A 55670-nucleotide genomic window follows, 5' to 3' on the forward strand; every position below is an offset into this window, starting at 1 on the left:
AGGTTATTAAAAATGAGATCAACAGGAATTGTACGTAAAGTGGATGAGTTAGGACGCATTGTAATTCCAATGGAGTTACGCCGCACATTAAAAATCGAGGATAAAGACCCGATTGAGATTTTTGTGGATGAGGATAAGGTGGTTCTTAAAAAATACAAGGCGAATATGACTTGTGACATCACAGGCGAGGTATCGGAAAACAATGTTCCACTTTTTGACGGAAAGCTTACAGTAAGTCCAGAAGGTGCTGCAAGATTGCTAGAGGAACTTCAAAAATTAAATAGAAAAGGGGTTTAGTTAGGATGAACGATCTGCAAATTCAAACTCACATTGCCCAATCTCAGGCAAATGGTAAATTTCAACGCATGCAAGAAATCAAACGTGAGCGTGAGAAATTAAAGCTTGAACATGACAAGCTCCAAGAAAGCTTAATACAACATATCGAGAAAAACGGTAAAGTATTAGCATTTAAGGATAACGTTCCACACATATTACAAGTGGGAATGCGCACTACAACAAAATTCGATAAGGCGAAGTTGGCTGGAGATTTAGGTGAAGCCCAGAAGGACTTAACGACTGTTCGGTTAGCTCAACTTGTCGAAGAAAAACGCTTAACAGCTCAACAAATTGAAGAACTTATGTACACTGAAAGTGATACCACGTTAAAAGCCCGTAAAGCTAGTAAAAACGATTTAAGTTTAATACTCGGTAAATAAATCCGGAAGGAGGCGTTGCATGTGGAAGGGAAAAAATTTTTACAAATTGAAACACCGTCGGTTTTAAAAAGTGGTCAAGCCAACTGGGTTGTTAAAGATGATTTAGGTAACGAAGTGCAAGAAGGTGAACAGGTTTTCATCTTGGAAAATGGCGCAACGATTCATGTAGGTGCTGCAGAAGATTACTTGATTGAGAAGCTGGGAGCAAAGGTTGCGAAAACTGGAGTTACAGATGTGTTCTTACTGGCAGACGGTGCTTGGATTAGTACAGAAGATATCGAGGATTACTTTATTGAAACATTAGGTGCACAAGTTTTTCAGCGAGTTGCGTTTAATAGCGCTCAAAAATAAAAATGAGTATTTTATTAACTGCAAAGCAACACCGATGATGCATAAGGCAGTTAATCAAACACTCATGTATAACTTATCACAAATGAGGAGGAATTTTCAATGAAAATAGAAGTTACACACACGATTAAATTTGACACAAAAGTCGAGTCCTTACTGGAGTTAGTAGCTCAAGCGTTAATTAGTTCAACTAAACCCGTAGAGCTAACTGTTGAACCTACAAAACTTGAAGGGGAAAAGGCGTCAACAACGGTGACATCCGAAAAAGGGGATAAGCCGAACGTAGCAACGAAAACACGTTACTTCGTTCATGAAGGCACAGACGAACTGGTTGTTGTAAAAAAAGGTGAGTCACTTGAGTTCCTAGAAACGGATATTTTCGATGAGGTATCAGCTGCTGTTTATAAAGAGCTTAAAGCGAAGAATGAAGAGCCTGCAACTGAAAAGGTACCGGAGGAAGAATCAGAGACTACAACTGTAGAAGATGAAGCAGTCGTTGTGGATCAACCGGCATTAAAAATTGAAGATTTACGCATGATTGCTGCTAAGTTTGTCAGTGCGGCCAAACAAAAAGAATTGAAAGCATTATTCGGTGAGTTCAAAGATGAAGATGGAAACCCTGGCATCAAGCTCTCTTCAATACAAGAAAAGGACTACCATGCATTTGTTGAGCGAGCAAAAGAGCGTTTAGCAGAACTGGGTGTTGAATAATGACGGGGCATGCAAAACGTGCCCACGCCTTACTGAGTGCATCGGGCGCAAAACGTTGGATGACTTGTACACCTTCTGCTCGGGCAGAGGAAAAGTATTATTCGAAACATGGACAGAAGCCTGAAAGTGAGTACGCGGTTGAAGGGACGACTGCCCATGAATACAGCGAATTAATTCTGGCACGGGAGTTAGGGCATCTCAATAAATCTCAGGCAACTCGAAAAATTAATGCTTTCAAAAAGCGACCGGAAAAAGCAAAGTACTATGGTCCGGAAATGGAAGAGCATGTACAAACGTATGTCGATTTCGTAATGGAACGTGTGAATGCTGCACGTGCAGTTTCTCCGGATGCGATTGTACTGATCGAACAGCGTCTCGACTTTAGCGAATATGTACCGGAAGGCTTCGGTACCGGCGACGTATTGATTGTTTATGATGGTGTACTGGAACTGATTGACTTGAAGTACGGCAAAGGGGTTCCAGTCAGTGCTGATGAAAACCCGCAACTTATGCTTTACGGTCTTGGTGCAATTGCAGAACATGACATTCTCTACGATATCAAAGAAGTGATTCTTACAATCGTACAGCCTCGGCTGGATAGCATCTCAAGTTATTCGATTGCTTCAGATGAATTGTTAGAGTGGGCTGAAAATGAAGTAAGGCCAAAAGCGGAACTTGCCGATAAAGGTGAAGGTGAATTTGTACCGGGTGAGCATTGTCGATGGTGTGCCATCAAAGATACATGTCGTGCACGTGCAGACCTAGCACTCAAAACAGTCGAAGCGGATTTTGCGGAAGATGGCTCAATCGAAATGGAGCTACCGGATCCTGCAGAACTTTCGAAAGAAGAGATTGCGGAAATCCTTTTCGTAGCACCTGAGATTGAAAAATGGTGCAAGGATATTCAAACCTATGCACTGAATGAAGCATTGAACGGGGAAGAGTTTGACGGTTTTAAACTGGTGGAAGGGCGAAGCAATCGAAAGTTTTCGGATATGAAAGCGGTCGCTGAACGTTTGGAAGGTGCAGGGCTTGAAGCAGAAATCATCTATAAACCGAAAGAGCTTCGCAGTGTAGGAGATTTAGAGAAAGCAGTCGGCAAGTCGCGCTTCACCGAAGTATTGGAAGGTTTAATCGTGAAGCCACCCGGTAAGCCGGCACTTGTTACACTTGACGATAAGCGTCCTGCACTCAACAGTCCAGAAAAAGCAGCAGAGGATTTTGCAGACGAACTATTAGAGTAGAAAGTTGGTGGATTATGTGCACAAAGGACAGCGCATTAAAAAAGGGGATGTTGCTCGCATCGAAATACTAACTGCAATTTATGTATACGCATTGGAGCATCAGCGACCAATCAGTTATAAGGAATTAGCTGCTGCAACCGACAATGCATCAACATCGACTGTATTCCGCCACACAGGGATACTTCAAAAAATGGGGTACTTACGCAAATACAACCAGGGAGAACCACGTTCTCTCATCGTTACACCAGAAGGAATAAAAGCAGTTCAATCTGGAACTTTATAAATTATAAACAACCGTCGGTTTTATGGGTTAGGTGAGAGTCCTAACCCTTAAAAAAATAAAATATTTGGAGGTCATTTAATATGGCAAAACGTACAGGAACAAAAGTTATCACTAACGAGGCACGCATGAGTTATGCGCACGTATTCGAGCCACATGGTATCGATGGCAACGAACCAAAGTATTCCATTTCAATCTTAATTACGAAAACAGACACTGAAACAATTAAAGCGATCAATGAAGCGGTAGAAGCTGCTAAAGAAGAAGGCAAAGCGAAGTGGAACGGCAAAATTCCGGCAAACTTGAAAACGCCACTGCGTGATGGCGATGAGGAACGTCCGGATGATGAAGCATATGCTGGTCACTATTTCATCAATGCAAACAACAAATCAAAGCCTGGCATTGTTCAAAAAGTAAGCGGGGCACTTGTACATCTTGATTCAGTAGATGATTTCTACTCAGGATGCTATGCAAAAGCTTCAGTTAACTTCTATGCTTTCAATGCAAACGGCAACCGAGGCGTGGCTTGTAGCTTACAGAACTTATTAAAAACGAATGATGGTGATCGCTTAGCTGGTGGCGCATCTGCTGAGGCTGACTTCGCGGATGAGTTCGAAGGCGATGACTTACTAGATTAATGCGTAGGCTACTAGCGGTAGTCAACTTTCCTCACAGCTTAAGTGCTAGCGGTTTCGGAGAGCGAGAATATACGTATAAAACGTATTATGAAAACTTAACGAAAGGCGCTGTTGTAGTCGTCGAGACACAAACAGGTTATTCCGTGGCACGTTTTGTTCGCTACATTGAAAGCACAGATGTACCGAATTTAAAGTACATTGTTCAGCATGTCAATATAGCGAGCCATAGAGCTAAACGAAAAGCATGCGAGGAATGGGACGACTATGAAAATTTACTAGATTAATTTTAACAGAATAAGAAGGTCTATTTTGGACCTTCTTTTCTTTATACCTAAAACCTTCTATTTAATAGGTAGAAAAGACAGTTTTTAGGTAGAAAGAAGGGAAGGTGTTAGAGAAAAATGCTAACAAGAATAAATGGTGTAGGAAGAAAACGAGGTCTAGTAGTAGACAATTTTGCAGGTGGTGGTGGTGCGTCAACTGGGATGGAGAAAGCAATAGGACGTTCAGTGGATATAGCGATTAACCATGACATGGAAGCTATTCGTATGCATAAGGCAAATCATCCGACTACAAAACATTATTGCGAATCTGTGTGGGATGTTGACCCGGTCGAAGCTTGTGAAGGGCAGCCGGTCGATATGGCGTGGTTTAGTCCAGATTGCCGTCATTTCAGTAAAGCGAAAGGTGGAGGACTTGTTAACCGGGGAGTACGGGGTCTAGCTTGGGTAGCGGTGAAATGGGCGAAAGCAGTAAAACCGAAACTCATCTTTTTAGAGAACGTGGAAGAATTTCGTACATGGGGTCCTGTTGATGATGACGGCAAACCGATAAAAGAACGCGAAGGTGAAACATTTAATGAATTCCTTAACGCTTTGAAAGTTGAAGGTTATGAGATTGAATACCGGGAGCTTGTTTCGTGTGATTACGGTGCGCCAACTTCAAGAAAACGCTTCTTCCTAGTTGCAAGATGCGACGGCAACCCAATAGTGTGGCCCGAGCCTACTCATGCAGACCCGTTGAGCGAGGAAGTACTGCTCTATGATAAAAAGCCTTTTAGAACGGCAGGAGAAATTATCGATTGGTCTTTCCCGACAAAATCAATTTTCGCTCGTGACAAGCCTTTATCCGAAAATACCATGAAACGGATTGCGAAAGGTTTACAGAAGTTTGTCATTAATTCCGATGAACCGTTTTTAGTGCCTGAACATAATGCGACTGCTTTTATCACGAGTTACTATACGCCAACAAATGAAAATGACGTGAGAGGATTACCGCTCGACAAACCATTACACACCATTACTAGTGGGGGTAATCGTTTTGGACTGGTAACTGCTTTCCTTACTAAATATTACGGTCAGTCGTATGCGCAGGGAATGGCAGAACCTTTACACACCATAACAACTAAAGATCGTTTTGGTTTAGTGACAGCTTTTTTGACCAAGTATTACGGAACTTCATATGCACAGGGTTTAAACGAACCTCTTCACACCGTTACTGCAGGCGGAAATAAATACGGTCTGGTCACAATTGAAATGCAGGAATACATGATTACGGATATTCATTTACGCATGCTCCAACCGGTGGAACTTTTTAGAGGTAATGGGTTCCCAAGCAGTTACATTATTGACCGGGATTATGAAGGCCGCAAAATACCAAAATCTCAACAAATTGCTAAATGCGGTAACGCTGTAACTCCTCAAGTGCCGGCTGCTTTAGTCAGAGCAAATGCGCCGGAGTTATGTTTTCAGAAGGAGGCGATATAAGTGGAGATAGGGCAAGACGTATATATTTCCGTATATAACCGGCTACGTAGAAGTAAACCTTACTGCAAGCTGCATAAAGTTGTCGAGATTACATCGACACATGTGATAACGAGCCCATTAAATTACGAGGACACGCCAAAACTTTGGCTTCGCTTCGGTCGGAAAAATCTACAATGTAAAAATACTCAGTCCAAATTTGAATATCAGATTTGAGAAAACGAGCAAGCATTTAACCGTGCAGTAATGGAGGGCTATTATGAGAAAACGTGAAAAGTTAAAAGTCGGTGAAAATGTTGTCGTGGTCAGTAACCACAAGTTTATACAAAGCATTGATATTGTGAGAGATTACCAGGTTGTACGTGCCAATAATTCAAGTGCATATCTGGTTGAAGTAGCGGATTTAAATGGAGCTAAACCTTACATGATTAAAGTCAGTCAGAAGGATTTCAGAGGTGCTGGTGTGATTGATTCCTACAAGGTTTACCGCACAAAAGAAGATTACGAGAAAGCAATTGCGGACCGTGAAGAACTCGCAAAACTGCAATCGAAAATCCGTGAAAACGTGAAGATGATGAACCTTACAGAATTAAGAGGTCTCTATGCATTCATGAATAAGAACTGAAAGAAGGTGAAGAATTGAAAACGCTAAGTATTGATATTGAAACGTATTCCAGTAATGACCTAAAAAAGTGCGGCGTTTACAAGTACGTAGAAGCAGATGATTTTGAAATACTCATTTTTGCTTATTCAGTGGATGGCGGCCCGGTAGAAACAGTAGAGCTTGCTTTAGGAGACAGTATTCCCCATGAAATACTCAAGGCGTTAGCAGATCCAGCAGTTCTTAAAAAAGCTTGGAATGCACAATTCGAACGTGTAGCAATGAGTGAATACCTAAAGCGGATGTTTTTAGAAATCGCATCTTACAGTGAAGGATTTACTTCTTTAGGTTACCTCGACCCAAAACAATGGCGATGTACGATGGTGGATGCAACTAGGGCCGGTTTACCTGCCACACTGAAGCAGGCGGCCATCGCATTAAAGCTTGATGTGTTAAAAGACGAAGCCGGCACGCATCTCATCAACTATTTTGCAAAGCCGAGAAAACCGACAAAAAATAATCCGGCTACTCGAAACCTGCCACAGGATGATTTTGAAAAGTGGGATGCATTCGTTAACTATTGTGCTCAGGACGTTCGTGTAGAAATGGAGATAGGCAGAGTCGTAGACGAATATCTGTATCTTGGCAGCAAGTCGGACCGTTTTGAAATGACGCTTTACCATCTGGACCAGGAAATTAATGATCGCGGTATTCTGCTGGATACTGAACTGGTAGAGGGCGCATTGGTAGTTGATGCTGCTTATAAAGAAAAGTTAATGGAATGGGCGAGAGTCTTAACCGGATTGGACAACCCCAACTCTAATGCACAGCTTTTAGGATGGCTCCAGGAGCAAGGTTTAGAGATTGATAACCTAAAAGCCGATACCGTAGCAAAAGAGGTTAAAACTACAACAGGTACGGTAAAAACGGTGCTTGAAATCAGACAGGACCTTTCCAAAACAAGCGTGAAGAAATACGCATCCATGCAGCATGCCATTTGCCGTGATGGAAGGGTTAGAGGATTACTGCAGTTTTACGGGGCTAACCGGACAGGGCGATGGGCAGGGCGACTGGTGCAAGTGCAAAACTTAACCAAGCACAGTGTGAATGATCACGATTTAGCATTAGCGCGTAATTTAGTAAAAGCAAAAGATGTCGATGGCATAGAAATGCTATTCGATTCAGTCATAAGTATTTTATCTCAGCTTATCCGTACAACGTTTGTTGCTCCGAAAGGGAAAACGTTTGCGGTGAGTGACTTCTCCGCTATTGAAGCACGTGTAATTGCATGGCTGGCAGGCGAGAAGTGGCGACTTGAAGTGTTCAACACGCACGGAAAGATTTACGAGGCATCGGCTGCACAAATGTTCAAAGTACCAATTGAAACAATCGGTAAGGGTTCACCTCTACGTCAAAAAGGGAAAGTTGCTGAGCTTGCACTCGGGTATCAAGGCGGACCGATGGCACTTGTCAGTATGGGCGCACTGGACATGGGGATTCCGAAAGAGGAGTTACCCGAATTGGTAAGCGCATGGCGCAATGCAAACCCGAACATTAAAAAGCTATGGTATGGGGCGGAAAGAGCCGCAATGAATGCTCTGCAGAACCCGGGTGATGTTATTGAATTTGAAAAAGGCGTTAGGTTCTACATGTTTAAGAATACGCTTATGATGCAGTTGCCTAGCGGACGTAGGCTTTGCTACTTTAATGCTCGCCTGCGAGATCATCAAAAGTTTGAAGGCAAACAGGAAATCGTATTTGAAAGTGTTCATCCTGAGAGCAAGAAATGGACGCTATCCTCCACATACGGCGGGAAATTGGTCGAGAACATGGTGCAGGCGATTGCCAGGGACTGTTTAGCCTATTCGCTCTTAAGGCTTGATAAAGAAGGCCATGAAACCGTAATGCATGTGCATGATGAAGCGGTATTAGAAAGCGAGGTTGGAAGCATTGTCACTATTGAAGAAATTATGGGCCGCAGTATCAGTTGGGCTGATGGTTTACCATTTGACGCAGATGGTTTTGAATCCACGTTCTACAAAAAAGATTGATGAGGAGACAGAGACGGATCCACCAGAAAAACAATTGGTGAGTGACTTATTGGCAGGGGCATTTGAAAAAGGGAATCCGGATGTATGCATACGATGCCAGGGGGATGTAAGAAAGGCAGGGCATATTACAGATGCCTATTCGCAAAATTCCGTTTGCCTCGAATGTTTGGCAATAGAAAGTCACATGGAGTATTCGGATGTCGATGACCAAGCGTGGATTCCTTTTAGTGATGCAATCATGTATGACAAAAAAGGGCGAGACATTACAAAGTTGGTGCGCGAAATGGTACAAAAAGATCTCTTACCGATACATTTAAAAGTCCATAAGATGCTCGAAGGTAAAAGTCCTCTTCCATCTTTACCTTCCCCCAGTAAAGTGAGCGAGGACAGAATGGTTGAGCTTCGCTCGATTTTAGCAGCAATAGACATGGCAATTGATTTAGGGTACAAGGACGACTTTTTAGAACTAACCGCAAAATACAACAAACTACTGGAGGAGGGTAACAATAATGGATTTTAAGACGTGGTTAAAAAGAGAATTATCAAATGCAACATTGTCATTGGCAAAAGAAAAATCTGCTCTAAAAGATTTAAATAAAGAGAAAAAACGCTTGGAAAAAGAGAAAGCTGATATTTCTCATCTCCCTATACGTAAAGTTGAAACTAGAATCACTAATTTAAAAGAATTTATAGATCAGTTGAAAAAGGTACAGAAGGTTGAAGTGGTACGGTTGCAAACGGGGAAAGTGATTGCGCTCTCTACATTAAAAGCTTTTAACAAAAAAGTTAGCAGTCGCATGTGGACAACAGAAATCACTCAGCATCCCGATGGTCTGAAAATGACATATTCGGACGGTTCATCAAAAGGGCAAATCACAATCACTGGTTTCGGTGTAGACCTTGAAATTCCGGAAGAAGTAGAGCTTCCAATCTTTACAGAAGGTGAGGTATTAGAATGCTTGATACGCTCATGAAACATGCCAAACATTTCACTGATGAAACGGGTCAAGATGCGGCAGACACTAAAAAAGTTGTTCATTTTCACGATTGCGGTTCACTTTTTATGGCGGATGGAATCGTCGGGCTATTTGCACTAAAAGTACACCAAGAAAAAGATAGTACAAAAACTCCTTCTGGTGCTGTTTCTAAAGAGGCTCCTATTTCACATGAAAAGGTCATCAATTTACTTGGGGCTGCAGCAAGTGTCCAAGATTCGGCGATTATCAAAGCAAATATTGATGTTGAAGCTTTGCTGAAATATACAAAGGCAGTTATACACGCCTGTAAATACGATAGCGAAAATGAAAAGAAAGAAGATCCTCTGCTCAACATTAATCTGAAAGTCAATAAAGGACTTGTCTACGAGCAGCACGGCGCTGAACTTAAAAGCTTTTATAACGACGCTGAAGTTTCACCAGCTGAAGACGTAATTGGGGCAACTTTGAATGCAAAAAACCTTTTAAAAGTGTTAGCGGTGCTGCACGAATTAGGGTATGACGATGTGCAGCTGCTAATCACTGGACGGTTTAGACCGGTTGAGATTCGGTCATATGATTGTGCTGTTCGAACAATTGTAATGCCGATAAGGACTTACTAGAAACACAGAACTATTAATCTAAGAAAAATTAAGAGTAGAATCATTCGATTATTTAAATGAGTAAAGGGATAGGTAGAAATATTTCACCCTCTGCATGCAAAATCTCTAACTATTATTTTCATTAATTACTTTTCGTAGTTTTTGATAGCTATCAATAATTTTATCAATAGCTAAAAGTAACACGATTCCTGCATATAAAAATTCTGTGGAAAATTTTTCTTTTAGGTCGTATAAATCACCGATTAAGAAACTTAAAGTAATTATACCTGCAACCATCCATAGACAAAATAATCGCCGATTTTTAATAAACTTTTGAGTGGGAGAATCTTCTCCTATTAATAAGATACGAATAGTAATATACACTACAATGGAAAAGGTAGATAAAATGAAGGTTGTGGATTTATTTTCTAACCAGTTTAATAATGTGCTTTCATCAATGAAATTACCCATGCTCATAAATATAACCGTACTATAAATTAGTACAAAGATTAAAGAAAAGGTGATTTCTAGAGGAATTCTTATTTCCAACCGTATAGCTTTGCTCTTAGTAGAATAATTAAAAATCTCTAGTAAATTTTTGAATTTTTCAGATAGTATGAAATTGCGATTAGTAAAATTAAACATTATAAATGTTATTAATGGGATTCCTAAGATTGTTGGTATTGTCCACCAATATTCATTATTTATTTGATTAGAATTTGTAATTAAAGTAGCTACTATTGTTCCAAAGTAAACAAAAAGAAAATGGGTTATATATAAAACAAACAATAAGGTGAGAATAGAAGAAGCTCTTGCTAGAAGTAAACCTCTCCATCCTTTATCATTAATCCATTTTTTTTCGAGTTTAAATAATAACTCTATAATCGAGAGTATCAGTGCAATAATACCTACTTCCTTTTGCTTTAAAAAATGTTTTTTCATTTGCATTCCTCCTTTAAAAATAATAGTAATATACGAAACAAATGTTCGATTGGTTTCAAAAATATATAAATATAGTAAAAAATATTCTACTTAATAAAAATAGACATAATAAGTGAAAGATATTTTAATAGTTGCTTAGAAAAGTATTGACATGTTAACTGATAAAGAACCTAAGTAGGGAGTGGTTACATGGTTAGAGTTGTGTGCGTAGATGCAACCAACAGTATGGCATTGGTAGTTGATAAAATTTATTTTGCTTTTCCCGTCAATGAATTAAAGACGGCAGCTTATGTTAGTAATTTTAATAGGGAATCTGCACATTTTGGATGTTTTCAGATGAAACGGTTTCAAGTTTTAGAGGGAAGTTTTGAGCAGCTTAGATGGTTTTAAACAGAAAGTAAATGAGGTGATCGCATGGCTAAGAATCCGCTTCTCCAGAAGAAATTTGAAGAAGGTCGTGCAATAGGCCGCAAAGAAGGAATCGCCCAATCCACAGCCTTTTTCGTGGAAAAGTTCAAAGCGTTGGAGCAGATGCCGGGTGTGGGACCGAAAACACTTGAAAAAGTAAAAGAGGCGCTCGGAAAACAATATTTTAAGTAGAGAGGAATTAATAACACTATGAAAATCGCACAGTTAGGAAATATCGTTCAGTGGACATGCCCTAAAACAAACCTTTCGCTAAAAGGAACAGTATTGAACGTGTATGACAATTCGGTAGTCGTGGATCAATGTATGAATGATAACTGGAAAGAGCTAGGGCTTGAAGAACGCACGGTGGTTAAGCATAAAAACTATACGGTCGTAGGTGCTTCAGAAAAAGAGTATGTAGCTGAAGATGTAAAAACATATGACATTGTACCGGGTTACCTTGAAAATTATCACATGTTAAAAGAAGCGGGGTTTATTGACGGTAAAATTCGTAAAATGTGGGATGATGCTGATAAAGCGCTCAAGTGGCATAATGCACGCTTCTATGCGTGGAAACAGGAGCACAATCTAGTGAACACCTATAAATCTGAAACACCAAAAGGAGTAGATAAGCCAGTTTTTGAAAGAGCATCAGTTGAAGTACAAAGCGAACCGAAAACTCAAATTGAAATGCTGCAGGAAATCATTCCGGACCATCCTATTTTTGCAAAGTCGGTTGAACGTGAGGAACCAATTGTAATACAAGAACAGGTGAAAGTAAGTGTATCTGATGAATCTGCTGTACAGGAGCTTAAAAGACATATAGAGATGCTGATGAAGGAGCTCGAAACTGCAAAAATGCAACTCTGGTCAGAACGAACTGCACGCTTGTTTGAAATGCAAGCTAGGCTTGACACGCTTATTTGCGAATCAAACGGTATTCAAATTATTGAACATAATAGTGAACATCTACTTGCAACGATTGTGGAGCTTGCGGAAGTGGCACAGGAAGAACAGTCCTTCAAATACTGGAAGAAAAATAAAGAGGTTGATCGTGCCAAGCTTTTAGAGGAGCTGGCGGATGTGATGCATTTCATTATCAGCAGAGGAGTACAAAACGGTATCAGACGTATTTCTACTGTTGAAACGGTTGCGGAATATCAATTTGACACGGTTGCCGAACAAATCTTATATATCATTGAATTACTCCTTTCGAACCGGGAAAAGGAATCGACAACAACACATTATCCGACACTATTTAAAGCCTTTGTCAATCTTTCGGAAATGTTCGGATTTACGTGGGATGAGTTATCGGATGAGTATCTAAGGAAAAATACTGTAAATTTAGCTAGACAAAACCAAAATTACTAATTATACTAAGATTAATATAACCGACGGTTTATATATTTTTTAAGATTAATATTACCGTCGGTTTTTATTAACGAAAAACTAACTTCGAATGCTAATTGTTTATGTATTAAGATTCGTACAGATGGGTGGGATTAAGATGAATAACGAACAGGATTACACAATAGAAGCACTGCAAGCGGCTTATGAGTTAGCTTTAAAGCCCTCTACACCGATTTGTTAGGAGGAAGGCAAATGGAGGACTATATAAAAGTCACCGAACGCATTATTCCTCACATCGAAGAAGCGGTTGGCTTAAAACTATATGAGACCCAAAAGAGGTATTTAATTGAAGGTATAGACATATTTCGAGGGAGAAGAAGTGGTAAAACAGTTGCTCATGCTATAAAGGTAGCTTTCACTGAAGGTGATCCATTAGACTTTAGAAAACCTTACAAAACTCACTTTGAAAGAGAGTTTCTAAGGTACCGAGAAATGCTTTACAATTACGGTTTTCCTGTAAGACCAATAATATTGCCTAAGAAGAAAGGAACTACAAAATGAACACAGCAGATGAACAGTATTTAGCTTTATGCCAGCATATTCTGGAAAACGGGGTGCGTAAAGAAGACCGAACAGGAACAGGCACTTTATCCGTATTTGGTCACCAAATGCGCTTTAATCTTGCAGAAGGCTTTCCCTTACTGACGACAAAGAAAGTACACTTCCCGGCTATTGCACATGAACTGTTATGGTTCCTTAGCGGCAGCACAGACATTAAGTACTTGCTTGAAAACAATGTGAACATCTGGAACGGTGATGCTTACCGGGATTACAAAGAGTTTGGTGGACCTCACGAAACACTTGATAGAGCCGGGTTCTTAGAAAAAGCAAAAACTTACGGATATGATATGGGGCCGATATACGGAGCGCAATGGAGAAGTTGGAAAGTGGATGGTGAATTTCTCGCTATTGATCAAATTCAACAAGTAGTAGACAGCATACTGTTTAATCCGGACAGCCGCAGACACATTGTGAGTGCCTGGAACGTGGGCGGTTTAGATGAAATGGCTTTGCCGCCTTGCCACTTGCTGTTCCAGTTTTACGTAGCAAACGGAAAGCTATCCTGTCAGCTCTATTTAAGATCGTCAGATGTTTTCCTCGGGCTTCCGTTCAACATTGCCAGTTATGCAATGCTCGTTCACATGATTGCTCAGGTGACAGACTTAACACCAGGAGAGCTAGTTATCACAATCGGTGATGCTCATATTTACACAAACCACATTGAACAGGTGAAACAGCAGCTGAAACGTAAAGCTCGCAGTTTACCGCAATTAAAGCTCGATAAAGAGATTTCATGCATTAATGATTTTGCTTACGAACACATTGAAGTCATCAACTACAAACCTCATCCAGCCATTAAAGGCGAAGTGTCAACGGGATGAAAGAGGGAGGAAATTTAAATGAGTATTAAAAAACAGGATTTATATGATTATATTGAAAAAGTGTCAAAAGAGGGCGCAGATCGTTTGCGTGAAAAACAAAAAATGTTATGGAATGAGATGGTCGTTCCTGTAGCGAAGAAGCATTTAGAAGCACACTTCGACAAAGAAATTGGCGATGGGTATGAAGAAGCAGTGAATCTATTAAAACCGATATTAGCCAACTTTAGAGATGCCTTTCCTACGACTCTACGTCAATCTTGGAATACTAGGGAATTAATAAGCAATGTTTCTTCTGCCCCTGAAAGCCTAAAAAGTAAAATGATTGCTTCTGAGCTTAGCCGTTTATGAAGAAGCTCTAGCAGACAACCCAATTGATAAATATTACGAAAATACTTTATCTCAGGAAGCGTTGAATGACATAAAAGAGTATTGCTCTCAATTTTATAAAGCAGTATCTGTTATCTCTGTCGACTTAGATGCTATTCGTAAATTAAAAGCTGAGGCAAATCGAGTAGTTAAAAGTTTACCGTCCGGTAAAAAAGCTTATGAACAATTACTAGAAATGGGGTTCCCTTTAGAGGACTTCAAACCTTCAAAAAGCATTACAGCTTTAACTATTCAGAAGTTTAGCCATCCTGTGTGTATTTTAAAAGGCGATTGCAATGAGACTGAGGAAGTTTCATCTTAAAATATGAAAGGTGTGGTCGAAAGTTTAATTTATTTCTCCTAATCGATCAAGCGCTTGATTAATGAGATGAAGTGAAATTTTACGAACTGTCTGCCTTACTGTAAGATTAAAATAACCGTTGGTATTTAATTCGAAAAAAAAAGAAAGCCTACTAATTTTACCGATTAGTAAGCTTTTACGTTAATTAGTCTAAGCAACATTTTATAAAGAGCTCACCAAAATCGGTAAAGTTCCAAGTGGCATCCTCTATTACTAACTCTTTATCTATGTAATAGTCGTTCACTCTGTTCACATCTTTTTGTAACTCTGTTAGTTGAGCTTTATATTCTTTGTAAAAATCGAGATTTAATAGCTCATCGTGGAACTCTCTTTTTGCTGAAGAACCGTGATGTATTATAATCAAACCTAGTCTTTGCAAATTGTCAATTGAAACAGCGTAAATATTTGAATTCTCATTGTTAAAATCTGCTAAAGGGATATAGTGCTCAAAAATTGTACGACCCATACCAGTTTCAGGATTCAACAATCTTAATTTTCCCGCAACTAGAGGTTTTTGACAGTATGTAATTTTTTTTAGTTCGATTAGATTTTTAGCATCAAAAGCTGACAATTGCTTGATTATTTCAACGAAGGCAGGAATTGCACCGTCTTGATAATCAGTGTTAGCAGAGGCTGCAATCAATTTAGCGAACATGCTACGAAGCTCGTCCTCCTCTATATAGTACTTTGAAGCTTCTAATGCAGGCCCAGCTACACTAAGTTTAGGTTCAGTACGTTTTTCGGGTTCAATCTTATCTAGCTCTTTTGCAATTTCTGCTTTGTACTTTTCAATATTGGCTTCTGCTGATGCTCGCCACTTTTTAATAGGTGAGAAGATTAAATAGATTATATCTGCTAATCCCTGGCCAAATTCATGTGCTGGAGGTTCTCCGGCTGCTTTAATTAAATCGGCAGGTACTTTTATGGAATTTGCAATATCTTTTAGAGGTGTTGTTTCAGTCATAGTGTCGATTCTCCTGTTTTTTGTCTATTTAGTAATATTATACAGGCGAATGCTAAAAAGTGAAAGACCGGTTAAATTTTACGAACCGGCGGTTTTATTGTACTAAGTAAAACCGACGGTATTAAAATAACTTGCGAATAATAATAAGGATGTGATCTTTATGAAAGAGATGGTAAAAATTATCCGTAAAATAGACGTCGCTAAAAAGTATGAAAGTGAGTTAGTAGCAGAACAGGATTACTGGCTCGCTTCTCTGTCTCATGCCATGGGACAGAATAATGCTGAGGATAAACAAGAGGCACTCGCCAAGCTCCACAGCATTACACGAGAGCTTGAAATTCACAGGCATCGATATAATTTGAAATGAGGGAAGAAGATGAAACCAACTCACCAAGCGATGACAATCTGTGGTCAAATGGCAAAAGGTGAATACATTGAAATAAACGGGAAGCATTACATCTTAGTTCGCTTTGAAGGCATTACGACTACGGCGCATTGGGAAGTAAAGCCCGAAACAGTAAAAAAATTAGAGGGTGAAACAGTTTGAAAATATTGAACATGATTCAGTTGAAAGCTTCTGTGGACAGCAAAGCGTTACTTGCGCTTGGCTACAAACTGAATATCTATAAAAATGGTTACGTTAGTAAGTGCGGCAGCACGATTATTTATTTCTACCGTAAACCTTATAACGGGGAAGTGAGAAGTCTGACAAAATCAGAATTAGGACTGTCCCTGCATCGTGAAAATTTACGAATATTAATTGAAGAAGGAATGATTGTCACTGATTAGAAGGAAGGTGCAGGAATGAAACTGTGGCAGAAGTTTAGGCTTGTGCTTGATTACGTTGTATACGCAGTAGATCGATTTACTAAGTAGTTGAAATTGAATATTTACTAGACTAGGAGGGCCAGGTCAATGGCTGAAAAATTAAAGGGTAAATTTGTTTTGATAGTCACAGGCGAAGTCGAGCCACTTTTTGCTACGGAAGAACAATGGATCGAAATGTCAGGGTATTTAAAAGAGGGCGAAGTGCCTGTTACCACGAACAAAGGCGTACGAGATGTGTTCGGTGTTTTAGAAGTAGCTAAAGGCTGGCAAGGTACAGGGCTTGCTAGTGCCGAGTGCATAACGATGATTTTTAGTATGGAGAATTAAGTGAATCGTTCATAAAAATATGAACAAGTTTTATAAACTTGAGGCAAACGGTTGGGCCCTTTTGTCATTCGGGACCTTAATGCTATATGGCTTGATTTCATTGATAGCAGATTGAATTAAGCCGTTTTTAAATAATTGAAATAAATTGTTGAGGAGAAGAGGATAATTTCATGATAATTGTAGGAACTGAAGTCAGAATCAAAGAAGAACAAAAATGGTTTGCAGAAGAATTCAATCTAACTCTCGGCAAAGTCTATAAAGTGGTTAAAACTAATAAATTTTGGTGTACTGCTACCCTTGAAAATGATTTAGGTAAATTGATGGGTGTAGATACGGAAAGGCTTGAATTAGTAAAGAATTCATAATCAACAATTTGAGAATCTTGTTAAGGAAAGGAAACTTATATATGCCAAAAACAATGTTTTGCTATGAAGTACATTCAGATGCCGGTCTTGCTAACGATCGAGTAACGGGAAAGAATGTTCCAGCTTACTTAAATATGGAGTTTGAATTGGGCCGAACACTATCCGAAGAGGAATACAATATTGTGCATACTGTAGAAGCTATGGACTTGATGGCCAACCAATTGAAGCTCAATAAAGACCATTTGAAACCGATCAGTGTTGAGGAATTCTTCGAGAAAAGTGTATAGAAAGGGAAGTGAGAATGATGTTGCTAGAAAAAGAGAATAATGTTCTGGAAAATGAACTCTTTGAGCTCGGTGCTATCCATGAGTTTTGCCAGGAGCGGGTTTTACCAGGTTTCGATTCAAAGATTTCTTATATCAAGATTACAACAGATAAAGGCGAGATGCATATAGAAGATGCAAAGCTTGCTCATATGATTGCACAGGGAATCGATCGCACGTTTTTCGATTTACTGGAGGAGAAGTTTCATAGTTTAAACAGAAAGGACGGATTGGTATGAATTTCGCAGAAGATTTACGTGCGAAAGCAGATGCAGCTGCCATAAGTTACGCCTATGAATTTTTAGAAAAGATGAAACTTTTAATGGAGTCTTATGCAGAAAAAGGATGCAAAACTTTATACTATAAAATCGATATGTATAGAGATGACGAAAAAGCGAGATTAAAACTTTATAGAAACCCTCTGTTCGTAAAAAGACTAAACGAAAAATTAGACGGAGTGAAAGTTACTTTCATTGAAGAAAACAAACGGGGGTTAATGGGGAACTATTATAAAGAATATTTCATTTGTTTTGACTGGAGTTAAAAATAGCTAAAGAAAGGGTGCTAACTTTGAAAGAAAAAGATAAGACGTTACAACGCTTAGAACTTGAGATGGCCTTACACACTATCGTATCAGATATGGACATTTATATCGAATTCACCCAAGCAAAGGCGAAACTACGTAAAGCACATTATGATGCATTAATTAAAGAGGGATTCACGGAAGAACAAGCACTTCATATTGTAGCTACTGTTGATATTATGAAGTAGAAAGGACTGAACATCATGCAAGAACAAGCAAAAACAGCACAACAGGATATCAGACTGAAGCATGATGCGAAAATCACGATTGCAACCGCAACGAGCCGTAAGTCGACATCTTGGAAAAATAAAGAGATGTTGTACAGCGATTTCGTAAAAAAGGTTTCAACAACTGTGCGTACAAAAGAAACGCTCTCCGAATATATGAAGTTGCCAAAATCGGAGCAGGATGAAATTAAAGATGTCGGGGGATTTGTAGCCGGTAGCCTGAAAAACGGACGCCGTAAAGCCGACAACGTAGCATGGCGCCAATTGATTACATTGGATGCAGACTTTATAGAAGGAGATTTCTGGGACGGTGTAACAGCGATTTTCGATAATGCCTGTTTAATCTATTCCACCCATAAGCACCAGAACAAAAAGCCCCGTCTGCGTCTGATTATCCCGCTCTCAAAGCCTGTTACGGCTGAAGAGTATGTGGCAGTCAGCAAAAAGCTTGCGGAACAGTTTGGTATTGATTACTTCGATGATACGACCTATCAGCCACACCGTTTGATGTACTGGCCGTCCACTGCAAATGATGCGGAATACGTCTTCGATTATCAGGATGCACCATTTGTAGACCCGGTTGATATCTTGGCCCTTTATAACGACTGGCGTGATCCTCGGGAATGGCCGGAGAGCAGCCGTCAACGTGAAAGCCGCAAAAAGATGGCGGACAAGCAGGGAGACCCCCTTGAAAAAGCGGGCATGGTCGGCGCATTCTGCCGCACGTTCTCCATTACGGAAGCGATTGAAACGTTTCTAACTGACAAGTATGAGCATGCAGGCGATGGACGATTCTCTTATCTTGGTGGTACAACAACCGGCGGTTTAGTGGTTTACGACGACCTATTTGCTTACTCGCATCACGGAACGGATCCGACAAGTGAACAGCTGGTGAATGCTTTCGACCTTGTTCGGTTGCATCTTTTTGACGATCTGGACGAAGATGCAAAACCGGGTACACCGATTAACCGGATGCCATCTGTTAAAGCAATGACCGAGTTCGCCAAAAAGGATGAACGCGTAAAACTAACCCTTGCAGCAGAACGTTTGAAGAGTGTGGAAGAGGACTTCCTGGATGAACCGGATGCAACCGTTGAGGCAGTAGAAAAGGCAGATACTGAGTGGATGAAGCAACTGGTATTAATGGAGTCGGGTGAATACGAGGTCAGCGCGAAAAATATTAAGCTGATTTTAGAAAACGACCCTAATCTGAAAGGATGCTTTGGTTTCAACGAGTTTAACCGGCAACCGGAAGTCCTTCGCAACCTTCCTTGGCGTAAACGTGATAAGTCGACGCTTTGGACAAACGGCGATGACCAGGACCTGCGCACGTACCTGGATCTTGTATGGGGCATCAAGCGCGGCCGTGAAAAGATTGACGATGTGCTCGGCAATGTACAACGTTCCAATGCGTTCCATCCTGTAAGGGATTATTTGGAGTCGCTTTCGTGGGATGGTGACGAAAGGGTTGCAACCTTACTTACAAACTATCTGAATGCAACCGACAGCGAATATACACGCACCGTTACGAAGATGACAATGGTTGCAGCGGTTGCACGAATTTTTGAACCGGGTTGCAAGTACGACTACATGCTGACACTTGTCGGACCGCAGGGGTTAGGGAAGTCAATGCTGTTTAATCGGTTGGGTGGTGCCTGGTATAGTGACAGTCTTACAAGTGTTAACGGAAAAGAAGCCTATGAAGCCTTACACGGTGTGTGGTTAATGGAAATGGGCGAACTTGCTGCTACACGTAAAGCGGAAACGGAAGCGATTAAACACTTTTTAACGAAACAGGTTGACCGATACCGGGTTGCATACGGTAAGCGACCGGAAGAGTTTCCACGTCAATGCATCTTTATTGGAACAACCAATGAGGACGAGTTTTTACGGGACAAGACCGGCAACCGTCGATTCCTTCCTGTACAGGTTGCACACGGAGCAAAGAAAAGCTGGTCGGATTTATCCCAAAAAGACGTGGATCAGATATGGGCGGAGGCCGTGCATCTGTATCATAGCGGATTCGCATTGTACTTGGATGAGCGGATGGCGGCGGAAGCACTGGAGATGCAATTAGCCCATACGGAGGAGTCGGTATATACGGGACAGATTATCGAGTTTATGAAACGTCCGATTACAACGGATTGGTACACGAAAACTATTGCTGAACGAAAGCTGATGGTCAAATCCGCAGATGATTTTGAAGAAGAATTGGATGATACGGAAGAGTTGATTAATGAAAATTCATCCGTAGAATTGAATAAAAATACAGTCGTTTACCGTGATAAAATTTGTCCGCTTGAAATATGGTGTGAGTGTTTAGGGAAGGATAAAGCATCTATTACACCATACGACCGACGTGAAATTATGTCGGTTCTAAACAGTTTACCGGGGTGGAAAAAGCACAATTCGACGATAAAATTCGGAGGAGAGTACGGAACGCAGCGAGGCTTTATCCGTACTGAAATATATTAGATTATGGGTTGTATGGGATTAACTGGGGTAAACAGGGTTTGTTTACTTTCCGTTTATTCTGTTTACCTTGTTTACCAGAAACACCTCATGTAAAAATATGGGGTAAACAGAGTAAACAACGGTAAACAGAAAATTTTATGTCCTGTTTACCGCTTCAAGCCAGTTGTATCAAGGCCTTAAAGTAAACGGTAAACAAAGTAAACATAAAAATACTATAAACTATAAATTATTGTATTAGAGATATATAGTTAATATATAGCAGGGAATATATAACAGTGTGCGCCTAATCCTGTATATATAAGAGTTTGCGGTAAAATCTTGTTTACCTGTTTACCCCATATTTTTACAGGGAGGTTTTTGCAGAATGAGAGAAGCAGAAGTGGAACGTTTTCTGAAAGAGGAAATTGAGAAGATGGGCGGTAAATGTTTCAAGTGGGTATCACCGGGACAAAGAGGTGTACCGGACCGGATATGCATTCTGCCTGAAGGACGAATCGTCTTTGCTGAAGTGAAAGTTGAAAAGGGCGGCGTTGTGTCCGGTATGCAAAAATACATGCATAAGCTTTTAACCGGATTGGGATGCCGAGTTTTTTTGTTGACCGGAAAACCGTCGGTTGTTAAAATGGTGACAGAATTGAGGAATGAGCGATGACAAAATTTATCCCCCACGAATATCAGAAAATCGCAAAAGATAAAATCATCGAAAATGAGTCGTACGGACTCTTCTTAGATATGGGGCTTGGAAAAACGGTTTCCACCCTTACGGCAATTGACGAACTGATCAACGATTACTTTGACGTGTCTCGAGTGCTGGTTATAGCACCATTACGGGTAGCCGAGGACACCTGGAGCCGTGAAATTTATAAATGGGACCATCTGCGGCACTTACGCCTGAGTAAGATACTTGGAACGGAGTCACAGCGCAGACGGGCATTGCAAAAAGAAGCGGACATCTATGTAATCAATCGGGAGAATGTTGTATGGCTGGTTGAATTGTACGGGAAGAAGTGGCCGTTTGACATGGTCGTCATTGACGAGAGTTCAAGTTTCAAGAATCCATCCAGTAAGCGATTCAAGGCTTTACGGAAGGTACGACCGTTGAGTAAGCGCGTCATTCTTTTAACGGGTACGCCCGCACCGAATAAACTGACGGACCTTTGGAGCCAGGTGTATTTACTGGACCGGGGCGAGCGGCTTGAAAAGACCTATACAAACTACAAGCAAAAGTATTTTGACGAAAACATTTACTCCCACCAGATCACGATTAAAGACGGTTCGGAGGAATTGATTTTTACAAAAATCGGTGATGTCTGTATGTCCATGAAGGCAAAGGACTACCTGAAGAGTCTGCCGAAAGCCGTGTATAACGTGGTCGAAGTGGACATTTCACCGAAAGAGCGGGATTTATACAGGGAGCTTGAAAAAGAGTACATCCTGGAATTTTCAGAGGGTGATGTGGTGGCAAGCACAGCTGCCGTTTTATCCAACAAGCTACTGCAGCTTTCAACAGGAGCAGTCTATAACGATAACGAGGGCGTGCAACTCATCCATGATGCCAAGCTTGATGCACTGGAAGAGATTGTGGAAGGCGCACAGGGGCAGCCGATTCTCGTGTTTTACAACTTCAAGCATGATGTGGAACGTATTTTAAAACGGTTCCCGCAGGCGATTAAAATCGAAGGATCCAAAACCATTGAAAAGTGGAATGCGGGAGAAATACCGATTCTGCTTGCACATCCCGCATCGGCTGGACATGGCCTGAACATGCAGGACGGCGGACACATCATCGTCTGGTTTGGTGTGAACTGGTCACTGGAGCTATATATGCAGGCGAATGCGCGGCTCCACCGACAAGGGCAAAAAGAGACCGTTATCATTCATCACATACTGCTTAAGGAATCGATTGATGAAAAGGTCATGACTGTACTGGAAGGCAAGGAAGAGCAGCAGGAAGCGTTAATGAATGCAGTTAAAGCACGCATCGAGGAGGTCGGCAACCATGCATGATACGTTTGGGTTAATTTTAGACTACCAACGAACATTGAAGCACACACGGGCGCTTCAACGAAAACAGACGGTACCTGAACAGGAAACGGTAGTGAGTGGTATGATTAGCGATTTACAGTATGCCATTGAGTGGATGAAATGCGGAGAGGACCCGGAACGATATCTGGATGTGAAAGCGGATCAGTCGTATTATCACAGGCGCGTTCTTCTGGATATGGACAAGTTTCCTTGTCTGGATATAGAGCCGACACATAGCAGACCTTTAGCTGATAAAAAGAAAATCATTATTCAGCACGTACTGTCCGAATTGACCGAACGGCAACTCACTTGCTACCTGCTGCATGCAGCACACATGAGAAGCTACCAGGAGATTGCAAAAGAACTTGGGATTAAGAAATCAACTGTGCAGGACCATGTTGAGTTGGCACGTGAAAAGATTAAGAGAGTAATTGAGACCATCTGAAAAGGTGGTCTTTTTTATTTATTTTAAAACGTACGGTGTCATTCCGTACGAACTGTAATAAGGGGTGAAGGGGTATTTCCACCTTTTTCTCGCGCGCGTGCGTGAAAGCATACATAAAAACCTAAGTAGGAACGGAAGTGAGAGGCGATGTAGATGTCTGTGAAATGGGATGAAATTAGAGAAGAGTGGGAGTCGACAGGTATAACACTAATCGACTTGGCTGAAAAGCACGGTGTGAAAGAGGGAACGCTTAAAAGTCGAAAGAGCCGTGAAAAGTGGGAAAAGGTTGCAACCCAAAAAGATGCATCCAAAAATAAAAAGATGCAACCATCGAAAAAAGTTGCTTCTTCTAATCCACCTAAAAAGCGTTCAGGAAATCCCAATCCGAAAGTTCAATTTACAAAACGAAACACTGCAGCAGTAAAGCACGGCTTCTACACCAAACATATTCCACCTGATGCACTGGAAATCTTTGAAGCGATTGACTTAATGGACACAGCAGATATGCTTTGGGATCAGATTAAGATTATGTACACCAACATAATGAGGGCTCAAAGTATCATGCACGTTGAATCGAAAGACGAAATGATAAAAGAGCTGAAACGTGAGAAGCTACAAGGCGGTAAAAACCCATCGCAGGAAACCGAATGGGAGTTTCAATTTGCATGGGATCGTCAGGCTCAGCTTCTTAATGCACAATCTCGTGCGATTAGCGAATTGCGCTCACTCATTAATCAATTCATCAAGATTGCGGACGAAGCAGACGAGCGTAAACTTAAATTGGAGCAGATGGGGCTCAACATCGAGAAGACCAAAGCCGAAATCGAAAAGATATCAAACGGAGATTCGGAAGGGCCGCTTGAAATCCGAATCATACCGAAATCGAAAGAATAATTTATGCATTTTATCTTGGGAAATAATCTTAAGAGTAAACTAGAAACGTTGTTATATCAACGATGCATAAAAACTTGCATACGTTAAAGTGACGTGAAACAATGGATTGTTTGTGTGACAGCATTTTTAGGTTATACGAGTTGACATAATGCAGCTTAGCGGAAGCTAGAACGCATAACTATACAAAATGTATTCAATAGAAATGAGGTGAGTAGAATGACAACAGCAACCACGGTCGATAAAGAAGTGAATCCACATTTCGAAGATTTTCTCTTTGACTGGTCGCATAAATTCTACTTCCTTGTTGGCGGGTACGGATCATCGAAGTCTTACAATGCTGCACTAAAAATTATTATGAAATGCTTAGAAGAGAAACGTACTGTTCTGGTTGTCCGTGAAGTTTACGACACACACCGTGATAGTACGTTTTCTTTATTTAGTGAAATCATTGAAGACTTGAACCTGTCTAAGAAAGTTCGAGTCAATTCTTCTCCAATGCAAATCCGATTCCCGAACGGTGCGAAGATTATCTTTCGCGGGATGGACAAGCCTGAAAAGCTGAAATCAATTAACAACATTTCGATTGTATGGCTTGAGGAGTGCTCGGAAATTAAGTACGCAGGGTTTAAAGAGCTATTAGGGCGTTTACGTCACCCTACTTTAAGTCTGCATATGATTCTCACAACTAACCCGGTATCGAAAGACAATTGGGCGTATACGCATTTCTTTATCGATGAAGTGAACGAACGCACAGTTTTAAATGATGAGGATCTTTATAAAGCGCGCGTCATAATTCATAAAGATGTTTATTACCACCATTCAATAGCAGAAGATAACTTGTTCCTTCAAGCCGCGTACATAGAACAATTGGAGGAAATTAAGGAATATGACCCTGACCTGTACCGCATTGCGAAGAAAGGACGTTTCGGGATCAACGGTAAGCTTGTTCTCCCCCAATTGGAAGTTTGGGACCATGAAGATGTGATGCGAGACATCAACAGTATGCGCAAACCTTTATTTAAGAACGGGATGGACTTCGGTTTTGTTGACTCTTTTAACGCTATTTCTCGTATGTGTGTGGATCCGGAAAAAGAATGGTTGTACATCTGGGATGAATATTACACTCGCGGTAAAGATGATCCTGAAATCGCTACGGATATGGAAGAGAAGGGTCTCAAAAAGAAAATTATCAAAGGGGATAATGCAGAAGCTAAAACGATTAGCTATTTGCAAAAGAAAGGTTTCCGCATATTACCCTGCTACAAACTGACACGTATCGAAAATACGAAAAAAGTGAAACGATTTAAGAAAATCATCATCTCTAGTAATTGCCCTAACCATGAACGAGAGCTGAAAACTTTGACCTTTAAGAAGGACCCAAAGACAGACCGAATCATAGAGGATGAGTTTAATATTGATCCGCACACTTTCTCGGCTATATGGTACGGACTGGACGACTATGAAGTGACAAACTTAAAAGGCAAAGGCTATAACGCAAAAAGGTAGGTGAGACAAATGAGCTTAAGAGAACGCATTAAGCCGCGAAAAATAATGGACGGTTTCAAAGCGTACATTCCTTACATCGAAAGAAAAGGGATGGACGGCAAAATATTAAGCCAAATAATCGCTGAACATGCTCCAGTACGTGAATACATTGAGCATTTTCAAGCGAGATACGATACGGATAAAGCCGATATTTACGAACGACCTGTAAATCAGCTGACGCTTGAGAACGTAAGAGTACAACGTTTGGATATTCAAGTAAATAATAAAATAGCTAATCCTATGGACGATTATGCGATTAGTACTAAAGTCGGCTACGTGCTTGGACATCCAATCAACTATGTAGTCGATAAAAAGCTATCAAGTTATCACCGGTTATCCGAAGCATACGAGGACTTAATTACCCGAGTAAATATGGCGGATAAAGATATGATGCTCGGCACACAGACAAGTGTTGCAGGCTATGGTGCTCGTCTTGTGTATTGGAGCGAGGAAAACGGTAAAGCAGTATTACGGATTGCCAACGTGAATCCTGCCGAATGCATTTTCCTTTATGACGAGACGCTTGCAGCACCGCGGTTTGCTATTCAATATTACTCAGAAGTGGAAATTAACGATGAGGGAGCAAGAAAACAAGTCAATGTGGCCGAGTTCCACGATGAAGTGAACACATACTTCTACCGAGCAGAACGTAGCACCTATGAGCTAGTGAAGGTACTGCCTCATTATTTGAAAGGCAGTCCGCTGTTTGGAGCTGAGAACAACGATGATCTGCACAGTGAAACATATAAAGCTCTTTCTTTAATGGCTGCATATGACCAAGTGCTATCGGATGCAGTAAATGAAGTTGAAGCGACACGCCTTGCCATGATGGTGCTGCGCAATATCGGTATGGATGATGAGGATATTCAGGCGATGAAGGAAGCGGGTCTGCTCGAATTGTGGGGGCCGGACACGGACGTTAAGTTTTTAACGAAAGATGTTAACGATTCCATGATTGAGCATACGCTTGATCGGATCGATTCTAATATTACTAAATTCCTTAAATCCGTGGACTTCACGGATGAAGCATTCGGCGGAAACATTTCCGGTATAGCAATGAAGTTTAAAACGCTGAACTTGGAGTGGAAAGCTGTACGCTTTGAGCAGAAGCTCCGCAGTACATTAACTTACCAATCAAAATTATTGTGCGCGGGGTGGTCTATCTTAGGCGTTTGCTCTCCGGAAGATTACTTGAAAATTTGGTACGCCTTTAAGCGTAATATGCCAGCTAACGTTAAAGAGGAAGCTGAAATCACAGAAAAACTACAAGGGCGCGTGTCAGAAAGAACACGTCTGTCACTACTTTCCTTCGTTGATGATGTAGATGCTGAACTGGAAATGATGAAGCAAGAGCAGTTGGAGCTGGGCAACAGCCTACCGGATCTTGACGACGATTTCGGCAGTGCGAAAGAGACGGATGTAAAGGATGATGTCTAATGAACGAGTTAGAAATCAGAATTTACATCAACAAGCTGATTGCTGAATCGGAAACGAAACTTGAAAAGGTATATGCACGCATGCTGAAAGAAACGCTTCTGGAAATACAGCGGATGTACACCAAGTATAAAAAACAGGGTGAGCTCAGCTATACAGACTTGAATAAATATAATCGGCTACACAATATATTCGACCGTATCAGTGAAACGTTAACAGAAGAGTACCGCGTTGCCGTACAGGAATTAACGGCCATGCGCAAATCGGTTTATGTTGAAACGTATTTACGTGAAGCGTACCTAATTGAAGTGTTCTCATCAACGGAAATGGGCTTTCAGATTCCTTCAGTAGACATCATTGAGAGTGCCCTATTAAACCCGATTGAACATTTACGCTTACCGAAAACAATGAAGAAGCACCGCGACCAAATTGCATACGATCTGCAAATATTAATCACACAGGCTTTACTGCGCGGCGATTCTTACTGGGATATGGCAGCAGAAATTGAGAAGAAGTTCGGCTTCTTTACAAATAAAGCGAGAGCTGTTGCACGTACTGAAGCTGGACGAGCACAATCGATTGCTACCGAAAAAGCAATGGAGCATGCCAGTAAGTTTGTGAAGATGACGAAAATGTGGGCGAGCTCGTTAGACTTTCGTGTTCGTACCGCTCACCGTACATTGGACGGACAGCAGGCTGATATAGAGGGGTATTTCCACTACCGCAGTTTAAAAGCTAAAGGGCCTCATATGTGGAACCGAGCGGACATGGACATCAATTGCAGATGTATCGTGCTCCATCTTGTAAACGGCATGATGCCAAGTGTGAGGCGCGGGCGCAACTTCAAAGATCCTGAGTATCAGAGGAAGTTCAAAGCTGCAGTTCAAAAGTATATGGATGATGAAGGGTTAACACTTGCACAAGCGGTTAACAAAGCCAATAAACACATTGTACCGCCTTCTGTTGAATATGACGGCTTCATCAGTTATAACGATTGGCATAAGAAAATGACAGCATAGAGGGAGAGGGTTTCTCATGTGGGTTGAACTGAACTATATGCAGCTTTGCATCGTGAAGAAATCACTGGAGGAATGGATGCAACGAGAAAGCGAAACCGAGGTCGAGCGCGTGGCTGAAAAAGAATTGCATACGAAATTTACAAAGCATGTAGCTATGATGAAAGAAATGTATAAACACCTGTAGAGGAGGGCGAAATAATTGAAAACAGTCTTAGGAAACACAAGCATTGAATTCAATAATGACAAAATTATAATCAAAGCTCCAAAGATTACGCTAATTAGTACTTCAAATACTCGAAACGAATAGTGAAAGGATGATTCTATGAGTTTACCCACTTTTATATTCATTGCAATTTTCTATTCGATTTTAGGCAGTTTATTAGGTTTCGGAGTAGGTCATATCGTCGGGTATTTAAAAGGAAAAGCCGAGGTTTCTAATATTGTGCGTGGCGAACCACCAGATGATATGGACAATGAAATTGAACACTTTAAAGCATTTCGAGCTGATACAGCGGAAAGGCAAGGTGGTCCAATATCTCGCTAACCTTGCGTTACAAGGTAACAGGGAAGTTCATCAGTGGATGGCAGTCGCTTTATAAGTGGACGGGGATGAACAGGTACATGCATGGAGCAGGTACATTTAAAATTACTATTTAGCACGGCTCGTTCATTCGAGGTGTGCTTTTTCCTATTCAAAAATAACCGTGCGTTCGGTGGGCTATTAAGCGTGTCGAGGGCAACAGGAGGACAATACAATGAAAATCAATTTAGAACAGTTTAAAACATTAGTGGAAGCTGGTGACGTGTCGGCTATCGAAAAGCACATCTTTGAGAATGCGCTTGAGAAGGGTGACATCAGCGCGGCAGCCAAAGCGAATACTTTTGTAAACAGCGAGCTTGATTCGTTAAAAGACACGCATCACACAACGGCACTGGAGACTTGGAAAACTAACAATCTTCAGAAATTGATTGATGATGAGGTTGCTAAAAAGAATCCACAGGAAACTCCTGAACAAAAAGAAATTCGTGAATTGAAAGAACGTTTAGACGCAAAAGAAAAAGCAGAGCAACGTTCGGCTTTAAAAGAGAAGGCTTTAGCCTATGCCACGGAAAAAGGTTATGACGGCAAATTTGCAACTAAGTGGATTGATCGTTTACTGGCTGAAGATGAAACTGCAACAAATTCTACTTTAGATGATTTTAAAACGGACTTTGACGCTTTCGTAACATCTACAGTGGAAGAGACGTTAAAAGGCTCTAAGCGTTATCCTGGTGGCGGTAATCCATCTGAAACAAAATCATACGGAGAGCAATTGGCAGAAAAAACGATGGCTCAATCGCAATCAACTGAATCAACATTTGACCCGTTCAAATAATTCATTAATCAAGGAGGAAAATATTTATGCGTAAAACAGAATACGGAAATACGAAAGAAATTTTAAAGTACAGCGAATTTACAGGGGTTCCCGTAACGTTCGATACTGCTTCGACAGCTGCTGTTACGGAAGACGGTAAAAAGATTGTAAAAGCAGGCACAATTGTCGGCGGTGGCTTTTTAGAAACCCGTTCAAACAAAGGTGTGTTAGCCAATGATACTGTTGGGGCGGAAGGCGTAGTACTTTATGACATTGATGTAACAGACGGTCCTAGAGGTGGTTCCGTAGTAGTGGAAGGTTATATTAATTTAGCAAAAATCCCAACTGCGCCGACTGCAGCACAAAAAGAAGCTTTACCACGTATTACTTTCATGAACTAATTAATCCCAAAAATAAATAACAAATAGGAGAGTGTTTGTCTAATGGCAAAAATTTATGAAACGGTCACTGCGAAAAACGTAGTAGGCTATATTGAATTAAAACAAAAAGCGCGCGTACCGTATTTAGGCGAAGCGTTATTCCCACGAAAAAAGCAACTTGGTTTAAAACTTGAATTTATCAAAGGAAAATCAGGCTTACCGATCGTGCTAAAAGCATCGGAGTTTGACGTGAAAACTCCGTTACGTGATCGTGTAGGATTCACGAAAATGGAACACGAGATGCCGTACTTTAAAGAAGGCTTCTTAATTAAAGAAGTGGACCGTCAGCAAATTAACACGTTCTTAGAAGCAAATTTATCTGATTTTGCAGATCAGATCATCGAGCAAGTGTTTGATGATGCGGGCAATTTAGTTGAAGGTGCACGTGCCTCATTTGAGCGTATGCGTATGCAGGCCATTACTGAAGGGAAAGTATCAATCTCAGCAGAAGGCTCGTTCTACGACTTCGATTACGGTTTAGACCCTTCACAATTTGTTGAGTTTACAGGCACAGATGCGTGGAACACTGCAACATCTGCTCCTGTACAAGATATCTTGACAATTATCGAAAATGCACGTAAAAAAGGGATTGTTTTATCTCGAATGGTGTTGAACTCAGTGACTGTTGTATATTTAGCACAGCACGAGTCAATTCGTAAAGACATGAACCCTTTAGGTGCAGCAAACATCATTCTATCAACGGAAGATGTATTAAACTACCTTCGTCAAAAAACAAAGCTACAAATTGCTGTATACGACAACTACTACCAAGACGAGAAAGGTGTTGCACAAAAATTCTTCCCGGACAACAAAGTAACATTCTTAACTGCTGGAGAGCTTGGTAAATCTGTGTATGGTACGACGCCACATGAATCTGATTTAATGACTGGTGCAGGTAAGGGCACGAACGCTGATGTTGCAATTGTGGATGGTGCTATTGCGGTTACTACTCATAAAAAAGTAGACCCAGTGAATATCGAAACAATCGTTGCAATGATTGGTTTACCTTCATTCGAGGGTGCTGACGGCGTTGTCATTGCTACAGTAGCAGAATAGTCGCTCTTTTTAGAGCGGCTTTTTATTATTTAATTTGAGAGGAGTTTTATAGATGGCTTATAAAGTGACATTGAAAAAACAATCAAAAGTAAACGGGGCTTTCCATTTGCCTGGTCAAACAGTCGAGGTTTCAGATGAGCTATTTGAAGAACTGGATCGCCGCGGTTTAGTCTCAGATCATGAAGAGTTAGAATCTCAAAACGAAAACAAAGCCCCTTCATACGGTAGTATCACAGAAGATAAAATTCGTGAAAAACTTGATGAATTAGAAGTGGACCATTCCGAAGCTAAGGATAAAAAAGCCGCATACGCTTTACTGGAAGATGCCTTGAAAGCAGGCGAATAATATGTGGATCGTATCGGAAGAACAAGTGAAACATTTCGCTACTTTAGGCAATGTCAAAAAGGTTAATGCTGATTACTATAAAGCAATGCTTCCGCTACTACTTAAAAAAGTGAACGAGGATTACGGTACTAAATTCGAGCATACTGACCTACCCGCTAACGTGGAAATCTTTCTGGCGAAAGCCGTAGCATTTTATTCCGGTGCAACTGGACTGAAATCTCGTAAAATGGGTTCCGTTTCATATACCTATAGTTTTGACGAATTGCCCGCTACTATTACGGATCTACTGCAGTATTATCGAAAGGCGAAGTATCATGTATTTCGACGCTGCTGATGAATTTCCTCATGTAGTAAAAGTATTGTTGCAGAAACGTGTTCCAGATGGAAGTGGCGGCTCATCATTGAAATGGTTACTTGAAAAAGAAATCGACTGCTTTATCGATACACCGACAACCGACCGAATTGTTGAAGCGAGTAAGCTGAATATCATTGTTCATCGGGATATGTTCTGTCCTTATGAAGAAAACATTCCGCCTACAGCACGCATTGAATACGAAAATGTCGAGTATGTCATGAGCGGTGAAGCGGAAGACCAGGGTAGTATGCATGAAATTAATCGTATTCCTTTAAAGAGGGTGTAGTAATGGGGCTAACTCGTTTTGGTGCAAAGTCTTTACAGATTGCCCTTGATAAGTGGGGCGATGATGTAATGGACAGGGTAAAAGAAATCATTGTGGAAACCGCATCTATACTGCGCAATGAAGCCATTGTTCGTGCACCTGTTGATACAGGAGACCTAAAGAAGTCAATCGAAATGACGGTTGCACCGGGCGGGATGTCAGCTATTGTACATGTCGGTGTCCATTATGCGATTTACATCGAGTACGGGACAGGGATTTATGCAGTGAACGGAAACGGACGGAAAACGCCGTGGACGTATTATTCTCAAAAGTTGCAACAGTATGTCCGAACAAACGGTATGGCCGCACAGCCATTCTGGTACCCGGCAGTTGAGAAAGCAAAAGATCATTACTATTCGGAGCTTCGGAAGTTAGGAAGGTGATTGTATGTCCGAAATACTTGCTTTGCAAGGCGCGATTGTACAACGCCTTGCGAGCGATACCGAACTATTAAAATTAGTGTCTATCGATTTAATGGCAGAAGAAGAAAAGCATATGCGCCTGTATTCTTACATTCCACTTGAAGCAATCAGCCCATATATTCACGTGGACAATCCTATAGTAGTGCAGGAACATTATCGCCCACAGCTTATACAGGATGTCAGCATCACGCTGCATATGTGGCATGATCAGTCAAAGGACGGGCAGTACGGCAATACCGTTATCGGCAATATCCTATATGCGGTAAAACAGGCTTTACGCTTTAAGCTATTTCCGGTCGGATATGAAGTGCTTGAAGTGAGAATCACGAATCAGCGCATATTTGAAGATGTAAACGCTGACGTAAAGCATGCGGTGCTTACGTTAATTTATAAACTAGAAAAATTATAGGAGGTTTTCCCACCGTGGCAAAATCAAAAATTTTATTGGTGCAAGTGACAGACAATGTTATTGGTGAGCCGGCTTTAATCCCTGGTCTGCAACGTGACCTTGAACACGCAAAAACCCGTTCAAACACAACAGAAGGTTCAAAAATGGGCTCTATCACACAGTCGGGCGGATTAGCTGAAACAGTTTCCGGTTCATTCCTGTTTAAGCGTGGCGATGAAGGCCAGAAAGAATTGGAACGTGCAATCGATGAAGCGAAAGAGGTTAAAATTTGGATTATTGATCCCGAGGCAAATGCAGAGGGTACGTATGATTCAAAGTTTGGCTATGCAGTAATGGGTGACTTCACTCGTTCAATGCCTTATGAGGGTGTAGAAGAAATTTCAGTAGAGATGGCTGTGCAAATTCGTTCTGCAGATGGCGTATTCACTGCATTACCAGAAGGTTTAGAAGGCTTTGCAGAATACGGCTTCGAATTACCAGGTGAGTACACAGGCGATCACTTATCACGTACAACAACGGGTGAAGCCGGTGCAGCAGCAGCCGGCGTAGAAGGCGAAGGAATCTAGTAATAGTACAGAGTGGGCATATGCTCACTCTTTTTTCATACTTAAAAACCAAATGAAAGAAGGACTCTAACCATGATTTTAAAAATTAAAGATACAGAATTTGAACTGAAGTTTTCAATTATGCTGGATAAAGCTCTGAACAAGCACGTAAAAGACGAGGATGTTGATTCAAAAGGGCGCAATAAAGTTTCGGGCGGTATCGCAAAAGTACTTCCGGAGTTAATTGACCAGGACGTTGATATGCTCGCAACAGTGATTGATGTTGCAAACAAACTCAAGCCGAAAGATAAACAATTCAAAGGGAACTTTGATGATATTTTAGAAGCGATTGACGATCGTATGAATGAAGATGAAGACGCAACAAAAATCTTTTCGGAAGTATTTGAGGCTATCGACAGCTCAGCTTTTTCTCGCAACGAGTTGAAGAAATTCGCCGACAACATGTTATTAGTAAAAGAGATGCGTTCAGACGAATTGGACGAAAACAAAGCGAACTTAATGATCAAACGTCTCAACTCAAGCTATCAGGCAATCACAGGCAACACACTGGTGGAAGTAGAAACGGACTAACATACGATGAATTAGAACGTGAAACGGCCCGTGTGCTCGGATTATATGATGATGAGGTGTTTTACAGGTGGACGTTTAAAGAGTGGGTTAATCGCATGCAGGGCGCACGTTTAGCAGAAATCGATAAACACGAGCGAGCAATTGAAGCGGCATGGGTGAGCGGTATTGTAGCTCGGGTGCAAAAACCAAAGTCGCCTAATAAATATTTTGATGCGAAAAAAGCACGACATATTCTTTTAAATGGTTCTACTTCACAGGAAAAGGTTGATTTCACATTATACGACCGAGCTAAAGAAGGTCTTAAAAAGTTTGATTGGAAAGCGAATTATACACCTAAGAAATAGTAGGAGGTGAGTGCAATGGTTGAACGCTTTGAAGCCCATATTGGGGCTAATATTCGAGAATTTAAGCGTAAAATGAAAGAAGTTGATCGTGAAGTACGGGATTTAGCATCAGGCGTTGATGTTGATTTAGACTTGGCAACAACTGAATTTTATACGGAAATGAAAGCAGTTAAAAGTGAGTTGAAAGGCCTTGAAAATAAGGATTTACGCTTACAAGTAGAACTTGCCTATCTTGAATTTAAGCGCCAACTGGCGGAGCTATACATGATTGCGGAAACATTAGATGACTATGATATAGACATCGAAATTGATGCAATTACAACCGAGTTCCATAAGAAGCTGTTAAAAGCAAAAGCACTTGCACAAGGTTTAAGCGGAGAAATTGACATAGAGCTAGACCTCGATACATCTCGTTTTAACCGTGCTTATGCATTAGCTATGGCTAAAGTGGCAGCACTCGATATGAAATACTTAACGGTTCACCTAAGAGCGGATTATACCCGTTTCCAGAACACAATGGCGAGAGTAGCTTCTCAGATGCGGAACTGGGGAGAAATCTTAAGCACGCAGTTTACAGGAGCCTTAATTTCACTAATCCCTACACTTACACCTATTATTAGTACTTTAGTTGGCTTACTAGGCTCTCTCGGAGTCATGATTGGTGTCATGGGCGGACAGCTGTTGATCATGGCTGGTGCAATTAGTGCAACTGCATTTGCTTTTGTGGGACTTGCAGCAGTCGCTATTCCGACAATTAAAGGCATATTTGATGAAACAGCAAAACTAACCTCAGCTCAGCAGGAAGCAAAAGACGCATGGGATAGTTTTGTAGCGGTTTATGATGAACTGGTTGCTAAAACCGAAGGCGCAGTATTGAGTGCATTCACGAGTGCAATGCAAGGTGCTGCAACTATTTTAAAATCACTTGAACCAATGGTACTCTCTGTAGCAGATGCGGCAGCAGAATTAATGGATTCGTTTAATAGAGCCGTAAATACGGAGCCTATCCAATCAATATTTGACGCATTTAATGAATTTAGTGCAGATATTTTTGTGAATATGGTAGAGGGCATCGGACATTTTATCGCGGGTCTAGGATCAATGATGGCGGCTCTTCTTCCTGCCGGTCTACAATGGTCAGAAACCTTCAATGAGATGATGGAAACATTCTCGAATTGGGCAGCCGCTTTAGGAGAGAACGAGAAATTCCAAGCATTTATTGCATATGTCCAAGAAAACATGCCGTTAATTAGTCAGCTATTTGGCGATATGATTGTCGGCATCACTGAATTTTTCAGCGCATTTAGCGGTATGGGCGCGGACTTTATCAAAGGATTAGCTGAAATGATGGAAGGCTTTAGAGAATGGGCTTCTGAACTGAAAAACAATCAGTCGTTCCAGGATTTTACCGCCTACATTATTGAATCGACACCAAGAGTGCTTGATCTAATTAGTAACCTAACGGATTTCATCGTGAATTTAGGAAAAGCAATGCAGCCGTTTGGTGATGCCGTATTAGATTTAGCAAACTGGTTCCTTGAACTATTTAATAGTGTGATGGAGTCAAGTGACGCGTTCAGTTTCCTTGTCGGTGCAATTCCTACTGTTATTGGTGGCTTCATGCTGTTATTAACGCCAGTTACGATGTTTATTACTTTATTCGGTAAAAATATTGTGAACGCTATTCAAATCGCAAGCGGAATGTTTAAAAGTGTCGGATCAGTTATCGCTCGTTTAGCACCGCATTTCGGAATCTTAATTGACGACGTTCTACGTGTTATCGGGGTAGTGACGAACCTAGCAGGCAAAGCCTTACCTTGGTTAGTTCGAGGTTTTGGGTTGCTTACCGGGCCTGTTGGAGTCGCTATTGCAATTATTACAACACTCATCACAATTGGTGTTGCTTTATATAAAAACTGGGATGAGATTAGTGCATGGGCTTCTAAAACTTGGTCTTCCGTTAAAAAGACTATTTCCGATGCTATGACGAATGTGAAGCAGTCCATTGAGACGAAATGGGGCGAAGCAGTCGCATTCCTGAAAGGCATTAACCTATCGAAGATCGGCGAATACATCATGCAAGGGCTTGCGAATGGAATTGATGCCGGGCTCGGATGGGTAAAAAGCAAGGTCGAAGGTTTAGGAGGAATGATACCAGGTTGGTTAATGAAAGTACTTGGCATTCACTCTCCGTCACGTGTCATGGCCGATATAGCAAAATGGATTCCTGCGGGTGTTGCAAAAGGGATCACAGATAATATTAATAAGGTTAAGCAAGCTACGAAAATGATGTCGAATGCGGTTACGCTTGATTTTAGTGTTAATACCAACAAGCTTTCTTCTTCCTATAAAAACTTGTCGAGTATTATTCAGACTACTGCAAAAGCTAATCAGCGAGCGGTAAAAGAAACAACGAAAGTAAACGGTAAAACAGTTACCACATATCTGAAAAAGTCGAATGCAGAACGATATGAGGCTTTCGAGAGTGCTCTATCTGAACATAAAAAGTTCAATAATGTGAGCGTACAATACGAACGCACGTATTGGTTGGATGCAGCCAAGCATTTGAAAACAGGCAGTGCTGCCAGACGTAAAGCACTGGAAAACGCCAATGCGGCTGAAGCACAAATGCAACAAGAGAAATTTGAAAAAGAAATAAAGTTTGTCGACGCTGCGCGTGAATACGGTGTGCTGTCTCTTCGTGATCAGATTCGAGCGTATCAGGATTATATGAAAGAATATAAAGTAGGTTCGGACCAGCAAATTGCTTATGAAGAACTTCTTTACGGCAAGAAAAAAGAGCTTTTTGAAAACCTGAAAGATATTGCTGCTGACTACGCATCCCGTGTCCAGGATGTGTATAAAAAATTAGCTGATGAAGAACAAAAGCTCCGCGATGAGTACCAGAAGACATATGAAGCCCGTAGAGATACGTTAGCTAATACTTGGGGTCTCTTCGATGAAGTGAAGCTCACTGAGATGGTGACGTATAAAGAAGATGGCACGGTTGATAAACAAATCGACCTTATCGGAAATATGCGTCAGCAAGTGAGTACTCTGTCCAATTGGATGAATGACATCTTCCGACTTCAAAACTTTGGGCTTGATGAAGCGCTACTGGATGAATTGCGTGCAATGGGTCCAAAAGCGGCCGCAGAGATTAATGCGCTTGCGAATATGTCTTCTCAACAATTAGGCGAGTATGAGATGCTCTGGAAAGCAAAAATGGAGCTTGCAGGGAAACAGGCGGCTTCTGAATTAGCTGGAGCACGTGAGGAAATGGAGAAAGAAATCACTTCTTTACGTGAAAATGCAATGGGTGAAATCGAAAAATTGCGAAATGAAATGCTCTCTGGAATCGATAAAATGGTCAACGGTACGAATGATGGATTCAACGTCCTCAATAAAACGTTACCTGAGATTGGGCGCGAAGCAATTAAAGGGTTAATCAACGGATTAAATTCTATGAACGGCCAGTTAAAATCGACGGCACAAAAGTTAGCAAATGACGTAAGTTCTTCGCTAACTAGCATTTTAAGCGGCGGCACGTATAACCCGAATTTAAATTTAGTAGCGCCAGGTATTAATACACGTTCCGTGATTGATACAAGCGTGCACAGCGAAGCAGAACTGAAGCAAAGCCCTGTTAATGTGAATATCACTTCTACATGGACAGGTGACGACGTAAAGTTCTGGATTGATGAGCAGGATGCAACAAATGCGCGGTTAAACATTAAAAAGTAGGAGGTGCCGTATGGCAATTATCGAGAAATTAGACGGGAGCCGTTATGATTTAACAAAATACGGCATCCCTCTTTTGAAGGTGAATCCAGTCGACATTATCTACGATTCTGAAAATGTAAGAGGACGACCTGGGCGTAATCGTACTGATCGTTATCATGGTGTACGCAAACTACAGTTGACGATGCTTTTAAATGCTAAAAGCGAAACAGATACCATCATCCTCCGGGATAAGCTTGCTGCTATTCTGGATGATGTAGAAGATTTTTATCTCTATGAGCAAGTGTCTAAAGGATATAAGTTTGAACTGCCAGGCGAGACCTCCTTTAAAACATCTATTGACCAATTACAATGGCATCCTCATATGTACAAACGTTGGAGAGTTGAGCGGATCAATAATGATGGAATTGAGTGGGATGGATATAGAGGGAAACGCGTAATAGAGTTTGAAACGTCTGACTTACCGTATGCGGAAACGCCTTTTACTTCACTTGATATACAGTCAATGGAGAAATCGTGGCTTGATGGTCGTTTAGCTTGGCAGTTAGGAGTTGCCGACTGGAACAACCCGTTGCCAAGTTACACATTCAATTCCAATACATTTAATGTGCTAAACGGTGGAAATGTAAAAGTGGACCCGCGTTGTATGCCGTTGAAAATCATATTAAAAGGCTCGTTTAGCTCAAATGCAACCATCCGTAACAATACAACCGGAGAGGTATTTATCTATAAAGGTTCACTTACATCAAGTGACACGTTGGTCCTTGACCGTATTAGTTATTTAAAAAACGGCGCTCACATCACAGGATCCACCAATAAAAAATTAATAAGTTTAGCAAAAGGAAACAACAGCTTTTCGGTGAGCGGCGGTACGGTCACATCGATTAGTTTTGAGTTTCCTTTTTACTATTTATAAGGAGGTATCGACATGTCAAATCAATTTCCTTTAAACGAAACACGTTCTCCTATTGACCCGAATACATGGGATGAAATGAATGAGAACTGGGATCGTATAAGATCTTATTTGCGTTTTTTAGAACGGCAAATTAAGTTTTTAGCTGGTGGTAATGAAATCGATGATATTCTTCTTCGAATTGATACCGCTATTGCTAATGCTGAAAGTGCTACAGCGGATGTAAATCAAGCGAAACAAGAAATCGAAATGATTTTAAGTGATCTGACCACATTAGTATCAAGCGCCGAAGCTGCTACGAACAATGCAAATACAGCGGCAAGCAATGCAAATTCATTAACCTCTGCATTAACCTCATTAAAAACGGAATTAGAGACATTGCAGACGAATTTAAACGGCATTGTGCAAGCTGAAGCGCAACGATTATCTAACGAAACAAACCGCACAAATGCAGAACAAGTACGTGCTACTGACGAAACTACACGTAGAGAAAATGAAGCTGCCCGTGTATTAAAAGAACAATCGCGAGAAACCGCTGAACAAAATCGTACATCAACATTCGATGCGCAAATGCTAACTGCAGAACAAAAAATAACAATGATGCAGTATTTAATCGATAACTTGAAGTCCTATGATTTCGATTTAAACGCAACTTATAACTTCCCAAATTTAATTAAATGGAATGGAAGCACATTTATTACCCTTCAGGAAGTCACAGGTCTTACTCCGGTTGACGATGGCATTAATTATCGTTTGGTTGCGCAACGGGGTGTAGATGGAACAGGTGCGGTGTCTAGCGTCAATGGTAACGGTCCAGATGCTAACGGAAACGTTGAAGTTATAATGGCCTTGGTTAATAACTTAGTTTCGGATTCAACGTCTGCTGGACTAACTGCCGCACAAGGCAAAGTATTAAAAGTATTATTGGATAGCTTGCAACAAGCATTTAATTCCCATGTTAATGATATAGATAATCCACATGGCGTTACAGCTGAACAATTAGCGCTTGGCAATCTTCAAAACTTCGGTATAGCTACACAAGTTGAAGCAGAAGATGGCACATCTACAACGAAATACATGACACCGCAGCGTACAAAACAAGCAGTAGACAAGGCTTTAGGTCCTGCGGATACGCATATGTCCGACCAAAATATACACGTCACAAAGGCTAAACAAGAGTTGTGGGACCGCTATACGATTCAATCGGCAATCGAAAATATGCAGGGAACTGTTAAAACTCCCAACCAATACCGAACACAAAGCAATACAGGAACTAGATCCGGTACAGGTACAGTATTTAGAGAGTTCAACAATAATACTACGCTAGTCGGAATGCCTCCTAAATTCGCTATGATTGAAACAATCGTTCCATGGACAGACAGTTCCGGCGGTGTTGTTAATCAGACAGCTTATGGCTCAGACGGAGGGGTTTACAGGCGCATTGAAACATCTGCAGGCTCTAACACATGGGGAGCATGGGGTATGGTTGTGACTTCCGTAAACGGTCGTGCTAGAACTGAGTATAACCTTTACACAGGTTCTATAGAGGTTGGTACAGTAAATTTGTCGGTGAATGCGGGATTCCCGAATTTAAAAGCTTATGATGAAGTGATTGTATTCGGAATAACTAATAACGGTGGAGCTTTCACATTCAAAAGGCATACTCACGTTATTGTCACTAGTTTGGTTAGTGACATCTATGCTAGTGACCTCAATCAATCAGTTTTATTTCTAGGTGGAAGCCTTCCCGACCATTATTGGTTGCGCTATTCATTAGACTTATTGAATAACACTTTGAGTATAAATTACAACCGCGCTGTGATAACCGGAAATGGTACAGAAAACCCAAGCCAAAACTATATTACAAGGATTGTAGGTGTTAAATATGCTTAAAATTTATGCTAAATTCGACAACAATGGTCATATTTCGCAGTATCGAGCAGATACCTCGTTAGAAGGTGCAGAAGAGTTTGATGTGGAGGACTTTGACCATGAAAAATTCCGCTTCTATAAGCAAGTGGACGGGTCTTTAGTTTTTGACGAAGCACGTTATCAAGATTGGTTAAACCCTGTAGAAAATCCATCGCAGCAAAAGTCAATGGAAGAAGTAATTTTGGCTAAGGCAGAAACAAAAACAATAAATATTATCATGGAAATGGGGCTTCTATAATGACACCAAGACAATTCGCACAATCACGATTAATCGTAAACTACACACTGCTAGTAGAAGTAGGAGAAATGGTAATCGAGGAAGTGCCGGAAGTAATCACATTTAATGATCAATCAACGTTACCTGTCCGCAGTGAGGTAATTGTTAACCTTGCTAAGAATGAGATTAAGACAATCGAGGAAACAATCTAATTAATATAAACGCTATGCACTCTCATTCGAGGGTGTTTTTTATTATGCTCGAAAGGCGGTGAAAACTTGATTACGGTTAAACACGGGAACGAAGAGATACCTCTTAATTATATTAAATCCGCCAACCGTCGATTTCCTATGAATGATATTCCCGAAATGTCGATGATCGTCATTAATCATAAAGACAATCCAGGTTACCCGTATTTAAACGAGGAAGAAATCATTATTACACCTGATGGGCATGAATGGCGTATCAAAGTGGAAAGTGAAGTCACGCATTATAAAAACATAAATGTGCAGCACATTTTGTTAGATTTAGCCGAAATGGAGTTTAACCATCTGCTTAATGGGATTTATACACCGGAGGAGCTATTGTCCACTGTTTTAAATGGTACCGGCTTCGTGTTGGATTTAGATGCTACGGATTTAAACAGTGTCACTGTAAATGAATTCGGCCGTAAAAATCCGTGGCAAATGTTAAAGGATTCGTGTGAACTGTTAAATGCGGAATTTAAGGTATTGCCGGGGCGTATTATTCAAGCGAGGAAAGCTTCTATTATCGATAGAGGTAAGCAGTATCGGTACGGTTACAACCTGAAAAACGTGACAAAAAAAACCGATTCTACGGATATTGTCACGCACGTCACGGTTAATTATGGTGAAAATTACGCACAATCTGAAACATTTGTCAGCCCCAATGCAGGGAATTACGAACGAAAATATTTCGGAGACATCATCAATGATGAACGCATCACCGACCGTGAAACTGCTAAGAAACGAGCGGATGCCGTATTTAAAGACATTGACATTTCTTACGAGCTGGATATTGCACAAATCGGAAATGATGTAGAGCTTGGCGAGACGGTACACACGATTTACGAGCCCTTAAACGACCTGTCCATAACGACCCGCATCTTAAGATTACGGGATGATTGGAACGGTCAAGAGTTTGTTCTTACTGAAGCAACGGTTGGTAATTACGTTTTTAAAACTGCTAACCAAATCCTACAAGATCAAATTAAAGATACTGAAAAAGATGTTACAGAAAAGATTGATGAAACTAAAGAAGTCATTAATAAGAACATGTATTTTAAGTTTCAGGAAACTGAAGAAAAAATGCTGGACCAGTACACAACGGTAACAGCAGAGTATAATGCGGCAATTTTATTAAGTGCAAGGGAATTGAGAACAGATTTTTCTCAACAAGTTGAAACGATAAACACATCTATCACAGCACAGTACAGTAAAATAACAGCCGAATACAACTCAAGTCTTAGCCAAACTGCGCAACAAATTCGTAGCGAAGTGAATGCCAGTGTGACTAGCATTGGTAACGACATGCAAAATGTAAGAAATGATGTATCAAGTGTCACACAAAGAGCAGGTTTATTAGAATCACGTGTTAGTTCTACTGAAACAAATATCAGTAGCCAAGGTACGCGGATCGCGAGTGCTGAATCAAGTATTTCACAACAAGCTGCGCAGATTTCGCAACGTGTTTCATATACCGACTACACCGGCAGCCGCATTACCTCGTTAATCAATCAGGATCCATATGCAGTTTCAATAAGTGCTTCTAAGATTAATCTGAATGGTGCTGTAATAGTTAACGGATCCATTAGTGGTGCCACAAATATTAGTGTATCAAGTGACATTCGTATAGGTAACGCAATTAGATTTAGCGATTTTACTGAGATTACAACTTACAGCGGCGATATGACGATTAATACCTATAATGACCTCACTATTCAAGCTAGTAATACTAGATTTTATGGGAATGTTGATTTCAGTGGCGCATATTCCGTCACAGGTCTTAGTGCGTCTAGTGTTAACGGTATGACGTTCACATACAACTCATCGAGTAATACTATCACAGTACGTCAGAACGGCGCATATTTGATGCAATTAAAAGGTATATAAAAGGAGAGGTTTAAATGGTTTACAACGTACAGTTAAACAATGGGAACATTATTGAATTAAAAGGTGCAGCTTTTGATGTTGAAGCATTTACAAACACTTTAAACAACCAGCAAATAGTCTTTGTTAATCTTGGCGGTGCTATCGTCAACAAACATTTGATTCAAGCGATTTTACCGGTTCAAACTGAAAACCCAGTTTAAAATAGCAAATTGAAGCGCGGTCATTATGACTGGCGGTTTGAAGCCGTTTTGTGGAAAATTAAGTGATAAAATATTAATGCTAGATAAGTATGTATTTAAGGTGAAGCATAAACATAAATTTAAGCAAAATCTTCTTGAAATAAGATGATTTTGCTTATTAATTGGACCTTAATTAGCCGATGATTCAATTTGTTTAATCGTTGATTCTATTCGATCTAATTGAGTGAAATCAGGAAATTGATTTGTATTTTCTGGGTTTGCTAAATAGGAGGGATGAATTTGAGTACCTTCATTTATCAATTCGGCCAGTGTTTTTACAGAGAACTTCATTTTTTCTAAGTATTCAGGGTCATAATCAATTCCTTCCCGATTTAACAAGTTTTTAGTTTCTGCTTCAACAAGTACATCGATACTTTTTGAAAGCCCTTTTTGTAAATCTGTTAAAGTATCATTTTTAATTTCCAGAGTTCTTGCTTGTTGTTCTAATATTTTGTATTGAAAAGTTTTATTACGTACAACAGCAGCAGTATGCGTAATTGCACCAATAAATCTAAGTGCAATAACTCCACCTACCATCAGTTCCACCCATAGCGAACCTGAATCAAAATTTTGGATAGTAACATTTCCTTTAATTTTGTCATTAACTATGGCTTGCTCTAAAGATTTATTCAATTTAGTGAAAAATTTCCCTAAGGAATCCAAATCCTTATAATCGGGGAGTTTAACGCTAACTGAATATTCTTGTTGGTCAGGTATAGCCTGGTCAAAAGCTTCTAAGGTTGCAATACATTTACTCTTTACAGTATTAACTATACTATTGAATTTACCATAAGTATTGGAATCAACTCTAATACGATCATTTATCGATTTATCATAATATATATTATCTAGATATGATAAACTTTTTATTTCTTCTTCAAGAAAATTTAAATCTTTTAAATTATTTATTGCGTTTATTGTTTTTTGAAATCCAAATAGTTCGTAAATATCTGTATTTGGTATTTTCTTACTTTCAAACTCTAAATTTTCAATGTTATTGTTTAATAATTGTTTCATGTCTCTTAGTCTCATTTTACCAGCTCCTTTACTGGATAATAGTACCATAAAATTAGGGGGTAGTAATTATGGAAAATGAAAAATTTGAGTTTATAGTTAATGGAAACATACTGTCATTTATAAAAGGAAATCAGAAATTTGAAATTAAATTTAATACAAATGAGGATTTAAGTAGTTTTTTACTAAAACTTTTATTAAAAAACATTGAGTATACAGAAAGTTAAATAGTGGCAGTTCGATGTATTTAGCATCTTTGCCAAGTGGGTTTAATATAAATTGTTTCGTAAAATACAATAGATAAACTCGGAATATATAAGTACATTGCTAGGTGGAATTTTGCATTTACTTTAAAGGTCGAACTAAGAGTTTTACTATTTGCCTTCCGCAATCATCTGTGGAGGGCTTTTATATTGGATTGGGGGGATGGAAATGCCGGAAGGAGGTAATTCCATGTATAAAGTTGTTGAAGAGTACGGCAAGGCTATCAATGAAAATATACTGCCGCGGTTGGAGATTCTAGAAAAAGAGCATATGGCGTTTAAGCAGGAAGTGACAAGCCTAAAAGCCGATATGGCAAATGTCCAGAAAGGGCAAAAAGATTTAGAAGTAACTGTTATGAAAGACGGCAAGGAAACACGCGACTTGCTGAAACCATTTGCTGACCACGCATTAAAACAAATGGAGTTTGATGCGCAGGCAAAAAAAGAAATCGCCATAAAGAAGTTGGACAATAAAGATAAAGCAACAGTGGCTTTATACGGTGCTATTGGTAGTGGAGGCATTGTGACAATTATTGCGGGTATCGTAGCCTTATTTAGATAGGAGGAAATCACATGAAAATTAACTGGAAAGTACGTATGCAACATAAACAATTTTGGGTATCACTAATAGCATTACTCATTGTACTCGCTAATCAAATAGCGGGTATTTTTAATGTCGATATTACCATTTACAGCGAACAAGTGACAGGCATTTCAGAATCATTTCTCATGGTTTTTGTGCTTTTGGGTATTATTGTAGATCCTACGACAAACGGCGTATCTGACAGCATGAGAGCCTTGCGATATGATAAACCAAAGGATGATGGATTATGATTACTATTTCAGGTGGACATTTCGGACCAAGAACAGGCGCACATGATTTAATTGATGAAGGTACAGAAAACATTAAAGTGGCTAAAGAAGTAACAGCGCTATTACGTGCATCAGGCATTACTACCAACTACATTGAGGATAATGTCAGTAAATCGGCAAAACAAAATATTCCTTGGTTAATTGCAATGCATAATAAAACCGACCGTGAAATTGATGTGAGTATTCATTTTAATTCGTCAGTCGGCACGCATAGCAAAGGGATTGGTACGGAAACACTCGTATACAGCGATAAAAATAAAGTAATCGCTCAAAAGATTACGGATGCCATTGCTAATGCTTCAGGTCTAAAAAATCGTGGAGTTAAAATCCGTACTGATCTAGGATTGTTAAAAGGTACAAATAAACCTTGTTACTTAATTGAAGTGTGCTTTGTTAATGATACTGTGGATGTAGCATTATATCATAGAGACTTTGATAAAATATGCCGAGCTATTGCAAATGAGTTAGCAAAAGCGGTTGGAAAATCATTGATGTCTTCCGTTACTATTTCAACTGTAGAGGACAAAAAGGCGCGTACAATGGCTATTAACAGCCCATCATTAAACGATATTTTAAATGGTATTCTGAACAGTAAAGGACAACGTGAAATCATTGTGAATTATGCCATTGGTGAGGGCGCACATAAGTCTTGGCTTGATAAGTTAAATGATCGTACTATTACAAATGATGAAATTCTAGCGTTAGCTGCTATGTCGATTGTTAATTTGAATAAATAAAGTTAAAGCCCGTTACTACTGTATCAATCCAGTGGTAGCGGGCTTTTTATTTTGACAAAAATTAATCGCACCAGATTTTTTGAATAAAAGCCTTAATTTAATATTACTAAACGACACCTTAGGCTTTTGGGTGCTCTAATAAAATGACGCCTTTTGATATTCTGTTTTTAATTATAAAAAATTGTAGAGGTCAATAAAAATATATGCTGTGTAAAGTAGTGGGATTGAAATTATATAAATAAATTTTTTTTTAAATGATAAAGTCTTTAGTTTGTTTTCAAATATTAAAGATAAAATAAATGTAGCAAAAAGCAAAAAAACAAATAATGTTGACGGAAAAAAAATTTGGTAAAACACTCTGTCGGAAGATGTTATATCTCCGGGGAAACTAGAAGAAGCATAATTACGACTTATATCAATATAAAAATGACTTCCAATTGTCCAAAAATAAGTAATCAAAGCATAAATTATTAATACAAAAATAAGAATCATTTTTCTTTCCTCCTTTTTTTATTTTACTAAAATATCTATATGTGGTAATATTTATAAAAAGGATGGTGCATAAATGAAGAAAATTATTTTGTTGCTTGTGGTGTTTTTATTTACTTTAGTAGTTAATACAAACATTATATCAGCTTCTATTGATGAAAAGAATATTGATGAAAAGAATATTGATGAAAAGAATATTGATGAAAATTATATTGTTGAAGATTTCATTTTGAGAGATCCAATTACAAATAAATATTCAAGTGATTGGTCACATTTAGATACACCTGAGAATATTCAATTACAAAAAGAAGTTCAAAACTATTTTTTAGGGAATACTACAAAAACACAAAGTAGACAAATACAGGGTGCAGATGGTGCCGATGATTTAAATAAAAGAATTGATGATTTTTTAAGTTCAGTATATCCTGATATTGATTTTAATGCTTCTGAAAATACAATTTCTCCTATGGCTTCTTACGATATACCGGGAAAAGTAGAAAAAGCTGGTTTAATAGCATTAGAAGGAAGAATTCTGCTGGTTATTAGTAATAATTTGACTCCTTCTAATATTGCTTCATCTCATCAAAATGCTACTGCAGCTAGAGATCATGGTAGTAGATATGCTGAAAATAATAACTATTATTCTAATGGTAAGTTAATAACATGGGATAACACAGCAGATACACTAAGACATTTTGCTTGGAATTATATGAATAGTAATGATTCTGGTGTTACAAAAGCAAAGGCTATGGGTGATGGTCATGAACTTGCATTAATAGCTTATAAATATATGAATGATGATAGAGATACTGCTAGTGTATGTAAATATGCTATTAGTTGTATGCAAACTATGGCGATTCAAAAAACATTAAATCATTATGATTTAGCTAAAGGTAATTTTACTTCATTTAATAATATTTTTGATAATTCTAGTGTTATGGATTTACTAAACAATTCAAAAGGGCGATTAGCATATTCACAGGGAAATGCTACTTATTCTGTTCCTTTTAATAGAATGCTTAGTAATGGTGAACTAATTAAAACACCAAATAGTATATTCAGTTCTCAAAGAAGAACAGCTTGGAATGAATTCTAAAAAGTAATTAAAGGAGAGTAGCAAATGCTACTCTTTTTTTTATACTGTTGTTTTTAAGAATGTTAAATTTGAAATAAGGCTTGGAGCGCCTTCTATTAATTCAAATAAACAAATTAAAGCCCGATACTTTTATAGTAGCGGGCTTATTGCATTTATTCATCATAAGGTCTATATTTCTTTCGAAGCGGTTCCAGCTCTTCTTTCTTTTCTAATATCATGCTTTTTAGAAAGATTTTCGGCTGTTGTTTAACAGCAATTAATTTACCATCTTTTACGAGTTGCCCGAGTCTTGCTTTTGATATATCAAGTATTTCTATAGCCTCTGCTGCAGAGAGTAATTCTTTCTCCAGGAAATGAAGTAATTCTTCAGTTGATGTAAATTGATATTTCATATACTCACCTTTCTTTTACAAACATAAATAGTACAATTCTTGCAATGTGAATTAAAATTATGACGCTATAAAGGGCTATTAATCCATAGTCAAATGCTGACGGGTTTTCAAAATCAACATATGCCAGAAGGATAACTGTACTCGCAATAAATAAAGCAATATTTGTATAACCAATTCTTTTGAGCATTTTTTTCATACTTCTAAGTGGATGTGATATAGTATAGGTGAAGGAGGCGCTAACCTCCTTCGGTAGTGTTATTTGCGACGTTTCTTCTTGCCGGGAGAGCGTCGCTTTTTCTTTTTGCCTTGTGTCATGTCGTAAATGTCTTTCAAGCCTGATGTGAAGGCTTTGAATGTTGTAGCGACTAGTGCGACTGTTGCAAGGACTTTTTCGAAATCATCCACTCTTGTTCACCTCCTTTCTATAAATTAATTATACTATACCTATTTAAAAAAGTAAATAGATATTTTTAATAATATTTCCATATTACTTAGAAATTTCATGTTTTAAAATAGGAACATCTGTTCTATAATAATTTTAAAAGGAACGAGGTGCTTGCAATGAAAGACCAAATTAAAAAAGCAATGCAATACAATCAAATCGTAGATATTATGTACATTGCAAAAGACGATGCAATCACTAAACGGCGAATCAAGTTAATAAAAATTGCCGGAAGTACAGTGCAAGCTTACTGTTTTACAAGACATGCCAAACGAACATTTAAAATAGACAATATTTTAGCGGTATATCCAGTAATTAGTAAAGCGAGTGGGCTAAATGCATAAAGAATTTATGGGGCTAAGCGATGATATTCACCGATACATTGTACTGGAACTATTCTTAAAAACCCTAGAGCGTGACAGAGATCACGTATCGCATCTAAAAATGAGAGATGTACTTGAAGAATGGTATAACTCCAAAATTAATGATACCTTTCAGGAATTTAAAAAGTTAAGGGACTTCCTATATAAGAAAGGATGTAAAATCGAAAAGCACAAATCGGATGAAATGATGACCTATTATTTTATATTGTTTAGGGGATATGACGAAACTAGAAGTTACAGTAATATTGCTCTGAGAAATTGGGTTGCCGAAGAAATGAAACGATTACTTGGCATGAAGTACCTAACCCTGGCAGATAGAAAATAACACTTGTCGAATTTTGCGAAAATAGCCTCAAAAAGAAAGTTTCGGACATTCTCTTCCTTTTGCCATAGCACTATTGTAAATTGATTGGTAATAAGGAGGTGAGGGTATGTACAAATATGAATTTATAGTGGAAGGTAATATTCTCGTCGAATTCGAAAGTAAGATACACATTACTATGACCAAACCGTATATTTTAAGGTATGCAACATTTATTGAATTTAAGGACACGGGTCATGTAGTGAACTTAAACAAAGTAAAGGAAGTTAAAATTAATGGAATTAAGCATCATCTCAGACCTTATGCAGCACGATAGAAAATAGGCCTTCCACGATTATTCAGTGGAGGGTTTTTCTCGTTTTTATTGCCGAACTTGTATGAATATGGAACAATGAGAGTAAAATAAAATATACAGAAGGAGTGATTCTTTTGGAAAATAAAGCAACGAGCTCAGCACCAAATACTTTTTCAGCTATTTTAACTATTGCCTTTCTTATAGGTTTAGTTATATTTGAATTCAGTCTATTTTCATACCTTTCACAGGATGGATCACCTTGGTTGTATTTATTTGCAGCTAATGCACTATATTTAATCGTTTCGTTTTTCATCATCGGCGGATTAAGCATGCTCGGCGGTTTCGGTTTGATGCTTGGCTATATCGCAACGATAGTAGGACTATATGTGATAGGCATTTCTACGCTTACATTATAAATATAGCAATATTTTAGCCACCTTCTTATTATAGAAGGTGGCTTTTGTGCTATAAAAAACTACTCATTGCACTCTTCACTTCAAGATTATCGGATTTCTTGGGACAGCACTATTTACCTGTTATGTGACGCTGTATTTGTCTGATAATTTTGGCTGGCTAACCGAATTTTTGTTTGATGAACTGGAAGATAATGTATCGACTGGATATGTCGATAGAGATGAATTGATTATATAAATGGAAAGTGTGTTGTCAGAAGACATCTGCTATTTAAAATAACTGTTTAAAAATCGACCTATGATAATTTATTTGAAGCTTTCTCTATATTTATGTAGGGAAAGCTTTTTACTCTTTTGGTCAATAAAACATAGTTTTTATTATTTCACTATAGCTATTCAAGGTAAACAGCATTAGTTTACTTTCCGTTTACCCTGTTTACCTTGTTTACCGGAAACGCCTCCTGGAAGAAAATGAGGTAAACAAAATAAACAGCGGTAAACAGAAAATTTTATGGTTTGTTTACCGCTCAAAGTCATGTCTGCTCTATCTTCAAGGTAAACAGTAAACAAAGTAAACATAAATATACTATTAAATATAAATTTATATATTAGATAGATATATAGTATATAACATATACCTAATACGCCTATATGCGTATATATTTAGTACAACGCAAATTTTCTGTTTACCTTGTTTACCTCACTCGGAAAATGCTTTTCGAACAGAATAGCGTTGTATAGCTTATGCTTATTAGGGATGATGAATTCTTTATACCTTTTTTATATTAAAATGCTTTATATAACTAAAGCATTGCTTGAAGGAAATACACAGGGCTTTATGAAGTTTGTAGCGAGTCCTGAAGGCGATATTTACGGGGCATGTGTTGTTGGCGACGGCGCGACAGAAATGATTAACTCCATGCTGGCGGCAAAAGTATTAGGAGGATCAGTAAAAGATTTGGCAAGGCTCATTTTCCCGCATCCGACAGTCAGCGAGCACGTTGGCGATGCGGCACGTTCTGTTTTCGGAAAAGCGATTCATGCAAAATAACTTGTTGCTACGGTGCAGATGAGATGCTCCGTAGCTTTTTCAATCCAATTTCTTTTTTATTGTGCTGAATTCTACTATACTTGTTGTATACAATTCCAACATGAGGTGACATATGGAAAATCAGTCAATGGAGCTTGTAGAAAAAGAAGTGGAAAACACGTTATATCAATGTATTGATTTTAATATAGAAGAAAACTATATTGCGATGGGACAAGAGTTTGCTAAAGTGCTCGCACTACTGCAGGAACATGGTCTTATTAGTCCGGCTTTAAAAGTGATTACCGATCCGGAACAATGTCTTACGGAAACACGTATATTGCTCCAAAGTCTGCAAGAAGCACAAAGAAGGCATGCTTCACGGAGGAAGCTGCTGACACATCGGCATATTTTAAATGTATGGCTTAGAAAAAATCAGTATTTTCAGAGAGAAGTTTTACCGGGGTTTTTCTAATCTATCTCTTCATCGGTGAATAAGAAATATTCAGATAATGGTAAAATATTATTGCTTTTTCTTTTTTTATTGTTTAAAATAAACATAATCTTATACGAAGCAAGGCATGGTGGAGTCAGTCAAATCTGGCACATTCATGCCTTTTTGTATGGAAAAGGGGGATATTATGTTTATATTTCAAATTGTTATCGTACTATTGGCTACTAAACTGGCAGGACATTTATCAGTACGTTTAGGCCAGCCTTCAGTACTTGGAAAAATTCTGATTGGTATTATTATTGGTCCTGCAATGCTTGGCTGGATTACTGACAATGAAATTATGCAAACATTCAGTCAAATAGGGGTAATTTTATTAATGTTTTTAGCCGGTTTAGAAACCGATCTGGAAGATTTAAATGCAAATATGAAAGGGGCAATTTTCGTAGCAATTGGCGGTGTCATTTTACCGATTGCAATGAGTTATCCGTTAGCATTGGCATTTGGCCTCACACAAGGCCAGGCGATTTTCATCGGACTAACTTTAGCCGCTACATCAGTAAGTATTTCGGTCCAGACATTAAGCGAAATTGGTTGGCTGAAAAGTAAGGAAGGTTCTACTTTGCTAGGAGCTGCTGTACTGGATGATATTATCGTCGTTGTGTTAATCGCAATTGCAATGAGTTTCCTTGTAGGGGATGATGTTTCGATTCCGGCATTAATCGGCGGGAAGGTATTCTTCTTTGTTTTATTAGCTGTTGTAATGATATGGGTGATTCCGACATTCTTAAAACTGTTTAGCCGCCTGAAAGTAACGGAGGCCCTGTTAAGCGGAGCACTTATTGCATGTTTTGCTTTAGCTTACATAGGTGAACATTATTTTGGTATTGCTACAATTATCGGAGCGTTCTTTATCGGTATTGCAATAGGGCGCACTCCATTTAAAGATACAGTCGAACATAAAGTAGAACCGATTGCAAACGGCTTATTTGTGCCATTCTTCTTCGTAAGTATCGGATTGTCCGTTACATTCGCAGGAATTACAGAAAATATCTGGTTCTTAGTTATCTTCTCAATCGTGGCTATCTTATCGAAGCTTATCGGTTCTGGTATTGGTGCAAAACTGGCAGGCTTCAGTTGGAAATCTTCAACAGGTATCGGTGCAGGAATGATTTCTCGTGGTGAAGTTGCACTGATTCTTGCGGGGATGGGTTTATCAAGTGGATTACTGCCGGCGGAAGATTATACACCAATGGTAATCGTAATTATTATTACAACGTTGGTTACTCCACCAATGTTAAAAGGAATTTTCGGAAGTCGTTCACATTATTAATAAATATTTAGTTGAATGATTTCCTAAATTGTTGTATTCTATGTTTCAGGTGCCAAAACCTCAGTGAAGGTTTAGTCTTCACAACAAAAGCCTCCGCCAACAGCACGGATTTGCTGGGAAGCTTTTGAATTGTGCAGGGAGATGAGCCCCTGCACACCTATACATAGTATATTAACCTAGTGTTGCCCTTGAGGCGGCACTAGGTTTTTTTGCCGTCAGATGCGCTTAATTTTATTAGAACATTTAGCAGTTTATTAGAAAATTTACGTTGGATATTCGGAAAGACCGGAAAGGATATTAGAACAGATTGGACTTATATTGGAACAGTTATCGGTTATATTAGAAAATCGCGAATTTATTGGAACAAATAAAATTTTATTAGATGATTTTAAAATATATTAGAACTTTTAGAACGTTCATATATCTGCTCTGACTCTATATTTGCGATCGCAGCATTCCACCACACGTTTCGGCCGTTCTAACCAATTACATGACCTCATCACCACCAGTATGATAAAATGCCGTTATATTACTTGAACTGTGAGTTGAAGAAAAATGAAGGAAAGTCAGAAATATGCGATTGTCGATATTGAAACAACAGGGCATTCTCCTGCAAGCGGCGACCGTATGATCCAAATCGCCATTGTTATTATGCAAGGTTGGGAAATCGTTAAAAAATATTCTACATTTATTAATCCGGGAAAACCGATTCCGTTGTTTATACAGGATTTAACTAATATTACAGACAAAGATGTAAAAGATGCATTACCATTTGAAGCCTATGCAGATTATATTTATGAGCTGCTGGAAGGGGCTGTATTCGTAGCCCATAATACCGATTTTGACTTGAACTTTTTACAGGCGGAGTTTAACCGTGCCGGCATATCGAAATGGCACGGAAAGAAAATCGACACCGTTGAACTGACAAAAATTTTGTTCCCCATGTCGTTAAGCTACAAATTAGCGGATTTAGCGAATGAATTTAGTATCGAGCTGCAAAGTGCACACCGCGCGGATGATGATGCACTCGCGACAGCGTACCTGCTTAAACATTGTTGGGAAGAGCTGTTAACATTGCCGCTCGTTACTTTGGAACAATTGCATAAACGTTCTTTCCGTTTGAGAACAGACTTGTCCCAGCTATTTTTTGACGCGCTTGTCATAAAACGCAATAAAGCATTAACGGATGAAGGACATGTCTTTTACCGTAAAATCGCCATTCGCAAAATGGCACCGACGCCAAAAAATGATGTGGATGAACTGCTTTACCCGCTAACGACAGATGAAAAAATGGCCTTATTATTAAAAGGGATTCCCGATTTTGAAGAGCGGCCGCAGCAGTTTCAAATGATGGACAGCATATGGCATGCATTCAACGCAAATGCGGAACATGTCATTGAAGCATCAACAGGAATCGGAAAAACGATGGGTTATTTAGTGCCATCGATTTATTATGCTAAGAAAACGAATCAGAAAATAGGAATCAGTACGTATACTTCCCATTTGCTGGATCAGCTTATGCAAAATGACATTCCGATATTGGAACAGGCGCTTGGCCAGCCGATTAAAATGGCTTTATTAAAAGGGATGAATCATTATATCGACGTCGAAAAATTCGAGAAAGAGCTAAAGACACAGGATGTTTCCTATGATCAGACATTTACAGTACTGCAAACACTTATCTGGCTTGCGAAAACGGAGACTGGGGATTTTAGTGAACTGAATGTATCGGGCGGTGGCCAGCTGCTCATTGATAAAATCCGAAAGACCGCATTGCCGAAAACGACAATGCCCCTTTATGATTTTTATTCACGTGCAATTCAAAATAGTCGCCAGGCAGACATTATTGTGACGAACCATGCGATGCTGCTAAGTGATCTTGTACGCAATGAACAGATTTTTAATTCTTTAGGCGGCTGGGTAATAGATGAGGCCCATCAGTTTATTCAGGCTGCAATCAATCAGCACGAAAAAATATTCACTTATATGAATTGGAAATATTTATTTGGACAAATTGGAATACAGGAAGATGAACAGCTGTTTTATAAAATCCGCCGCGTAGCAATAAAAAAACAGCTATTGAATTATCAGACACTGGATCAGCTGGAAAAGCGCTATATTCAAATGGTCAATGCATTTGATACGGCAATGGCGGCATTGCTTCGAGGAGTGAAAGAAGCGCATCATCACCAGACTAAGCAACTTCAGAAAATCGAAATTTTTATTTCTGAATTGCAATTAGGTCGTGAAGTTTTAATGAAAGTTTCACTCACTGTGCAGCAATGGGTGGATGAGGCGACCGAGCTTATACGGAAGTTCACTTCAAGTGTGGAAGAGCTTGCGCCTGAGCATGAATATTTAATTGAGCAATGGCAGTATATCGTAAATGAGTTTACGATAAAACTGGCAGAGTGGGATGATGTATTTTTAAGTCAAAACCCTGACTATTCATGCTGGCTTGAATTGGACCAGCGCAGTGTTCCGGGTAGTATCCATCTCTATAAAAAACCGATTGAAGTGACATCAA

77 protein-coding genes (1 of these 77 only partly in view) are annotated in these 55670 nt (G+C 39.5%); 71 read left to right on the forward strand and 6 right to left on the reverse strand.

Annotation, left to right across the window (positions count from 1 at the left end):
- The first annotated feature begins 12 nt into the window (after positions 1 to 12).
- The 15 genes from ABS917_RS11110 (at position 13) to ABS917_RS11180 (ending at position 9949) form a co-directional block, all read left to right on the forward strand.
- Positions 13 to 297 carry an AbrB/MazE/SpoVT family DNA-binding domain-containing protein gene (locus ABS917_RS11110; RefSeq protein ID WP_350479029.1) on the forward strand — a complete coding sequence of 95 codons (285 nt, stop codon included), beginning with the start codon at positions 13 to 15 and terminating at the stop codon, positions 295 to 297.
- Between the two features lie 5 nt (positions 298 to 302).
- Positions 303 to 716, forward strand: coding sequence for a leucine-rich repeat flightless-interacting protein (locus tag ABS917_RS11115; protein ID WP_350479030.1), 414 nt, complete (start codon positions 303 to 305; stop codon positions 714 to 716).
- A gap of 21 nt (positions 717 to 737) precedes the next feature.
- Complete coding sequence (locus ABS917_RS11120; protein ID WP_350479031.1) at positions 738 to 1067, forward strand: YqaI family protein; 330 nt, start codon at positions 738 to 740, stop codon at positions 1065 to 1067.
- 99 nt (positions 1068 to 1166) lie between these two features.
- Entirely contained in the window at positions 1167 to 1775 is a 609-nt protein-coding gene (locus tag ABS917_RS11125; RefSeq protein WP_350479032.1) for a hypothetical protein, read from the forward strand.
- Positions 1775 to 3019 (forward strand): DUF2800 domain-containing protein, encoded by a 1245-nt coding sequence (locus ABS917_RS11130; RefSeq protein WP_350479033.1) that lies wholly within the window; start codon positions 1775 to 1777, stop codon positions 3017 to 3019. Before ABS917_RS11125 ends, ABS917_RS11130 begins: the two co-directional genes overlap by 1 nt.
- Positions 3020 to 3035: 16 nt before the next feature.
- Complete coding sequence (locus tag ABS917_RS11135; protein WP_350479034.1) at positions 3036 to 3302, forward strand: LexA family transcriptional regulator; 267 nt, start codon at positions 3036 to 3038, stop codon at positions 3300 to 3302.
- 80 nt (positions 3303 to 3382) lie between these two features.
- A complete protein-coding gene (locus ABS917_RS11140; protein ID WP_350479035.1) occupies positions 3383 to 3937 on the forward strand; it encodes a DUF2815 family protein in 555 nt (184 codons plus the stop codon).
- Positions 3937 to 4221 (forward strand): hypothetical protein, encoded by a 285-nt coding sequence (locus tag ABS917_RS11145; protein ID WP_350479036.1) that lies wholly within the window; start codon positions 3937 to 3939, stop codon positions 4219 to 4221. Before ABS917_RS11140 ends, ABS917_RS11145 begins: the two co-directional genes overlap by 1 nt.
- Before the next feature lie 117 nt (positions 4222 to 4338).
- A complete protein-coding gene (locus ABS917_RS11150; protein WP_350479037.1) occupies positions 4339 to 5703 on the forward strand; it encodes a DNA cytosine methyltransferase in 1365 nt (454 codons plus the stop codon).
- Positions 5704 to 5916 (forward strand): hypothetical protein, encoded by a 213-nt coding sequence (locus ABS917_RS11155; protein ID WP_350479038.1) that lies wholly within the window; start codon positions 5704 to 5706, stop codon positions 5914 to 5916. It begins immediately after the preceding gene.
- A gap of 43 nt (positions 5917 to 5959) precedes the next feature.
- Entirely contained in the window at positions 5960 to 6325 is a 366-nt protein-coding gene (locus tag ABS917_RS11160) for a hypothetical protein (RefSeq protein ID WP_350479039.1), read from the forward strand.
- Between the two features lie 14 nt (positions 6326 to 6339).
- Complete coding sequence (locus ABS917_RS11165; RefSeq protein WP_350479040.1) at positions 6340 to 8352, forward strand: DNA polymerase; 2013 nt, start codon at positions 6340 to 6342, stop codon at positions 8350 to 8352.
- Positions 8309 to 8872, forward strand: a complete 564-nt coding sequence (locus tag ABS917_RS11170) for a hypothetical protein (RefSeq protein ID WP_350479041.1) — start codon at positions 8309 to 8311, stop codon at positions 8870 to 8872. Before ABS917_RS11165 ends, ABS917_RS11170 begins: the two co-directional genes overlap by 44 nt.
- Complete coding sequence (locus tag ABS917_RS11175; RefSeq protein ID WP_350479042.1) at positions 8862 to 9326, forward strand: hypothetical protein; 465 nt, start codon at positions 8862 to 8864, stop codon at positions 9324 to 9326. Before ABS917_RS11170 ends, ABS917_RS11175 begins: the two co-directional genes overlap by 11 nt.
- Positions 9308 to 9949 carry a hypothetical protein gene (locus ABS917_RS11180; RefSeq protein WP_350479043.1) on the forward strand — a complete coding sequence of 214 codons (642 nt, stop codon included), beginning with the start codon at positions 9308 to 9310 and terminating at the stop codon, positions 9947 to 9949. The genes ABS917_RS11175 and ABS917_RS11180 overlap by 19 nt, the downstream gene beginning before the upstream one ends.
- Positions 9950 to 10054: 105 nt before the next feature.
- On the opposite strand, the gene ABS917_RS11185 is transcribed toward ABS917_RS11180, so the two are convergent.
- A complete protein-coding gene (locus tag ABS917_RS11185; RefSeq protein ID WP_350479044.1) occupies positions 10055 to 10870 on the reverse strand; it encodes a hypothetical protein in 816 nt (271 codons plus the stop codon).
- Between the two features lie 189 nt (positions 10871 to 11059).
- Here ABS917_RS11185 and ABS917_RS11190 point away from each other — a divergent pair, with 189 nt between their 5' ends.
- The 7 genes from ABS917_RS11190 (at position 11060) to ABS917_RS11220 (ending at position 14758) form a co-directional block, all read left to right on the forward strand.
- Positions 11060 to 11260 carry a hypothetical protein gene (locus ABS917_RS11190; protein ID WP_350479045.1) on the forward strand — a complete coding sequence of 67 codons (201 nt, stop codon included), beginning with the start codon at positions 11060 to 11062 and terminating at the stop codon, positions 11258 to 11260.
- Positions 11261 to 11284: 24 nt separating this feature from the next.
- Positions 11285 to 11470: a hypothetical protein gene (locus ABS917_RS11195; RefSeq protein WP_350479046.1), complete on the forward strand. Its 186-nt coding sequence runs from the start codon at positions 11285 to 11287 to the stop codon at positions 11468 to 11470.
- 18 nt (positions 11471 to 11488) lie between these two features.
- Positions 11489 to 12649: a dUTP diphosphatase gene (locus tag ABS917_RS11200; RefSeq protein ID WP_350479047.1), complete on the forward strand. Its 1161-nt coding sequence runs from the start codon at positions 11489 to 11491 to the stop codon at positions 12647 to 12649.
- Positions 12650 to 12880: 231 nt separating this feature from the next.
- The gene (locus ABS917_RS11205) at positions 12881 to 13189 is read left to right on the forward strand and encodes a hypothetical protein (RefSeq protein WP_350479048.1); all 309 of its coding nucleotides are present in this window, start codon (positions 12881 to 12883) and stop codon (positions 13187 to 13189) included.
- Entirely contained in the window at positions 13186 to 14070 is an 885-nt protein-coding gene (thyA, locus tag ABS917_RS11210; protein ID WP_350479049.1) for a thymidylate synthase, read from the forward strand. Before ABS917_RS11205 ends, thyA begins: the two co-directional genes overlap by 4 nt.
- A gap of 18 nt (positions 14071 to 14088) precedes the next feature.
- Positions 14089 to 14418 (forward strand): hypothetical protein, encoded by a 330-nt coding sequence (locus tag ABS917_RS11215; protein ID WP_350479050.1) that lies wholly within the window; start codon positions 14089 to 14091, stop codon positions 14416 to 14418.
- On the forward strand, positions 14393 to 14758 hold the full coding sequence (locus ABS917_RS11220; RefSeq protein WP_350479051.1) for a hypothetical protein: 366 nt from the start codon (positions 14393 to 14395) through the stop codon (positions 14756 to 14758). Before ABS917_RS11215 ends, ABS917_RS11220 begins: the two co-directional genes overlap by 26 nt.
- A 184-nt stretch (positions 14759 to 14942) precedes the next feature.
- On the opposite strand, the gene ABS917_RS11225 is transcribed toward ABS917_RS11220, so the two are convergent.
- Positions 14943 to 15761 (reverse strand): DUF4393 domain-containing protein, encoded by an 819-nt coding sequence (locus tag ABS917_RS11225; protein ID WP_350479052.1) that lies wholly within the window; start codon positions 15759 to 15761, stop codon positions 14943 to 14945.
- A gap of 160 nt (positions 15762 to 15921) precedes the next feature.
- Here ABS917_RS11225 and ABS917_RS11230 point away from each other — a divergent pair, with 160 nt between their 5' ends.
- The 37 genes from ABS917_RS11230 (at position 15922) to ABS917_RS11410 (ending at position 43574) form a co-directional block, all read left to right on the forward strand.
- A complete protein-coding gene (locus tag ABS917_RS11230) occupies positions 15922 to 16128 on the forward strand; it encodes a hypothetical protein (RefSeq protein ID WP_350479053.1) in 207 nt (68 codons plus the stop codon).
- Positions 16129 to 16137: 9 nt separating this feature from the next.
- Positions 16138 to 16308, forward strand: coding sequence for a hypothetical protein (locus ABS917_RS11235; protein ID WP_350479054.1), 171 nt, complete (start codon positions 16138 to 16140; stop codon positions 16306 to 16308).
- Complete coding sequence (locus ABS917_RS11240; RefSeq protein WP_350479055.1) at positions 16305 to 16550, forward strand: hypothetical protein; 246 nt, start codon at positions 16305 to 16307, stop codon at positions 16548 to 16550. The genes ABS917_RS11235 and ABS917_RS11240 overlap by 4 nt, the downstream gene beginning before the upstream one ends.
- 126 nt (positions 16551 to 16676) lie before the next feature.
- A complete protein-coding gene (locus tag ABS917_RS11245; RefSeq protein WP_350479056.1) occupies positions 16677 to 16916 on the forward strand; it encodes a hypothetical protein in 240 nt (79 codons plus the stop codon).
- Between the two features lie 170 nt (positions 16917 to 17086).
- Positions 17087 to 17281 (forward strand): hypothetical protein, encoded by a 195-nt coding sequence (locus tag ABS917_RS11250; protein ID WP_350479057.1) that lies wholly within the window; start codon positions 17087 to 17089, stop codon positions 17279 to 17281.
- 41 nt (positions 17282 to 17322) lie between these two features.
- Entirely contained in the window at positions 17323 to 17568 is a 246-nt protein-coding gene (locus ABS917_RS11255; protein WP_350479058.1) for a hypothetical protein, read from the forward strand.
- A 17-nt stretch (positions 17569 to 17585) separates the two neighbouring features.
- On the forward strand, positions 17586 to 17843 hold the full coding sequence (locus ABS917_RS11260) for a hypothetical protein (RefSeq protein ID WP_350479059.1): 258 nt from the start codon (positions 17586 to 17588) through the stop codon (positions 17841 to 17843).
- Positions 17840 to 18148 carry a hypothetical protein gene (locus ABS917_RS11265; RefSeq protein ID WP_350479060.1) on the forward strand — a complete coding sequence of 103 codons (309 nt, stop codon included), beginning with the start codon at positions 17840 to 17842 and terminating at the stop codon, positions 18146 to 18148. The genes ABS917_RS11260 and ABS917_RS11265 overlap by 4 nt, the downstream gene beginning before the upstream one ends.
- A gap of 26 nt (positions 18149 to 18174) precedes the next feature.
- Entirely contained in the window at positions 18175 to 18375 is a 201-nt protein-coding gene (locus ABS917_RS11270) for a hypothetical protein (RefSeq protein WP_350479061.1), read from the forward strand.
- A 15-nt stretch (positions 18376 to 18390) separates the two neighbouring features.
- Entirely contained in the window at positions 18391 to 20889 is a 2499-nt protein-coding gene (locus tag ABS917_RS11275; RefSeq protein WP_350479062.1) for a virulence-associated E family protein, read from the forward strand.
- 364 nt (positions 20890 to 21253) lie between these two features.
- On the forward strand, positions 21254 to 21541 hold the full coding sequence (locus ABS917_RS11280) for a PDDEXK family nuclease (RefSeq protein WP_350479063.1): 288 nt from the start codon (positions 21254 to 21256) through the stop codon (positions 21539 to 21541).
- Positions 21538 to 22896, forward strand: a complete 1359-nt coding sequence (locus ABS917_RS11285; protein WP_350479064.1) for a DEAD/DEAH box helicase — start codon at positions 21538 to 21540, stop codon at positions 22894 to 22896. Before ABS917_RS11280 ends, ABS917_RS11285 begins: the two co-directional genes overlap by 4 nt.
- Entirely contained in the window at positions 22889 to 23359 is a 471-nt protein-coding gene (locus ABS917_RS11290; RefSeq protein ID WP_350479065.1) for a sigma factor-like helix-turn-helix DNA-binding protein, read from the forward strand. Before ABS917_RS11285 ends, ABS917_RS11290 begins: the two co-directional genes overlap by 8 nt.
- A 153-nt stretch (positions 23360 to 23512) precedes the next feature.
- Complete coding sequence (terS, locus tag ABS917_RS11295) at positions 23513 to 24253, forward strand: phage terminase small subunit (protein WP_350479066.1); 741 nt, start codon at positions 23513 to 23515, stop codon at positions 24251 to 24253.
- 216 nt (positions 24254 to 24469) lie between these two features.
- Positions 24470 to 25759 (forward strand): PBSX family phage terminase large subunit, encoded by a 1290-nt coding sequence (locus ABS917_RS11300; protein WP_350479067.1) that lies wholly within the window; start codon positions 24470 to 24472, stop codon positions 25757 to 25759.
- A gap of 9 nt (positions 25760 to 25768) precedes the next feature.
- Complete coding sequence (locus ABS917_RS11305) at positions 25769 to 27235, forward strand: phage portal protein (protein ID WP_350479068.1); 1467 nt, start codon at positions 25769 to 25771, stop codon at positions 27233 to 27235.
- Positions 27235 to 28251: a phage minor head protein gene (locus tag ABS917_RS11310; RefSeq protein ID WP_350479069.1), complete on the forward strand. Its 1017-nt coding sequence runs from the start codon at positions 27235 to 27237 to the stop codon at positions 28249 to 28251. The genes ABS917_RS11305 and ABS917_RS11310 overlap by 1 nt, the downstream gene beginning before the upstream one ends.
- A 16-nt stretch (positions 28252 to 28267) precedes the next feature.
- Positions 28268 to 28435: a hypothetical protein gene (locus tag ABS917_RS11315; protein WP_350479070.1), complete on the forward strand. Its 168-nt coding sequence runs from the start codon at positions 28268 to 28270 to the stop codon at positions 28433 to 28435.
- A 138-nt stretch (positions 28436 to 28573) separates the two neighbouring features.
- Positions 28574 to 28795, forward strand: coding sequence for a hypothetical protein (locus tag ABS917_RS11320; RefSeq protein WP_350479071.1), 222 nt, complete (start codon positions 28574 to 28576; stop codon positions 28793 to 28795).
- A 211-nt stretch (positions 28796 to 29006) separates the two neighbouring features.
- Positions 29007 to 29627: a DUF4355 domain-containing protein gene (locus ABS917_RS11325; protein ID WP_350479072.1), complete on the forward strand. Its 621-nt coding sequence runs from the start codon at positions 29007 to 29009 to the stop codon at positions 29625 to 29627.
- A gap of 26 nt (positions 29628 to 29653) precedes the next feature.
- Positions 29654 to 30007 (forward strand): hypothetical protein, encoded by a 354-nt coding sequence (locus ABS917_RS11330; RefSeq protein WP_350479073.1) that lies wholly within the window; start codon positions 29654 to 29656, stop codon positions 30005 to 30007.
- 42 nt (positions 30008 to 30049) lie between these two features.
- The gene (locus tag ABS917_RS11335) at positions 30050 to 31102 is read left to right on the forward strand and encodes a major capsid protein (RefSeq protein ID WP_350479074.1); all 1053 of its coding nucleotides are present in this window, start codon (positions 30050 to 30052) and stop codon (positions 31100 to 31102) included.
- Between the two features lie 52 nt (positions 31103 to 31154).
- Positions 31155 to 31448: a hypothetical protein gene (locus ABS917_RS11340; protein ID WP_350479075.1), complete on the forward strand. Its 294-nt coding sequence runs from the start codon at positions 31155 to 31157 to the stop codon at positions 31446 to 31448.
- A gap of 1 nt (position 31449) precedes the next feature.
- A complete protein-coding gene (locus tag ABS917_RS11345; protein WP_350479076.1) occupies positions 31450 to 31782 on the forward strand; it encodes a head-tail connector protein in 333 nt (110 codons plus the stop codon).
- Complete coding sequence (locus tag ABS917_RS11350) at positions 31763 to 32089, forward strand: hypothetical protein (RefSeq protein ID WP_350479077.1); 327 nt, start codon at positions 31763 to 31765, stop codon at positions 32087 to 32089. The genes ABS917_RS11345 and ABS917_RS11350 overlap by 20 nt, the downstream gene beginning before the upstream one ends.
- A 2-nt stretch (positions 32090 to 32091) precedes the next feature.
- Complete coding sequence (locus tag ABS917_RS11355) at positions 32092 to 32511, forward strand: HK97-gp10 family putative phage morphogenesis protein (RefSeq protein ID WP_350479078.1); 420 nt, start codon at positions 32092 to 32094, stop codon at positions 32509 to 32511.
- Between the two features lie 4 nt (positions 32512 to 32515).
- Positions 32516 to 32959 (forward strand): tail completion protein gp17, encoded by a 444-nt coding sequence (gene gp17 / locus ABS917_RS11360; RefSeq protein WP_350479079.1) that lies wholly within the window; start codon positions 32516 to 32518, stop codon positions 32957 to 32959.
- Between the two features lie 14 nt (positions 32960 to 32973).
- Positions 32974 to 33525 (forward strand): phage major tail protein, TP901-1 family, encoded by a 552-nt coding sequence (locus tag ABS917_RS11365; protein ID WP_350479080.1) that lies wholly within the window; start codon positions 32974 to 32976, stop codon positions 33523 to 33525.
- A 72-nt stretch (positions 33526 to 33597) separates the two neighbouring features.
- Positions 33598 to 34095: a tail assembly chaperone gene (locus ABS917_RS11370; protein ID WP_350479081.1), complete on the forward strand. Its 498-nt coding sequence runs from the start codon at positions 33598 to 33600 to the stop codon at positions 34093 to 34095.
- Between the two features lie 95 nt (positions 34096 to 34190).
- Entirely contained in the window at positions 34191 to 34439 is a 249-nt protein-coding gene (locus ABS917_RS11375) for a hypothetical protein (protein WP_350479082.1), read from the forward strand.
- 15 nt (positions 34440 to 34454) lie between these two features.
- Positions 34455 to 38183, forward strand: a complete 3729-nt coding sequence (locus ABS917_RS11380; protein ID WP_350479083.1) for a phage tail protein — start codon at positions 34455 to 34457, stop codon at positions 38181 to 38183.
- A gap of 10 nt (positions 38184 to 38193) precedes the next feature.
- A complete protein-coding gene (locus tag ABS917_RS11385) occupies positions 38194 to 39096 on the forward strand; it encodes a phage tail domain-containing protein (RefSeq protein ID WP_350479085.1) in 903 nt (300 codons plus the stop codon).
- 12 nt (positions 39097 to 39108) lie between these two features.
- Positions 39109 to 40986 (forward strand): hypothetical protein, encoded by a 1878-nt coding sequence (locus ABS917_RS11390; protein ID WP_350479086.1) that lies wholly within the window; start codon positions 39109 to 39111, stop codon positions 40984 to 40986.
- Entirely contained in the window at positions 40979 to 41263 is a 285-nt protein-coding gene (locus tag ABS917_RS11395; protein ID WP_350479087.1) for a hypothetical protein, read from the forward strand. Before ABS917_RS11390 ends, ABS917_RS11395 begins: the two co-directional genes overlap by 8 nt.
- Positions 41263 to 41454 carry a hypothetical protein gene (locus ABS917_RS11400; RefSeq protein ID WP_350479088.1) on the forward strand — a complete coding sequence of 64 codons (192 nt, stop codon included), beginning with the start codon at positions 41263 to 41265 and terminating at the stop codon, positions 41452 to 41454. The genes ABS917_RS11395 and ABS917_RS11400 overlap by 1 nt, the downstream gene beginning before the upstream one ends.
- A gap of 66 nt (positions 41455 to 41520) precedes the next feature.
- Complete coding sequence (locus tag ABS917_RS11405) at positions 41521 to 43374, forward strand: phage tail protein (RefSeq protein ID WP_350479089.1); 1854 nt, start codon at positions 41521 to 41523, stop codon at positions 43372 to 43374.
- A gap of 14 nt (positions 43375 to 43388) precedes the next feature.
- Positions 43389 to 43574, forward strand: coding sequence for a hypothetical protein (locus tag ABS917_RS11410; RefSeq protein ID WP_350479090.1), 186 nt, complete (start codon positions 43389 to 43391; stop codon positions 43572 to 43574).
- Between the two features lie 168 nt (positions 43575 to 43742).
- On the opposite strand, the gene ABS917_RS11415 is transcribed toward ABS917_RS11410, so the two are convergent.
- Positions 43743 to 44630 (reverse strand): hypothetical protein, encoded by an 888-nt coding sequence (locus tag ABS917_RS11415; RefSeq protein ID WP_350479091.1) that lies wholly within the window; start codon positions 44628 to 44630, stop codon positions 43743 to 43745.
- Between the two features lie 68 nt (positions 44631 to 44698).
- On the opposite strand from ABS917_RS11415, the gene ABS917_RS11420 reads away from it, so the two are divergent.
- From ABS917_RS11420 to ABS917_RS11435, 4 genes are all read left to right on the forward strand, one after another.
- Positions 44699 to 44854: a hypothetical protein gene (locus ABS917_RS11420; protein WP_350479092.1), complete on the forward strand. Its 156-nt coding sequence runs from the start codon at positions 44699 to 44701 to the stop codon at positions 44852 to 44854.
- A gap of 226 nt (positions 44855 to 45080) precedes the next feature.
- Positions 45081 to 45452 carry a hypothetical protein gene (locus ABS917_RS11425; RefSeq protein ID WP_350479093.1) on the forward strand — a complete coding sequence of 124 codons (372 nt, stop codon included), beginning with the start codon at positions 45081 to 45083 and terminating at the stop codon, positions 45450 to 45452.
- An 11-nt stretch (positions 45453 to 45463) separates the two neighbouring features.
- Positions 45464 to 45724: a phage holin gene (locus tag ABS917_RS11430; RefSeq protein ID WP_350479094.1), complete on the forward strand. Its 261-nt coding sequence runs from the start codon at positions 45464 to 45466 to the stop codon at positions 45722 to 45724.
- The gene (locus ABS917_RS11435; RefSeq protein WP_350479095.1) at positions 45721 to 46500 is read left to right on the forward strand and encodes an N-acetylmuramoyl-L-alanine amidase; all 780 of its coding nucleotides are present in this window, start codon (positions 45721 to 45723) and stop codon (positions 46498 to 46500) included. The genes ABS917_RS11430 and ABS917_RS11435 overlap by 4 nt, the downstream gene beginning before the upstream one ends.
- 171 nt (positions 46501 to 46671) lie before the next feature.
- Here the strand turns inward: ABS917_RS11435 and ABS917_RS11440 are convergent, their stop codons facing one another.
- Positions 46672 to 46992 carry a hypothetical protein gene (locus ABS917_RS11440; protein ID WP_350479096.1) on the reverse strand — a complete coding sequence of 107 codons (321 nt, stop codon included), beginning with the start codon at positions 46990 to 46992 and terminating at the stop codon, positions 46672 to 46674.
- Positions 46993 to 47065: 73 nt separating this feature from the next.
- Between ABS917_RS11440 and ABS917_RS11445 the strand changes: the two genes are divergently transcribed.
- Entirely contained in the window at positions 47066 to 48085 is a 1020-nt protein-coding gene (locus ABS917_RS11445) for a hypothetical protein (RefSeq protein ID WP_350479097.1), read from the forward strand.
- Between the two features lie 152 nt (positions 48086 to 48237).
- On the opposite strand, the gene ABS917_RS11450 is transcribed toward ABS917_RS11445, so the two are convergent.
- On the reverse strand, positions 48238 to 48477 hold the full coding sequence (locus ABS917_RS11450) for a DNA-binding protein (protein WP_350479098.1): 240 nt from the start codon (positions 48475 to 48477) through the stop codon (positions 48238 to 48240).
- Positions 48478 to 48732: 255 nt separating this feature from the next.
- Positions 48733 to 48882: a hypothetical protein gene (locus ABS917_RS11455; RefSeq protein WP_350479099.1), complete on the reverse strand. Its 150-nt coding sequence runs from the start codon at positions 48880 to 48882 to the stop codon at positions 48733 to 48735.
- A 156-nt stretch (positions 48883 to 49038) separates the two neighbouring features.
- On the opposite strand from ABS917_RS11455, the gene ABS917_RS11460 reads away from it, so the two are divergent.
- The 7 genes from ABS917_RS11460 to dinG all read left to right on the forward strand — a co-directional run.
- Complete coding sequence (locus ABS917_RS11460; protein WP_350479100.1) at positions 49039 to 49263, forward strand: transcriptional regulator; 225 nt, start codon at positions 49039 to 49041, stop codon at positions 49261 to 49263.
- Positions 49256 to 49627 carry a YhjD family protein gene (locus ABS917_RS11465; RefSeq protein WP_350479101.1) on the forward strand — a complete coding sequence of 124 codons (372 nt, stop codon included), beginning with the start codon at positions 49256 to 49258 and terminating at the stop codon, positions 49625 to 49627. The genes ABS917_RS11460 and ABS917_RS11465 overlap by 8 nt, the downstream gene beginning before the upstream one ends.
- Positions 49628 to 50053: 426 nt before the next feature.
- Complete coding sequence (locus tag ABS917_RS11470; protein ID WP_350479102.1) at positions 50054 to 50335, forward strand: hypothetical protein; 282 nt, start codon at positions 50054 to 50056, stop codon at positions 50333 to 50335.
- Between the two features lie 757 nt (positions 50336 to 51092).
- A complete protein-coding gene (locus tag ABS917_RS11475; protein ID WP_350479103.1) occupies positions 51093 to 51383 on the forward strand; it encodes a hypothetical protein in 291 nt (96 codons plus the stop codon).
- A 112-nt stretch (positions 51384 to 51495) separates the two neighbouring features.
- Positions 51496 to 51834 (forward strand): transketolase, encoded by a 339-nt coding sequence (locus ABS917_RS11480; RefSeq protein WP_350479104.1) that lies wholly within the window; start codon positions 51496 to 51498, stop codon positions 51832 to 51834.
- A 166-nt stretch (positions 51835 to 52000) separates the two neighbouring features.
- Complete coding sequence (locus ABS917_RS11485) at positions 52001 to 53143, forward strand: cation:proton antiporter (protein ID WP_350479105.1); 1143 nt, start codon at positions 52001 to 52003, stop codon at positions 53141 to 53143.
- Positions 53144 to 53698: 555 nt separating this feature from the next.
- Positions 53699 to 55670, forward strand: partial view of an ATP-dependent DNA helicase DinG gene (gene dinG, locus ABS917_RS11490; protein WP_350479106.1) — the 5' portion only. It continues 815 nt past the right edge of the window; 1972 of the gene's 2787 nt are visible here — the first part of the coding sequence; its start codon is at positions 53699 to 53701; its stop codon lies off the right edge, out of view.

Origin of the sequence: Solibacillus sp., assembly GCF_040273735.1 — a bacterium.
Lineage (GTDB): Bacteria > Bacillota > Bacilli > Bacillales_A > Planococcaceae > Solibacillus.

Bases quoted from the DNA above. Each gene is read 5' to 3' on its own strand.
- ABS917_RS11110 (WP_350479029.1), top strand. From the start codon at position 13: ATGAGATCAACAGGAATTGTACGTAAAGTGGATGAGTTAGGACGCATT.
- ABS917_RS11475 (WP_350479103.1), top strand. From the start codon at position 51,093: ATGAATTCTTTATACCTTTTTTATATTAAAATGCTTTATATAACTAAA.
- ABS917_RS11430 (WP_350479094.1), top strand. From the start codon at position 45,464: ATGAAAATTAACTGGAAAGTACGTATGCAACATAAACAATTTTGGGTA.
- ABS917_RS11335 (WP_350479074.1), top strand. From the start codon at position 30,050: ATGGCAAAAATTTATGAAACGGTCACTGCGAAAAACGTAGTAGGCTAT.
- ABS917_RS11340 (WP_350479075.1), top strand. From the start codon at position 31,155: ATGGCTTATAAAGTGACATTGAAAAAACAATCAAAAGTAAACGGGGCT.
- ABS917_RS11345 (WP_350479076.1), top strand. From the start codon at position 31,450: ATGTGGATCGTATCGGAAGAACAAGTGAAACATTTCGCTACTTTAGGC.
- ABS917_RS11385 (WP_350479085.1), top strand. From the start codon at position 38,194: ATGGCAATTATCGAGAAATTAGACGGGAGCCGTTATGATTTAACAAAA.
- ABS917_RS11225 (WP_350479052.1), bottom strand. From the start codon at position 15,761: ATGACTGAAACAACACCTCTAAAAGATATTGCAAATTCCATAAAAGTA.
- ABS917_RS11350 (WP_350479077.1), top strand. From the start codon at position 31,763: ATGTATTTCGACGCTGCTGATGAATTTCCTCATGTAGTAAAAGTATTG.
- ABS917_RS11200 (WP_350479047.1), top strand. From the start codon at position 11,489: ATGAAAATCGCACAGTTAGGAAATATCGTTCAGTGGACATGCCCTAAA.
- ABS917_RS11300 (WP_350479067.1), top strand. From the start codon at position 24,470: ATGACAACAGCAACCACGGTCGATAAAGAAGTGAATCCACATTTCGAA.
- ABS917_RS11305 (WP_350479068.1), top strand. From the start codon at position 25,769: ATGAGCTTAAGAGAACGCATTAAGCCGCGAAAAATAATGGACGGTTTC.
- ABS917_RS11420 (WP_350479092.1), top strand. From the start codon at position 44,699: ATGGAAAATGAAAAATTTGAGTTTATAGTTAATGGAAACATACTGTCA.
- ABS917_RS11290 (WP_350479065.1), top strand. From the start codon at position 22,889: ATGCATGATACGTTTGGGTTAATTTTAGACTACCAACGAACATTGAAG.
- ABS917_RS11445 (WP_350479097.1), top strand. From the start codon at position 47,066: ATGAAGAAAATTATTTTGTTGCTTGTGGTGTTTTTATTTACTTTAGTA.
- ABS917_RS11275 (WP_350479062.1), top strand. From the start codon at position 18,391: ATGCAAGAACAAGCAAAAACAGCACAACAGGATATCAGACTGAAGCAT.
- ABS917_RS11355 (WP_350479078.1), top strand. From the start codon at position 32,092: ATGGGGCTAACTCGTTTTGGTGCAAAGTCTTTACAGATTGCCCTTGAT.
- ABS917_RS11245 (WP_350479056.1), top strand. From the start codon at position 16,677: ATGGCTGAAAAATTAAAGGGTAAATTTGTTTTGATAGTCACAGGCGAA.
- ABS917_RS11415 (WP_350479091.1), bottom strand. From the start codon at position 44,630: ATGAAACAATTATTAAACAATAACATTGAAAATTTAGAGTTTGAAAGT.
- ABS917_RS11265 (WP_350479060.1), top strand. From the start codon at position 17,840: ATGAATTTCGCAGAAGATTTACGTGCGAAAGCAGATGCAGCTGCCATA.
- ABS917_RS11440 (WP_350479096.1), bottom strand. From the start codon at position 46,992: ATGATTCTTATTTTTGTATTAATAATTTATGCTTTGATTACTTATTTT.
- ABS917_RS11150 (WP_350479037.1), top strand. From the start codon at position 4,339: ATGCTAACAAGAATAAATGGTGTAGGAAGAAAACGAGGTCTAGTAGTA.
- terS (WP_350479066.1), top strand. From the start codon at position 23,513: ATGTCTGTGAAATGGGATGAAATTAGAGAAGAGTGGGAGTCGACAGGT.
- ABS917_RS11285 (WP_350479064.1), top strand. From the start codon at position 21,538: ATGACAAAATTTATCCCCCACGAATATCAGAAAATCGCAAAAGATAAA.
- ABS917_RS11435 (WP_350479095.1), top strand. From the start codon at position 45,721: ATGATTACTATTTCAGGTGGACATTTCGGACCAAGAACAGGCGCACAT.
- ABS917_RS11180 (WP_350479043.1), top strand. From the start codon at position 9,308: ATGCTTGATACGCTCATGAAACATGCCAAACATTTCACTGATGAAACG.
- ABS917_RS11395 (WP_350479087.1), top strand. From the start codon at position 40,979: ATGCTTAAAATTTATGCTAAATTCGACAACAATGGTCATATTTCGCAG.
- ABS917_RS11190 (WP_350479045.1), top strand. From the start codon at position 11,060: ATGGTTAGAGTTGTGTGCGTAGATGCAACCAACAGTATGGCATTGGTA.
- ABS917_RS11325 (WP_350479072.1), top strand. From the start codon at position 29,007: ATGAAAATCAATTTAGAACAGTTTAAAACATTAGTGGAAGCTGGTGAC.
- ABS917_RS11175 (WP_350479042.1), top strand. From the start codon at position 8,862: ATGGATTTTAAGACGTGGTTAAAAAGAGAATTATCAAATGCAACATTG.
- ABS917_RS11235 (WP_350479054.1), top strand. From the start codon at position 16,138: ATGAAACCAACTCACCAAGCGATGACAATCTGTGGTCAAATGGCAAAA.
- ABS917_RS11330 (WP_350479073.1), top strand. From the start codon at position 29,654: ATGCGTAAAACAGAATACGGAAATACGAAAGAAATTTTAAAGTACAGC.
- gp17 (WP_350479079.1), top strand. From the start codon at position 32,516: ATGTCCGAAATACTTGCTTTGCAAGGCGCGATTGTACAACGCCTTGCG.
- ABS917_RS11130 (WP_350479033.1), top strand. From the start codon at position 1,775: ATGACGGGGCATGCAAAACGTGCCCACGCCTTACTGAGTGCATCGGGC.
- ABS917_RS11255 (WP_350479058.1), top strand. From the start codon at position 17,323: ATGCCAAAAACAATGTTTTGCTATGAAGTACATTCAGATGCCGGTCTT.
- ABS917_RS11310 (WP_350479069.1), top strand. From the start codon at position 27,235: ATGAACGAGTTAGAAATCAGAATTTACATCAACAAGCTGATTGCTGAA.
- ABS917_RS11115 (WP_350479030.1), top strand. From the start codon at position 303: ATGAACGATCTGCAAATTCAAACTCACATTGCCCAATCTCAGGCAAAT.
- ABS917_RS11370 (WP_350479081.1), top strand. From the start codon at position 33,598: ATGATTTTAAAAATTAAAGATACAGAATTTGAACTGAAGTTTTCAATT.
- ABS917_RS11195 (WP_350479046.1), top strand. From the start codon at position 11,285: ATGGCTAAGAATCCGCTTCTCCAGAAGAAATTTGAAGAAGGTCGTGCA.
- ABS917_RS11145 (WP_350479036.1), top strand. From the start codon at position 3,937: ATGCGTAGGCTACTAGCGGTAGTCAACTTTCCTCACAGCTTAAGTGCT.
- ABS917_RS11160 (WP_350479039.1), top strand. From the start codon at position 5,960: ATGAGAAAACGTGAAAAGTTAAAAGTCGGTGAAAATGTTGTCGTGGTC.
- ABS917_RS11485 (WP_350479105.1), top strand. From the start codon at position 52,001: ATGTTTATATTTCAAATTGTTATCGTACTATTGGCTACTAAACTGGCA.
- ABS917_RS11280 (WP_350479063.1), top strand. From the start codon at position 21,254: ATGAGAGAAGCAGAAGTGGAACGTTTTCTGAAAGAGGAAATTGAGAAG.
- ABS917_RS11185 (WP_350479044.1), bottom strand. From the start codon at position 10,870: ATGAAAAAACATTTTTTAAAGCAAAAGGAAGTAGGTATTATTGCACTG.
- ABS917_RS11230 (WP_350479053.1), top strand. From the start codon at position 15,922: ATGAAAGAGATGGTAAAAATTATCCGTAAAATAGACGTCGCTAAAAAG.
- ABS917_RS11410 (WP_350479090.1), top strand. From the start codon at position 43,389: ATGGTTTACAACGTACAGTTAAACAATGGGAACATTATTGAATTAAAA.
- ABS917_RS11215 (WP_350479050.1), top strand. From the start codon at position 14,089: ATGAGTATTAAAAAACAGGATTTATATGATTATATTGAAAAAGTGTCA.
- ABS917_RS11250 (WP_350479057.1), top strand. From the start codon at position 17,087: ATGATAATTGTAGGAACTGAAGTCAGAATCAAAGAAGAACAAAAATGG.
- ABS917_RS11320 (WP_350479071.1), top strand. From the start codon at position 28,574: ATGAGTTTACCCACTTTTATATTCATTGCAATTTTCTATTCGATTTTA.
- ABS917_RS11450 (WP_350479098.1), bottom strand. From the start codon at position 48,477: ATGAAATATCAATTTACATCAACTGAAGAATTACTTCATTTCCTGGAG.
- ABS917_RS11390 (WP_350479086.1), top strand. From the start codon at position 39,109: ATGTCAAATCAATTTCCTTTAAACGAAACACGTTCTCCTATTGACCCG.
- ABS917_RS11140 (WP_350479035.1), top strand. From the start codon at position 3,383: ATGGCAAAACGTACAGGAACAAAAGTTATCACTAACGAGGCACGCATG.
- ABS917_RS11425 (WP_350479093.1), top strand. From the start codon at position 45,081: ATGTATAAAGTTGTTGAAGAGTACGGCAAGGCTATCAATGAAAATATA.
- ABS917_RS11260 (WP_350479059.1), top strand. From the start codon at position 17,586: ATGTTGCTAGAAAAAGAGAATAATGTTCTGGAAAATGAACTCTTTGAG.
- ABS917_RS11315 (WP_350479070.1), top strand. From the start codon at position 28,268: ATGTGGGTTGAACTGAACTATATGCAGCTTTGCATCGTGAAGAAATCA.
- ABS917_RS11400 (WP_350479088.1), top strand. From the start codon at position 41,263: ATGACACCAAGACAATTCGCACAATCACGATTAATCGTAAACTACACA.
- thyA (WP_350479049.1), top strand. From the start codon at position 13,186: ATGAACACAGCAGATGAACAGTATTTAGCTTTATGCCAGCATATTCTG.
- ABS917_RS11465 (WP_350479101.1), top strand. From the start codon at position 49,256: ATGCATAAAGAATTTATGGGGCTAAGCGATGATATTCACCGATACATT.
- ABS917_RS11125 (WP_350479032.1), top strand. From the start codon at position 1,167: ATGAAAATAGAAGTTACACACACGATTAAATTTGACACAAAAGTCGAG.
- ABS917_RS11205 (WP_350479048.1), top strand. From the start codon at position 12,881: ATGGAGGACTATATAAAAGTCACCGAACGCATTATTCCTCACATCGAA.
- ABS917_RS11480 (WP_350479104.1), top strand. From the start codon at position 51,496: ATGGAAAATCAGTCAATGGAGCTTGTAGAAAAAGAAGTGGAAAACACG.
- ABS917_RS11460 (WP_350479100.1), top strand. From the start codon at position 49,039: ATGAAAGACCAAATTAAAAAAGCAATGCAATACAATCAAATCGTAGAT.
- ABS917_RS11375 (WP_350479082.1), top strand. From the start codon at position 34,191: ATGCAGGGCGCACGTTTAGCAGAAATCGATAAACACGAGCGAGCAATT.
- ABS917_RS11380 (WP_350479083.1), top strand. From the start codon at position 34,455: ATGGTTGAACGCTTTGAAGCCCATATTGGGGCTAATATTCGAGAATTT.